The 54,865-nt window shown below is 58.2% G+C and carries 58 protein-coding genes and 3 tRNA genes (1 of these 61 cut by a window edge); 29 read left to right on the top strand and 32 right to left on the bottom strand.

Going from position 1 to position 54,865, the window contains the following annotated elements; all coding sequences use genetic code 11:
- Positions 1 to 538: 538 nt before the first annotated feature.
- A complete protein-coding gene (locus ASD50_RS05595; RefSeq protein WP_056237187.1) occupies positions 539 to 859 on the top strand; it encodes a hypothetical protein in 321 nt (106 codons plus the stop codon).
- 739 nt (positions 860 to 1,598) lie between these two features.
- Here the strand turns inward: ASD50_RS05595 and ASD50_RS22295 are convergent.
- Positions 1,599 to 1,829 carry a helix-turn-helix transcriptional regulator gene (locus tag ASD50_RS22295; protein WP_082549502.1) on the bottom strand — a complete coding sequence of 77 codons (231 nt, stop codon included), beginning with the start codon at positions 1,827 to 1,829 and terminating at the stop codon, positions 1,599 to 1,601.
- Between the two features lie 135 nt (positions 1,830 to 1,964).
- Here ASD50_RS22295 and ASD50_RS05600 point away from each other — a divergent pair, with 135 nt between their 5' ends.
- From ASD50_RS05600 to ASD50_RS23370, 5 genes are all read left to right on the top strand, one after another.
- Positions 1,965 to 2,288 (top strand): hypothetical protein, encoded by a 324-nt coding sequence (locus tag ASD50_RS05600; RefSeq protein WP_056237190.1) that lies wholly within the window; start codon positions 1,965 to 1,967, stop codon positions 2,286 to 2,288.
- The gene (locus ASD50_RS05605; protein ID WP_056237193.1) at positions 2,285 to 2,593 is read left to right on the top strand and encodes a hypothetical protein; all 309 of its coding nucleotides are present in this window, start codon (positions 2,285 to 2,287) and stop codon (positions 2,591 to 2,593) included. The genes ASD50_RS05600 and ASD50_RS05605 overlap by 4 nt, the downstream gene beginning before the upstream one ends.
- Positions 2,590 to 2,730 (top strand): hypothetical protein, encoded by a 141-nt coding sequence (locus ASD50_RS22940; RefSeq protein ID WP_156464951.1) that lies wholly within the window; start codon positions 2,590 to 2,592, stop codon positions 2,728 to 2,730. The genes ASD50_RS05605 and ASD50_RS22940 overlap by 4 nt, the downstream gene beginning before the upstream one ends.
- Positions 2,731 to 2,736: 6 nt before the next feature.
- A tRNA-OTHER gene (locus ASD50_RS22945) sits at positions 2,737 to 2,814 on the top strand.
- A 209-nt stretch (positions 2,815 to 3,023) separates the two neighbouring features.
- The gene (locus ASD50_RS23370) at positions 3,024 to 3,335 is read left to right on the top strand and encodes a hypothetical protein (protein ID WP_162251990.1); all 312 of its coding nucleotides are present in this window, start codon (positions 3,024 to 3,026) and stop codon (positions 3,333 to 3,335) included.
- Between the two features lie 74 nt (positions 3,336 to 3,409).
- Here ASD50_RS23370 and ASD50_RS05615 read toward each other — a convergent pair whose 3' ends face one another.
- Positions 3,410 to 3,640, bottom strand: coding sequence for a hypothetical protein (locus ASD50_RS05615; RefSeq protein WP_056237196.1), 231 nt, complete (start codon positions 3,638 to 3,640; stop codon positions 3,410 to 3,412).
- A 202-nt stretch (positions 3,641 to 3,842) separates the two neighbouring features.
- On the opposite strand from ASD50_RS05615, the gene ASD50_RS05620 reads away from it, so the two are divergent.
- Positions 3,843 to 4,079, top strand: a complete 237-nt coding sequence (locus tag ASD50_RS05620) for a hypothetical protein (protein WP_056237339.1) — start codon at positions 3,843 to 3,845, stop codon at positions 4,077 to 4,079.
- Positions 4,080 to 4,267: 188 nt separating this feature from the next.
- Here the strand turns inward: ASD50_RS05620 and ASD50_RS05625 are convergent.
- Both ASD50_RS05625 and ASD50_RS05630 read right to left on the bottom strand, forming a co-directional pair.
- Positions 4,268 to 4,341 (bottom strand) — tRNA-Gln (locus tag ASD50_RS05625).
- 139 nt (positions 4,342 to 4,480) lie between these two features.
- The gene (locus ASD50_RS05630; RefSeq protein ID WP_056237198.1) at positions 4,481 to 5,413 is read right to left on the bottom strand and encodes a lysylphosphatidylglycerol synthase domain-containing protein; all 933 of its coding nucleotides are present in this window, start codon (positions 5,411 to 5,413) and stop codon (positions 4,481 to 4,483) included.
- 449 nt (positions 5,414 to 5,862) lie between these two features.
- On the opposite strand from ASD50_RS05630, the gene ASD50_RS05635 reads away from it, so the two are divergent.
- Both ASD50_RS05635 and ASD50_RS05640 read left to right on the top strand, forming a co-directional pair.
- The gene (locus ASD50_RS05635; protein ID WP_413813875.1) at positions 5,863 to 7,125 is read left to right on the top strand and encodes a Ppx/GppA phosphatase family protein; all 1,263 of its coding nucleotides are present in this window, start codon (positions 5,863 to 5,865) and stop codon (positions 7,123 to 7,125) included.
- Positions 7,122 to 7,850 (top strand): RlmE family RNA methyltransferase, encoded by a 729-nt coding sequence (locus tag ASD50_RS05640; protein WP_056237203.1) that lies wholly within the window; start codon positions 7,122 to 7,124, stop codon positions 7,848 to 7,850. Before ASD50_RS05635 ends, ASD50_RS05640 begins: the two co-directional genes overlap by 4 nt.
- Here the strand turns inward: ASD50_RS05640 and ASD50_RS05645 are convergent, their stop codons facing one another.
- Positions 7,851 to 9,263, bottom strand: coding sequence for a DHA2 family efflux MFS transporter permease subunit (locus tag ASD50_RS05645; protein WP_056237205.1), 1,413 nt, complete (start codon positions 9,261 to 9,263; stop codon positions 7,851 to 7,853). It lies immediately after the preceding gene.
- A gap of 247 nt (positions 9,264 to 9,510) precedes the next feature.
- Here ASD50_RS05645 and guaB point away from each other — a divergent pair, with 247 nt between their 5' ends.
- From guaB to ASD50_RS05660, 3 genes are read left to right on the top strand one after another with little or no spacing between them, the layout of a single operon-like run.
- On the top strand, positions 9,511 to 11,013 hold the full coding sequence (gene guaB, locus ASD50_RS05650) for an IMP dehydrogenase (RefSeq protein WP_056237206.1): 1,503 nt from the start codon (positions 9,511 to 9,513) through the stop codon (positions 11,011 to 11,013).
- Positions 10,964 to 11,617 (top strand): hypothetical protein, encoded by a 654-nt coding sequence (locus ASD50_RS05655; protein WP_156464952.1) that lies wholly within the window; start codon positions 10,964 to 10,966, stop codon positions 11,615 to 11,617. Before guaB ends, ASD50_RS05655 begins: the two co-directional genes overlap by 50 nt.
- Complete coding sequence (locus ASD50_RS05660) at positions 11,614 to 12,033, top strand: MAPEG family protein (RefSeq protein ID WP_056237209.1); 420 nt, start codon at positions 11,614 to 11,616, stop codon at positions 12,031 to 12,033. Before ASD50_RS05655 ends, ASD50_RS05660 begins: the two co-directional genes overlap by 4 nt.
- Before the next feature lies 1 nt (position 12,034).
- Here the strand turns inward: ASD50_RS05660 and rnd are convergent, their stop codons facing one another.
- Positions 12,035 to 13,192 carry a ribonuclease D gene (gene rnd, locus ASD50_RS05665; RefSeq protein WP_056237211.1) on the bottom strand — a complete coding sequence of 386 codons (1,158 nt, stop codon included), beginning with the start codon at positions 13,190 to 13,192 and terminating at the stop codon, positions 12,035 to 12,037.
- A gap of 220 nt (positions 13,193 to 13,412) precedes the next feature.
- Here rnd and aspS point away from each other — a divergent pair, with 220 nt between their 5' ends.
- Positions 13,413 to 15,203, top strand: a complete 1,791-nt coding sequence (aspS, locus tag ASD50_RS05670; protein ID WP_056237213.1) for an aspartate--tRNA ligase — start codon at positions 13,413 to 13,415, stop codon at positions 15,201 to 15,203.
- 64 nt (positions 15,204 to 15,267) lie between these two features.
- Here aspS and hspQ read toward each other — a convergent pair whose 3' ends face one another.
- Positions 15,268 to 15,591, bottom strand: a complete 324-nt coding sequence (gene hspQ, locus ASD50_RS05675; RefSeq protein ID WP_056237215.1) for a heat shock protein HspQ — start codon at positions 15,589 to 15,591, stop codon at positions 15,268 to 15,270.
- 123 nt (positions 15,592 to 15,714) lie between these two features.
- On the opposite strand from hspQ, the gene ASD50_RS05680 reads away from it, so the two are divergent.
- Positions 15,715 to 16,677 (top strand): AEC family transporter, encoded by a 963-nt coding sequence (locus ASD50_RS05680; protein ID WP_056237217.1) that lies wholly within the window; start codon positions 15,715 to 15,717, stop codon positions 16,675 to 16,677.
- Here ASD50_RS05680 and ASD50_RS05685 read toward each other — a convergent pair.
- Positions 16,666 to 17,868 carry a UbiH/UbiF family hydroxylase gene (locus ASD50_RS05685; RefSeq protein ID WP_056237220.1) on the bottom strand — a complete coding sequence of 401 codons (1,203 nt, stop codon included), beginning with the start codon at positions 17,866 to 17,868 and terminating at the stop codon, positions 16,666 to 16,668. The two genes, ASD50_RS05680 and ASD50_RS05685, sit on opposite strands and share 12 nt — an antisense overlap.
- A 245-nt stretch (positions 17,869 to 18,113) precedes the next feature.
- On the opposite strand from ASD50_RS05685, the gene pcsA reads away from it, so the two are divergent.
- From pcsA to ASD50_RS05715, 6 genes are all read left to right on the top strand, one after another.
- Positions 18,114 to 18,881 carry a phosphatidylcholine synthase gene (gene pcsA, locus ASD50_RS05690; protein ID WP_413813876.1) on the top strand — a complete coding sequence of 256 codons (768 nt, stop codon included), beginning with the start codon at positions 18,114 to 18,116 and terminating at the stop codon, positions 18,879 to 18,881.
- Between the two features lie 2 nt (positions 18,882 to 18,883).
- A complete protein-coding gene (locus ASD50_RS05695) occupies positions 18,884 to 19,861 on the top strand; it encodes a quinone oxidoreductase family protein (RefSeq protein ID WP_056237223.1) in 978 nt (325 codons plus the stop codon).
- A 119-nt stretch (positions 19,862 to 19,980) separates the two neighbouring features.
- Complete coding sequence (locus tag ASD50_RS05700; RefSeq protein WP_056237224.1) at positions 19,981 to 21,558, top strand: ABC transporter ATP-binding protein; 1,578 nt, start codon at positions 19,981 to 19,983, stop codon at positions 21,556 to 21,558.
- Complete coding sequence (locus ASD50_RS05705; protein WP_056237227.1) at positions 21,555 to 22,667, top strand: ABC transporter permease; 1,113 nt, start codon at positions 21,555 to 21,557, stop codon at positions 22,665 to 22,667. The genes ASD50_RS05700 and ASD50_RS05705 overlap by 4 nt, the downstream gene beginning before the upstream one ends.
- Positions 22,667 to 23,587: an ABC transporter permease gene (locus ASD50_RS05710; protein WP_056237229.1), complete on the top strand. Its 921-nt coding sequence runs from the start codon at positions 22,667 to 22,669 to the stop codon at positions 23,585 to 23,587. The genes ASD50_RS05705 and ASD50_RS05710 overlap by 1 nt, the downstream gene beginning before the upstream one ends.
- A gap of 43 nt (positions 23,588 to 23,630) precedes the next feature.
- Positions 23,631 to 24,698: a BMP family ABC transporter substrate-binding protein gene (locus tag ASD50_RS05715; RefSeq protein ID WP_056237342.1), complete on the top strand. Its 1,068-nt coding sequence runs from the start codon at positions 23,631 to 23,633 to the stop codon at positions 24,696 to 24,698.
- 75 nt (positions 24,699 to 24,773) lie between these two features.
- Here ASD50_RS05715 and rimO read toward each other — a convergent pair whose 3' ends face one another.
- The 4 genes from rimO to ASD50_RS05735 form a co-directional block, all read right to left on the bottom strand.
- Positions 24,774 to 26,087, bottom strand: coding sequence for a 30S ribosomal protein S12 methylthiotransferase RimO (rimO, locus tag ASD50_RS05720; RefSeq protein WP_056237231.1), 1,314 nt, complete (start codon positions 26,085 to 26,087; stop codon positions 24,774 to 24,776).
- Positions 26,088 to 26,166: 79 nt separating this feature from the next.
- A complete protein-coding gene (locus tag ASD50_RS05725) occupies positions 26,167 to 26,826 on the bottom strand; it encodes a TerC family protein (protein WP_056237232.1) in 660 nt (219 codons plus the stop codon).
- A gap of 269 nt (positions 26,827 to 27,095) precedes the next feature.
- Positions 27,096 to 27,551 carry an SRPBCC family protein gene (locus ASD50_RS05730; protein WP_056237233.1) on the bottom strand — a complete coding sequence of 152 codons (456 nt, stop codon included), beginning with the start codon at positions 27,549 to 27,551 and terminating at the stop codon, positions 27,096 to 27,098.
- A 114-nt stretch (positions 27,552 to 27,665) separates the two neighbouring features.
- Positions 27,666 to 29,126 (bottom strand): aldehyde dehydrogenase family protein, encoded by a 1,461-nt coding sequence (locus ASD50_RS05735; RefSeq protein WP_056237237.1) that lies wholly within the window; start codon positions 29,124 to 29,126, stop codon positions 27,666 to 27,668.
- Positions 29,127 to 29,280: 154 nt separating this feature from the next.
- Between ASD50_RS05735 and ASD50_RS05740 the strand changes: the two genes are divergently transcribed.
- The 5 genes from ASD50_RS05740 to ASD50_RS22950 all read left to right on the top strand — a co-directional run bounded on the left by ASD50_RS05740 (position 29,281) and on the right by ASD50_RS22950 (position 33,210).
- A complete protein-coding gene (locus ASD50_RS05740; protein ID WP_082549503.1) occupies positions 29,281 to 30,069 on the top strand; it encodes an SDR family oxidoreductase in 789 nt (262 codons plus the stop codon).
- The gene (locus ASD50_RS05745; RefSeq protein WP_056237242.1) at positions 30,059 to 31,714 is read left to right on the top strand and encodes a thiamine pyrophosphate-binding protein; all 1,656 of its coding nucleotides are present in this window, start codon (positions 30,059 to 30,061) and stop codon (positions 31,712 to 31,714) included. The genes ASD50_RS05740 and ASD50_RS05745 overlap by 11 nt, the downstream gene beginning before the upstream one ends.
- A gap of 43 nt (positions 31,715 to 31,757) precedes the next feature.
- Positions 31,758 to 32,090 carry a cupin domain-containing protein gene (locus ASD50_RS05750; RefSeq protein WP_056237246.1) on the top strand — a complete coding sequence of 111 codons (333 nt, stop codon included), beginning with the start codon at positions 31,758 to 31,760 and terminating at the stop codon, positions 32,088 to 32,090.
- Positions 32,091 to 32,176: 86 nt separating this feature from the next.
- Entirely contained in the window at positions 32,177 to 32,863 is a 687-nt protein-coding gene (locus ASD50_RS05755; protein WP_200952380.1) for a GntR family transcriptional regulator, read from the top strand.
- 119 nt (positions 32,864 to 32,982) lie between these two features.
- Positions 32,983 to 33,210: a hypothetical protein gene (locus ASD50_RS22950; RefSeq protein WP_056237249.1), complete on the top strand. Its 228-nt coding sequence runs from the start codon at positions 32,983 to 32,985 to the stop codon at positions 33,208 to 33,210.
- Positions 33,211 to 33,766: 556 nt separating this feature from the next.
- Here ASD50_RS22950 and ASD50_RS05765 read toward each other — a convergent pair.
- The 4 genes from ASD50_RS05765 to ASD50_RS05780 form a co-directional block, all read right to left on the bottom strand.
- On the bottom strand, positions 33,767 to 34,663 hold the full coding sequence (locus ASD50_RS05765) for a hypothetical protein (RefSeq protein WP_056237253.1): 897 nt from the start codon (positions 34,661 to 34,663) through the stop codon (positions 33,767 to 33,769).
- Positions 34,664 to 34,668: 5 nt separating this feature from the next.
- Positions 34,669 to 35,814, bottom strand: a complete 1,146-nt coding sequence (rffA, locus tag ASD50_RS05770) for a dTDP-4-amino-4,6-dideoxygalactose transaminase (protein WP_200952381.1) — start codon at positions 35,812 to 35,814, stop codon at positions 34,669 to 34,671.
- A 99-nt stretch (positions 35,815 to 35,913) separates the two neighbouring features.
- The gene (locus tag ASD50_RS22300) at positions 35,914 to 36,570 is read right to left on the bottom strand and encodes an acetyltransferase (protein ID WP_082549505.1); all 657 of its coding nucleotides are present in this window, start codon (positions 36,568 to 36,570) and stop codon (positions 35,914 to 35,916) included.
- Between the two features lie 506 nt (positions 36,571 to 37,076).
- Positions 37,077 to 37,547, bottom strand: coding sequence for a RidA family protein (locus ASD50_RS05780; RefSeq protein WP_056237259.1), 471 nt, complete (start codon positions 37,545 to 37,547; stop codon positions 37,077 to 37,079).
- 131 nt (positions 37,548 to 37,678) lie between these two features.
- Between ASD50_RS05780 and ASD50_RS05785 the strand changes: the two genes are divergently transcribed.
- Entirely contained in the window at positions 37,679 to 38,647 is a 969-nt protein-coding gene (locus ASD50_RS05785; RefSeq protein WP_056237261.1) for a helix-turn-helix transcriptional regulator, read from the top strand.
- Positions 38,648 to 38,844: 197 nt separating this feature from the next.
- Here ASD50_RS05785 and ASD50_RS05790 read toward each other — a convergent pair.
- Positions 38,845 to 38,932, bottom strand: a tRNA-Ser gene (locus ASD50_RS05790).
- A 158-nt stretch (positions 38,933 to 39,090) separates the two neighbouring features.
- Between ASD50_RS05790 and ASD50_RS05795 the strand changes: the two genes are divergently transcribed.
- Positions 39,091 to 39,726: a tyrosine-type recombinase/integrase gene (locus ASD50_RS05795; protein ID WP_156464955.1), complete on the top strand. Its 636-nt coding sequence runs from the start codon at positions 39,091 to 39,093 to the stop codon at positions 39,724 to 39,726.
- A 67-nt stretch (positions 39,727 to 39,793) separates the two neighbouring features.
- On the opposite strand, the gene ASD50_RS05800 is transcribed toward ASD50_RS05795, so the two are convergent.
- The 4 genes from ASD50_RS05800 to ASD50_RS05815 all read right to left on the bottom strand — a co-directional run bounded on the left by ASD50_RS05800 (position 39,794) and on the right by ASD50_RS05815 (position 44,121).
- Positions 39,794 to 40,804, bottom strand: a complete 1,011-nt coding sequence (locus tag ASD50_RS05800) for an HlyD family secretion protein (protein WP_056237267.1) — start codon at positions 40,802 to 40,804, stop codon at positions 39,794 to 39,796.
- 9 nt (positions 40,805 to 40,813) lie between these two features.
- Positions 40,814 to 42,091 carry a glycosyltransferase gene (locus ASD50_RS05805; protein ID WP_056237269.1) on the bottom strand — a complete coding sequence of 426 codons (1,278 nt, stop codon included), beginning with the start codon at positions 42,089 to 42,091 and terminating at the stop codon, positions 40,814 to 40,816.
- Positions 42,088 to 43,446: a hypothetical protein gene (locus ASD50_RS22955; protein WP_156464956.1), complete on the bottom strand. Its 1,359-nt coding sequence runs from the start codon at positions 43,444 to 43,446 to the stop codon at positions 42,088 to 42,090. Before ASD50_RS22955 ends, ASD50_RS05805 begins: the two co-directional genes overlap by 4 nt.
- A 252-nt stretch (positions 43,447 to 43,698) precedes the next feature.
- Positions 43,699 to 44,121: a hypothetical protein gene (locus ASD50_RS05815; RefSeq protein ID WP_056237277.1), complete on the bottom strand. Its 423-nt coding sequence runs from the start codon at positions 44,119 to 44,121 to the stop codon at positions 43,699 to 43,701.
- Positions 44,122 to 44,249: 128 nt separating this feature from the next.
- On the opposite strand from ASD50_RS05815, the gene ASD50_RS05820 reads away from it, so the two are divergent.
- Positions 44,250 to 44,807 carry a hypothetical protein gene (locus tag ASD50_RS05820; RefSeq protein WP_056237280.1) on the top strand — a complete coding sequence of 186 codons (558 nt, stop codon included), beginning with the start codon at positions 44,250 to 44,252 and terminating at the stop codon, positions 44,805 to 44,807.
- Between the two features lie 311 nt (positions 44,808 to 45,118).
- Here ASD50_RS05820 and ASD50_RS05825 read toward each other — a convergent pair whose 3' ends face one another.
- From ASD50_RS05825 to ASD50_RS22960, 11 genes are all read right to left on the bottom strand, one after another.
- Positions 45,119 to 45,691: a hypothetical protein gene (locus ASD50_RS05825; protein WP_056237283.1), complete on the bottom strand. Its 573-nt coding sequence runs from the start codon at positions 45,689 to 45,691 to the stop codon at positions 45,119 to 45,121.
- Positions 45,688 to 46,284: a L,D-transpeptidase gene (locus tag ASD50_RS05830; RefSeq protein WP_056237286.1), complete on the bottom strand. Its 597-nt coding sequence runs from the start codon at positions 46,282 to 46,284 to the stop codon at positions 45,688 to 45,690. Before ASD50_RS05830 ends, ASD50_RS05825 begins: the two co-directional genes overlap by 4 nt.
- Positions 46,268 to 47,431 (bottom strand): AAA family ATPase, encoded by a 1,164-nt coding sequence (locus tag ASD50_RS05835; protein ID WP_056237291.1) that lies wholly within the window; start codon positions 47,429 to 47,431, stop codon positions 46,268 to 46,270. The genes ASD50_RS05830 and ASD50_RS05835 overlap by 17 nt, the downstream gene beginning before the upstream one ends.
- Positions 47,428 to 48,063, bottom strand: a complete 636-nt coding sequence (locus ASD50_RS05840) for a TadE/TadG family type IV pilus assembly protein (RefSeq protein ID WP_056237296.1) — start codon at positions 48,061 to 48,063, stop codon at positions 47,428 to 47,430. The genes ASD50_RS05835 and ASD50_RS05840 overlap by 4 nt, the downstream gene beginning before the upstream one ends.
- Before the next feature lie 2 nt (positions 48,064 to 48,065).
- A complete protein-coding gene (locus ASD50_RS05845) occupies positions 48,066 to 48,605 on the bottom strand; it encodes a TadE/TadG family type IV pilus assembly protein (RefSeq protein ID WP_056237300.1) in 540 nt (179 codons plus the stop codon).
- Entirely contained in the window at positions 48,602 to 50,077 is a 1,476-nt protein-coding gene (locus ASD50_RS05850) for a TadE/TadG family type IV pilus assembly protein (RefSeq protein WP_244484442.1), read from the bottom strand. Before ASD50_RS05850 ends, ASD50_RS05845 begins: the two co-directional genes overlap by 4 nt.
- Before the next feature lie 63 nt (positions 50,078 to 50,140).
- A complete protein-coding gene (locus ASD50_RS05855) occupies positions 50,141 to 50,428 on the bottom strand; it encodes a hypothetical protein (protein ID WP_056237305.1) in 288 nt (95 codons plus the stop codon).
- Positions 50,415 to 51,830 carry a type II and III secretion system protein family protein gene (locus ASD50_RS05860; RefSeq protein ID WP_244484443.1) on the bottom strand — a complete coding sequence of 472 codons (1,416 nt, stop codon included), beginning with the start codon at positions 51,828 to 51,830 and terminating at the stop codon, positions 50,415 to 50,417. The genes ASD50_RS05855 and ASD50_RS05860 overlap by 14 nt, the downstream gene beginning before the upstream one ends.
- Positions 51,831 to 51,909: 79 nt before the next feature.
- Positions 51,910 to 52,944, bottom strand: coding sequence for a Flp pilus assembly protein CpaB (gene cpaB, locus ASD50_RS05865; RefSeq protein ID WP_056237312.1), 1,035 nt, complete (start codon positions 52,942 to 52,944; stop codon positions 51,910 to 51,912).
- Between the two features lie 99 nt (positions 52,945 to 53,043).
- The gene (locus tag ASD50_RS05870; RefSeq protein WP_056237354.1) at positions 53,044 to 53,262 is read right to left on the bottom strand and encodes a Flp family type IVb pilin; all 219 of its coding nucleotides are present in this window, start codon (positions 53,260 to 53,262) and stop codon (positions 53,044 to 53,046) included.
- Positions 53,263 to 53,589: 327 nt separating this feature from the next.
- Entirely contained in the window at positions 53,590 to 53,868 is a 279-nt protein-coding gene (locus ASD50_RS22960) for a hypothetical protein (protein ID WP_156464957.1), read from the bottom strand.
- Between ASD50_RS22960 and ASD50_RS05875 the strand changes: the two genes are divergently transcribed.
- A protein-coding gene (locus tag ASD50_RS05875; protein ID WP_056237317.1) for a CpaF family protein crosses the window boundary here: on the top strand, positions 53,867 to 54,865 show its 5' portion. 393 nt of this gene lie beyond the right edge of the window; only the first 999 of its 1,392 coding nucleotides appear in the window; its start codon is at positions 53,867 to 53,869; its stop codon lies beyond the right edge, outside the window. The genes ASD50_RS22960 and ASD50_RS05875 overlap by 2 nt on opposite strands.

The following is a 54,865-nucleotide window of genomic DNA, read 5'->3' on the forward strand; positions in this document are numbered from 1 at the left end:
AACCCGGCCTGTCCCCGCATCCATCCCCTCCCGGCAAATCACCGGGGCAGTGAATCATCCCGAGCCGTCAATGGCGAGGTTTTTCGAGGCGTCCAGCTGCAGCACAGGTGCAGCTAACGCCGTTCCGGCCGCACTACGACGCACTGTCTGAGTTGCAGGAATCTCTGGCCGAAACGCTGAACGCGCTGCACGATCGGCCGCGAGGGTGGCGGGATTTGAGGCGGTGAAACTCTAGCCAGCAGGCCGTGTAGGCAGCCTATTCCGTATTTCGGTCAATCGATTGATAACAATAACAAGCGCCACGCTAAGGACGCCTAGGCCAAACGATAGCATTCCAAGAATTTCGTGGATCGCGGATTTGGCAGTGATTGTAACAAGGATGCCGCCCAATATCTGGAGCAGCCCGACGACAAGTACTATGAATTCCATGTTGCCTCCCAAGCCCACCGCACGGTGCGCCCTGATGGGAGTCGGGGAAATTAGACTTTGGGCTTGTGCCAGCTTGACTTCCCAAACAGATTGTTCTGGTTATGTTCTCATGCCGGAACCGTATTGGCCAAAACGAAAAGGCAGCTATACGCTCGCCGAAGCCGCGAAGAACTCCCAATTCGCGCGGCTGCGCTGCCGTTATTGCAAGATTGAGCGATATTATCCGATTGCCGATCTCATCGTGGTTTTTGGCAATGTCGAATGCGACGACATGATCTACATGCGGGACTGGCGCTGCACCAAGTGCGGTCAGCGCAACACCCTGGATATGGACATTGGCGACCCGCCCGCAGCCAAGCGGCAGCAGATAAAAATCCGCAAAATCGATCGGATTGAGTATGTGCGGAAAATCGTCTGGAAAGATGAATAACAATAATAGCACGGCTGGCGCGCGTGCAATAGTTGATGAAACTAAACGCGCCAGCCGTCAGACCTTGGGAGGCCCTAGAAGCATATAGTTTTCGGCGGTGGGGATTCAATGGCGGTGGCTCGGCCCGCCCAAAGCTTGGAGGGAAGAGCAGGCCGAGCCTGTCGCCAAGGTAAATTTAGCGGCGCCGAATATTATAAGGTTAAACCTGAGCCGCGAAAATTACTCCGAATGGCTAGACCGTTTAGGCGCATTAATGGATCGTATTAATGCCGCTTGGTATGCTTCGAAGCTTCTCGGTCACCGCTTGGGCTACCGCTCGTCGGATGCGATCCTTTATATCTCCCCACCGGCCGAATGTGGCGTCGCAATTCGAGTTGGAACATGAGGCGATGGAATCGTCCGTGAAGTTCTCTGGTAAGTCTACGCCAGCGGAGCCGCATAAGGGGCACTCATACTGAACCTTTATGGTGCTCACGTTAGGCGCTTCCATTCACATTAACCCAGATCAAGCAGCGCCTGGGCGGGAGGGGTGTCAATGGATGTGATCTGCGAACGCAGCAATTGGGGAATAACGCAACTCTATTAGACTTTCGTGGGGTTGGCTCGGTCGCCATTTTTTTTGGGGGGGCGGTAGCGACCGAGCCTGTTACTTCCGCTGCGTAAGCTTTAGCAACGGCTAATGCATAATCGATCACCGACAGGAAAGAAAGATGAGTTTTTAGGCCGCACGCCGCTTTTCTCATCGACCCCGCAGCCGCACTCCTGGCCCACCGCCGTTTTGGTCGATGAAGATAACACCCTTTGATTCCAGCGTGTGACGGAGAGCGGTTGCGGTTGATAGGCGTGGATCCGTCTTCCCGGTCTCGATGTTCTTTATACTCTGGAGCGCCACTCCTGACGCTTCTGCCAATTCGCGTTGCGACCAGTTAAGCAGGCCACGCGCGGCTCTAATTTGTTGGGGCGTTAACATGCACGTTTAGTGCTTTCTTCTGCCTCAAGAGTCAAGCAAAATGATCCTTTGGATCACTTATCACTTGCATCTTGGCTCCGTTGGTGCTTTCTTATGATCCATTGGATCACTTAAAGCACTAAAGGAGCAACCAGCATGAACCAGCACAGCATTCCCACCGAACTGCACCGCCGGCTCGGTCTCGACAACATCGAACCATCGGGCCTGGAGGGCGACAGACCTGTGGCCGACGTGGCGTCCGAGGCGCAAGCGACGGGCATCGACCCCAGCGGACAAGCCTTCATCTCGGTCTGCAACAAGGCCGACGACTTGGTCGGACTGCTGACCGTGCTGCACCAAAACCTTGAGAACAACGACGCAACATTCCGGCAGTCGCAGGTCGCGAGGATGGCCTTGAAACTTGCAGACTCTGTCAGCGAGGCGCTCACTGAAGCTAACATCCGCGGGAGGATGGCATGAACGTGCACACACAGGTGCCCGTCATCGATCCAGCGACAGTAGTGATCGCCGCGCTGCGCAGGGAAGTCGCCGTTATCGACCGCGCCGGTGCAGTCGAGGATGAACCGACCGAACAGGCTGCCTGGGCACGATGGAGCGCGGCCAACGCGCTTCTGGAGCGCACCGACCCGACCAGCATCGACGGCGTGATTTCGTACCTGCGCTATGTCATCGAGGAAGACGACAAAGGCACGGACATTAGTTGTCTGGTGCCAATGTTGCACGCCGCGGTGCGCGGTCTGTGCAAGATGCGGGAGGCAGCATGAACCTCACCCAACTCCTCGCCCGCCGCCGTGAGAACCGCCGGCTGATGAAAACTGCGACAGGCGAGCGACTGGCCTTGCGTCAGCGTCTGGATGAGGTGTTGGCCGTGCTGATTTGCAAGCTTTCTCGCCGAGCGTAACGAATTGCCCCTGTACCGGCCGGAGCTTCTACCTCCGAAACCGTAACTGGATACATGCCGGTTCGATCCCGGCCAGGGGCTCCATAGTTGACAAGTTGAAAGGCGAGGAGGCATAAGAACGGTGCAGCCATTAAATGGCCAGCCCAATCCCTTCAGTGGGACTTTCGCCGCTCGCAACCCTCTCAGCGGCCATTTCATCAAAGCTATGCACCCTTGCGGGTGAACGTGAACGCTTGCCGTGTGGCAGGCATATTGAAACGTCCGGCTGCGTGCCGGCGAAGAGGAGCAACGTGATGGATATTCATCAGGACGACTATAAGGCAGCGTTTTGTTATCTCGCTCACCGAGCATTGGGCGGAGATGATCCGATGCCCACTATTGGTGGGAAAAAGGCGCATGACCTCCAAGCCTTTGTGAAACTGATGCCCCGTGGGGATGACCTATTCTATTTGTCCCTGGAGAACGAGGCTCTGGTATCTCCGATATTGTCTGGGCCTAATCTCACCTACTTTCGGTCAGCTTGGGCGCTTTACCATATTGTTCGACAGCGTGAGACAGCCGCACAGCGCCGAGCAGCGATCAAGAGGATGTATGCTCAAGCTTAGGCCCACCACGGCGCCCCGCGCTTGCTGTAATGAGCGCGGGGTATTTCAGATTGCGCCAACGGTGCCCAAAGAAGTCAGATGGTGCGACCGTCAAACTCCATGGGGAAGATGTGGCGTTCCGCGATGGTGAGAACCATGGCCTCAATGTCCTCCAAGGCTACATTTAAGCCTGGGCACCTCTGCCAAACCTGTTCCGCGATGACTGGGACATTCACTATACGGTGCGACGTCATTGCTTTTGAGATCAGCTTCTCAACTTCATGCTGCAACTCGGCACGCTTGGCGCCATCGATGAAAATATCCATACGCCACTATGTAAGCATTCGACGCAAAAGTCAATATAGTTTAATGACTTCAATAAGTTAGCAGAATGAGACGGCATCTAGTAGTTAGTGGTACGAGGCTATATCGTGTCTTGCAAATTAAGTATCGTTGCCGTCGCCAACTCATAGTGATAATTTAGGGTAAATGGCGGCACTTACTCATTCTATATCGAGGGAGGCGACGATGGCAAAACTGGAGCGCCAAGAGCGTTTGCAGGTCATGCTGTCGGGTGAGGAACTGGAGGCGTTGGAGAACTGGCGGTTCGAGCAGCGCATGCCGAGCAGGGCGGCGGCAATACGCGAACTCTTGCGTCGCGGCTTGGCGGCGGAAGGGATGCTTGAGACAGGGCTAGGAATTAAATCGGGTGATTTCGGCGTGCTCGAACAACGCGGAGCCGAGGGAGAGGGCGACTCGGAATAGCTGCGCCGGGTGATAAGCCCGCCAACGCCGTATCAAGGTTTGACGGGTTTTTCTTGTCGCATCCTTGTCGCGTTCCGTAGCCGCCGTTCATTGCGACGCATTACAAATCAATACGTTACGTTGCGACAAATTCCGCAGCTTGCGACAAGGAATTTCGGGGGTTTGGGAGCTAAGTGCTTGAAATTGCTTGGCTGGGGAACCTGGATTCGAACCAGGACTAACGGAGTCAGAGTCCGTGGGTCTACCGTTAACCTATTCCCCAAAAAGCATCTGAAGCGATGTTTTGGCAGCTTGCGGAAGGCTGGTTTTCCAGCATCTCCGCCAGCGCGGCGTGAAACCACGCTCCGGTAAGTGGCCGCGTTTTAATCGCCGCCATGAAATAGTCAAGCCCAAGACTGGCTTCAACCGCGACTGTGGTCGAATTGCGAGCGTTCGAACAGGAGTACGACCACGAGGCCAATGATCAAGGGAACGACCAGGTAGAAAAGGCGGAATACCAATAGGGCGGCCAGAACGTGGACGGGCTCCATTTCGGACAGTCCGGCCAGGAATACGACTTCAAGCACGCCAAGTCCGCCGGGAGCATGGGAAATCAGGGCGGCTGAGAACGAAACCATGAAAACGCCCAGCACCACGAGATAGCCCGGGTTTCCGGCTTCGGGCAGGGCAAAGTAGATGATGGCCGCTGCAGCAAGCAGTTCGAGCGGGCCGATGATTAACTGGCGCGCAACGATGGGCAGGCGCGGGTAGTGTACCTGGAACGACCCGATCTTGAGGGGGCGCAGATGCAGCCAGCTGCCGAAGATGTATGCAATGACCGGCAACAGCATGACCAGGCCCGTAGCTCCGGAAAAGCTGTGGAACCCGATGCTGGAAAAGCGGTCGAACAGGCCGGGCACAAGAATAAGCACTATCGCGCCGACGAGCACCGACGACAGCACGAAGGTGAACCAGCAGACTGCAACCAGTATGCCGACTTCATGCCCGGTGAGGCCCTTGGTGCCGTAGGCGCGGTAACGGATCACTGCGCCGGAAAAGACTGAGCCGCCAATGTTGTGGGACAAGGCATAGGTGGTGAACGAGCACAGTGTCACAAACAGCCAAGATACACGTTTGCCGATGTGAAGAAGTGCGATGTGATCGTAGCCCGCCAATGCTGCATAAGCGACAATGGAGCAGAGTGCCGACAGAATCCAACCATGGATAGGTATGGACACCAGGCTGTCCCAGACATCGTCAAGCGAGATGCCCCGCAATTCGTCAAGCAGCAGCCAAATTGAAAACGCAACTGCGGCCAGGCCGACGGCGGGCCAGAAATATCGTTTCCAAGTCATGCGCTGCCTGTCATGCGCGACGAACGCCTCCCCCGAGGTGCGGTGTGGGGCGGCTTATGCTGGGCCGCCTTCCGAATCGTGCATTTCAGCAATGCCTTATCGAAGCCGACTATTCAACCTTGCAGGCATTCAAATGGCTGCGACCGAGGGCGGAACCTATTGAAATCATCAATAGTTGGCTTGTTCCCCATCAAGTTGACCGGTCGTGATCTTTCCACGCTTTGCTCTTGGTGATTGGGCGGCACGCTGCTAGTCTGGCGGCAACTTGAAACATTGGCGCGTGCTGCGTCCGGAAGTTCCGGTTCGCGCGGCGTTGGAAGGAACGATCCGTGACAGACCGCAACACCGGCGCCAGGGCGCTGGAGGTTGGCGTGTCCGGGGAGGCAGCGAAGCCGGCGGGCAATGCGGCCTTTTCAGTTGACCACCGTAGCGACGGTGCGTCGGCGGCCTTGGCCGGAAACGGGCAGGCTGGGCAAGCGACCAACAATGAAAATGCCAAGGGCAAGACGAGGAAAAGGCGCAAGCGAAAACGCGGGCGCAAGGTCTTTGCGCGCGACGGCGAGGCCCTAGCCCAAACTGCGACGGCGCCGACCGAGCCGGCCACTCCACCCAAAAACCAGAATGCGAGCGGTCAGCCCGGAGTTGTCGATCAAGGGGACGCCAACCCGACGTCCACCAGCGGCGTCCGTCGCCATCACGCGAATGATCTGCCGGTTTTTGCAGCGCTCGATCTTGGCACCAACAATTGCCGGCTGCTTGTTGCGATCCCGTCGCGAAACGGCCAATTCCGCGTCATCGATGCATTTTCCCGCATTGTCCGGCTGGGTGAAGGCCTTTCTTCAACTGGCCGTTTGTCCGGTCCCGCCATGGATCGCGCGGTGGAAGCATTGAAGATTTGCGGGGACAAGCTACGCAGCCGCAAGATTGCGCGCTCTCGACTCATCGCGACCGAGGCTTGCCGCAGCGCGGAGAATGGCGCCGAATTCCTAGAGCGTGTCGAGCGCGAGGCGGGCCTGAAGCTCGAAATCATCGACCGGCGCACCGAAGCGCGGCTCGCCGTTTCCGGCTGCGGTTCGCTGGTCGAGCGGGACACACAGGGCGTGGTGCTGTTCGACATCGGTGGAGGTTCGTCGGAAATCGCGTTGATCGACCTGACCAGGCGCCGTTCCGCGCGACTGGCCAACCATATCGTCTCATGGACCTCGCTTCCGGTAGGCGTCGTCTCGCTGGCCGAACGGTTCGGAGGCAAGACAGTGACCCGCGAAGTTTTCGCGGCGATGATCGACGATGTCGCGACACGCCTCAATGCTTTTGAGGGCCGCCATCGGCTGAACCACGTATTGGCGACGCCCAAGTTCCACCTGCTTGGCACGTCCGGCACCGTGACCACGCTAGCCGGCGTTCACCTCGACCTGGAGCGTTATGATCGTCGCCGGGTCGACGGCCTATGGATGGACAGTTGCAGCGTTGATCTCATGGTGGAAAAGCTGCTTGGCTGGGATTTTCAGCAAAGGGTTGCCAATCCCTGCATCGGTGCCGACCGTGCCGATCTTGTGCTGGCGGGCTGCGCCATTCTCGAGGCAATTCGGGCGGTTTGGCCGGCGAATCGGCTTAGGGTCGCGGATCGGGGCCTGCGGGAAGGCATACTGAGCGAATTGATGGCTGACAATGGCGCCTGGCAAGATCGACGGAAGAGGGTGGCGCAGCCATGACCAAGAAACCGGACAAGCCGGGTTCCGGTGGCATGCGCGTATTGCGCACCAAGATAAAGAAAAAGAGCGGGTTGAAGGAGTCGTCGCGCCGTTGGCTGGAGCGCCACATGAACGATCCCTATGTCCAGCGCTCCAAGGCGGATGGTTATCGTTCCCGGGCCGCCTACAAGCTAATCGAAATCGATGACAAGCATCATCTGCTAAAACCAGGCATGCGTGTCATCGATCTTGGCGCGGCACCCGGTGGTTGGTGCCAGGTGGCGGCGGTGCGGACGAAATCGACGGCAGACGCGCCGCATGTCGTCGGTATCGATTATCTTGAAATGGACGCAGTGCCAGGTGCCGAGGTCCTGCTGATGGATTTCCTCGACCCCGAAGCGCCTGCCAAACTGGCGGAGGCGCTGGGCGGCGAGCCGGACATAGTGCTGTCGGACATGGCGGCTCCGACCACCGGTCACCGCCGCACGGACCATATCCGGACCATGCACCTGTGCGAAGTTGCGGCCGATTTTGCCATGTCGGTGTTGCGGCCGGGCGGACATTTCCTGGCCAAGACGTTCCAGGGCGGGACGGAAGGCGGGCTGCTTGATGCGCTGAAGCGGAACTTCCGGTCCGTTCATCACGTCAAGCCGCCGGCTTCGCGTGATGAATCGGTTGAACTCTACTTGCTGGCCAAGGACTTCAAAGGCAGGGCTGAGGCAGGCGACGACAAAGGCGCTTCGTAGTCAGGAAGAAGCCTCGCTTTCAAGCACCTTGGCAGGTCGGGCACCATGGCCGGAGACAGCGCTGCCGGCATCGGGCGAAAGCCGCAGGAAAGACAGCGACGCCAAGGCGGAAATCGCCGCTACGATAAAGAACGCCGTGTGGAAGTCGGCCAGCGTCAATGGCCCACCATGAACGGTCGTGGCCACTTCCAGGATACCGCCCGCGACAGCCACGCCGAGCGCTATGGACAATTGCTGGCCGACGGCAGCAATGGGCGTCGCTTTGCTGGTGTCTTCCGCCGAGATGTCGGCGTAGGTGAGGGCATTGACGCCGGTGAAAAACATCGAGCGTAGAAAGCCGCCGACCAGCAGTATGGTCAAAATGACGAGATAAGGGGTTTGTGGTGTAAACAGCCCGTTGACCGCTACCGATGCGGCCGAAATCAGCGAGCCGAATACAAGGACGCGCCGAAACCCGGCCATTCGGAACACGCGCGTCGTGACGAGTTTCATGCCGATCGCGCCGATGGCCGAGACAAAGGTGATGAGGCCGGACTGAAACGGAGTGAGGCCAAACCCGATTTGCAGCATGAGCGGCAAGAGGAAAGGAACCGCTCCAATGCCGATACGGAACAGGCCTCCGCCGAATACCGAGGTTCGGAAAGTCTGATTTTTTAGAAGATCGAGCGCAAGCAGAGGGTTTGGCCTGCGGCGCGCATGGAGCAGATAGAGCAGTCCTGCAACCACACCCGTGATCAGCGTAACCACGCCTACGATGGGCGGAAGCGCAGGCATGCTGACGACCGAGAGGCCGAATACAACCCCCGATGCTCCGATGCCGACCAGTACGAAGCCGATCAGATCGAGGCGAGGCGTGACCAGCCTTTCAGTCTCGGGCAGGTAGCGAGTCGCCAGCCAGATGCCGATGAATCCGATCGGTATGTTGATGAGGAAAATCCAGTGCCATGAAAAATAGGTGGTGATGAAGCCTCCGACCGGCGGGCCGACCAGAGGCCCAACCAAGGCCGGTATCGTCAGCCAGGACATGGCGGCGACAAGTTCGTTCTTGGGTGTCGAGCGTACCAGAACCAGGCGACCGACAGGCGTCATCATGGCACCGCCCATGCCTTGAAGAAGGCGTGAGATTACGAAGGAGCCGAGCGAGTTGGACATCGCGCAGGCGACGGAACCGGTCATGAAGACGACGATTGCCGCGCGGAATACGGTCTTTGCGCCGAAACGGTCTGCCATCCAGCCGCTGACAGGAATGAATATCGCCAGCGCCACAAGATAGGCCGTCAGCGCCAATTTGAGTGCAATAGGGCTGGTATTGATGTCTGCGGCAATCGCGGGCAGCGACGTTGCGATGACGGTCGAATCCATGTTTTCCATGAACAGGGCGACCGCAAGAACAAGCGGAATGATGCGATTCACGATCAGAATCCGGATGCCTGGAATCGGGCGCCGACCGGGGGCTGTCGACTTATCCGCCGGTTATCACGCCAAAGTGGCGATGTCGCGTTACAAAGAGGCAAGGTTGCGACAACAATAACTGATCGTGGTGTGCTTTTCATCGACCATGAGACGTGTTACGAGCCAGCGCCAATCCTGAAAGGGAAGATGACGAGTCGGCGCGGTCCATTCGGGTACCCGCGCCTTTCATGCATTCCGGGAACTGGCCATGGCAAAAATCATCGAAACGTCCACCGGCGCATTGGCGCTTACCTTCGACGACGTGCTGTTGCAGCCGGGTCACTCGGAAGTGATGCCGGGCGAGACCGACATCAGCACACGAATTGCCGGCGATATCGATTTGAATTTGCCGATTATTTCGGCTGCAATGGATACTGTGACGGAAGCCAGGCTGGCGATTGCCATGGCGCAGGCGGGCGGCATCGGCGTCATTCACCGCAACCTGAATCCTGTCGAGCAGGCCGAACAGGTGCGGCAGGTGAAGAAGTTCGAGTCCGGCATGGTTGTGAACCCGGTCACAATCGGCCCGGATGCAACACTGGCAAATGCGCTTGCGTTGATGAACCTGCACGGCATTTCGGGCATTCCCGTTGTCGAAAACGGTGGTGTTGGCGGGCATACCGTGGGCCGCCTTGTCGGCATCCTCACCAACCGCGACGTACGTTTTGCATCTGACCCGACGCAGCGCGTCTACGAACTGATGACGCGCGAGAACCTGATTACGGTGAAGGAAAACGTCGACCAGCAGGAAGCCAAGCGGCTTTTGCACCAGAATCGCATCGAAAAACTGGTGGTGGTCGACAAGAAGGGCAATTGCGTCGGTCTGATCACCGTCAAGGACATGGAAAAGTCCCAGCTCAACCCGCATGCCAGCAAGGATGCGCAGGGCCGGTTGCGCGTCGCGGCGGCGACCAGCGTCGGTGATGACGGCTTCGAACGCGCTGAGCGCCTGATCGAGGCCGGCGTCGATCTGCTGGTAATCGATACCGCGCATGGGCACTCGCAGCGCGTGCTGGATGCGGTGACGCGGGCAAAGAAGCTGTCCAACTCGGTCCGCATCATGGCAGGCAACGTGGCGACGGCGGAGGGTACGCAAGCGCTCATCGACGCTGGCGCCGATGCGGTAAAGATCGGCATAGGTCCGGGCTCGATCTGCACCACCCGGATCGTGGCCGGCGTCGGTGTTCCGCAGCTTTCGGCAATCATGGCGGCGGTCGAGACGGCGCAGAAGTCTGGTGTGTCCGTCATCGCCGACGGTGGCATCAAGTTCTCTGGCGATCTGGCGAAGGCACTGGCGGCAGGCGCCAGCGCTGCGATGATCGGTTCTTTGCTTGCCGGCACCGAGGAAAGCCCCGGCGAGGTCTATCTGCACCAGGGCCGGTCGTTCAAGGCTTACCGAGGCATGGGATCGGTCGGCGCGATGGCGCGCGGTTCGGCAGATCGTTATTTCCAGGCCGAGGTCCGCGATACGCTGAAGCTGGTTCCGGAAGGCATTGAAGGCCAGGTTCCATACAAAGGCCCGGTGTCGGGTGTGCTGCATCAGCTTGCAGGCGGCCTGAAAGCCGCTATGGGTTATGTTGGAGGCCGGAATCTTGCCGACTTCCGCGAGCGCGCCACATTCGTTCGTATATCGAATGCTGGTCTTCGTGAGAGCCATGCCCATGATGTCACGATTACCCGTGAAAGCCCCAACTACCCCGGCGGAATCTGAGCACCACGGCATTCTGCATTCGCTCTTTGCCGCTTTGACGCGATTGCCGCGCCATGCGGGGGCGCTTTTGCTTTCTTCGGCTGCGGTTTTTGCAGCCATGACAGCGCTGGAATTCCTGTATTTTCAGCGTTTGAGCGGCGGGCTGCTGTCGTTGGACATTCGCGCCTTCGGTTTTACGCCCGACGAAGGCATGGCGTGGCTAACGGCGCTAGGGCGTGGCGGCAGTGAGACGATTATCGTCTGGCACTATCTGACATTCGACCTGTTGTTCCCCGCTCTTTTTTCGCTGACAATGATCAGCCTGATGATGGCGACCGGGCGGAGGCTGCCCGGATTCGCATCTCTTTCTCCAAACGGACAGGCGCTGGTTTCGATGGGCCTGGTGTTTCCATATACACTGGCCGACTACGCTCAGAATTTCGCTGTTGCTCGTTTGTTATCCGACTTCCTCTCCGCCAACCCTGATTCGCTTGCGTTGGCATCGGCGTTGATCGTGGCGAAATTTGCATTGGGTGCGATCCCGATCATTGTGATCGCGGCATTTGCGCTTGCAGGCCAACGACAGCGCCGCCACGACAAGCAGGGGCAGGACTACGACGCATGAATCCCATTGCAATCTTCTGGCCCATGGTGGCGCATTTTTTCCTGGTTTCGGCGATCTACGTCCTGCTGGGGTGGCGCAGGCGCATTGCCGTAACGAGTGGTGGGGCCAAGGTACGTCAATTCAAGGTCAGAACGCAGGAGCCGGAAGGCAGCGTGACGGCGGCAAACAACCTGATGAACCAGTTCGAACTACCGGTCCTGTTTCACATCGTCTGCCTGGCTTTTTTCGTGACCAACGGCGTGTCGTTCGTTGCCGTACTGCTTGCCTGGGTGTTCGTGGCACTGCGCTACCTGCACGCCTATGTGCATGTTACCAGCAATAACCTGCGCATCCGCAGCCTGTCTTTTGCCGCGGGCTTTGTGATCGTGGTCTTGATGTGGGCGTGGTTCTCCCTGCATCTGGCAGGGCTGGTGTAGATCAGGAATCCACGGCGAACACCGAAATCCGACGATTTTCGAAGCGGATGGCTATATCGCCGCGCACCAAGCGTAGCGCATGATCTCCGAAAACGGCACGACGCCACCCATGCAGGGCAGGGACATCCGCTGCCTCACCCTGGGCTGCAATCTGGTCGAGATCGTCGCTGGAAGCCAGAACCTTGGTGGCGACCCCTTCCTTCTCCGCGATAAGGCGCAGCAGCACCTTCAACAGTTCCGATGCGGCGCTCGATCCTTCCGGCGGCTGAAACTGCTTGGGCAGTTTCGGCATCATTTCCTTGGGTATGGCAAGGGCCGTGTTGACCGCACTGAGCAATGCGGCGGCACTGGACGAGCGCTCCCATCCCTTGGGCGTGCTGCGCAAACGGCCAAGTGCGTCCGTATCGCGTGGCGCCTGCTGCGCAATCTCGTAGATGGCGTCATCCTTCAGGATGCGTCCGCGCGGAACGTCTCGCTCGCGCGCCTCACGTTCGCGCCAAGCCGCTACCGTTTGCAAGATCGCTAGCTCCTGCGGCTTGCGCACCCGCATTTTCAGCCGCTTCCATGCATCATCCGGGTGTGGGTCGTAGGTTTCGCGCGACGTCAACACGCGCATTTCCTCATTGAGCCAATGGGCGCGATTCTCGCGATCGAGTTCGGCCTTGAGATGCTTGTACACGTCGATCAGGTGGGTGACGTCAGCCAAGGCATACTCAAGCTGCTTGTCCGAGAGCGGACGATACTTCCAGTCGGTGAACCGCGAGGATTTGTCGAGCCGCGCGCCGGTGATCTTTTGCACCAGCTGGTCATAGGAAACGCTATCGCCGAAGCCGCAGACCATGGCGGCGACCTGCGTGTCGAAAACGGGATGCGGCACCAGGTTGCCGAGATGAACGATGATTTCGATGTCCTGCCGCGCAGCGTGAAAGACCTTCTCGACCTTTTCATTGGCCATCAGTTCGAAGAATGGCTTGAGATCAAGGCCGGGTGCCAATGGATCGACAAGCGCGGTGACACCGGGTGCCGCCATCTGGATCAGGCAAAGGATTGGCCAGAATGTCGTTTCGCGGATGAATTCGGTATCGACCGTAACGAAATCCGACTGCTCGAGTGCTTTTATGGCGGCTTCGAGTTCGCCTTGGGTAGTAATGACGTGCATCAAATCGCTTTTTTTCGACCGGGTGGTCTCTCTCAATTTCAGCCGGTAGTTCATTCGTCAAGGCGCACTGCAATATGGATAGTGTCGGCCTTAGCCAGGTCAAGCCTTGTTGGTCTTGCTCTTGCCTTGACAAAAGGCCATGCCCATGCGCTTTTCGCGCCAATTTTCAGGCTGGGCAAGTGCTTCGGCTTTACCGGAACTTTCTGATCGGATTCAGGCAATGCATCGTTACCGCAGCCATAACTGCGCTCAATTGAGGAAGGCCGATGTCGGCTCTACCGTTCGTCTCTCTGGCTGGGTGCATCGTGTGCGCGATCACGGCGGTCTTCTCTTCATCGACCTGCGCGACCACTATGGCTTGACGCAGATCGTCGCCGATCCGGATTCTCCGGCCTTCAAGTCGGCCGAAACCGTGCGCGGCGAGTGGGTCATACGGGTCGACGGCGAGGTCAAGGCCCGCTCCGCCGAGGCAACCAATGCCAACCTGCCTACCGGCGAGATCGAGGTTTTTGCGCTCGATATCGAAGTGCTGTCGGCGGCGAAGGAACTGCCGCTGCCGGTGTTCGGCGAACCCGACTACCCGGAAGATATCCGGCTGAAGTACCGCTTCCTCGACCTGCGCCGCGAAACGCTGCACAAGAACATTGTCGCCCGCACGCGCATCATCACTGAAATGCGCAAACGCATGGGTGAAGTCGGTTTTACCGAGTTCTCCACGCCGATCCTGACGGCATCCTCGCCCGAAGGCGCGCGCGACTTCCTGGTGCCGAGCCGTATCCATCCCGGCACCTTTTACGCGCTGCCGCAAGCGCCGCAGCAGTACAAACAGCTCATCATGGTGTCGGGCTTTGACCGCTACTTCCAGATAGCGCCGTGCTTCCGCGACGAAGATCCGCGCGCCGACCGTCTGCCGGGCGAATTCTATCAGCTCGACCTCGAGATGAGTTTTGTCGAGCAGGATGACGTGCTTGGCACTATGGAGCCGGTGATGCGCGGCGTGTTCGAAGCCTTTGCCGACGGCAAGCCGGTAACGAAGGAATTCCCGCGCATCCCTTACGATGTCGCGATGCGCAAATACGGTTCCGACAAGCCTGACCTGCGCAATCCCATCGCCATGGAAGAAGTGTCGAACCACTTCCGCGAATCCGGCTTCAAGGTGTTCGCCAACATCCTTGCCAACGATGCAAAAGCCGAAGTCTGGGCGATCCCTGCCAAGACGGGCGGCAGCCGCGCATTCTGTGACCGCATGAATTCATGGGCGCAGGGCGAGGGCCAGCCGGGTCTGGGCTACATCTTCTGGCGCAAGGAAGGCGAGAAGCTCGAAGGCGCTGGCCCGCTTGCCAAGAACATCGGCGAGGAACGTACGGAAGCGATCCGCCAGCAGCTTGGCCTTGCGGACGGTGATGCGGCGTTCTTCGTTGCCGGCGATCCGAAGAAGTTCGTCAGCTTTGCCGGTGCGGCGCGTACTCGCGCCGGCGAGGAATTGAATCTTGTCGACCGCGACCGGTTCGAGCTTTGCTGGATCATCGACTTCCCGTTCTACGAATGGAACGAGGATGAGAAGCGCGTGGATTTCGGCCACAACCCGTTTTCGATGCCGCAAGGTGGCATCGATGCGCTGAATGGGCAGGACCCGCTGTCGATCAAGGCCTACCAGTACGACATGGTCTGCAACGGCTTTGAGATCGCGTCGGGCGGCATTCGCAACCATCTGCCGGAGACGATGGTCAAGGCGTTTGAAATCGTCGGCCTCGACCGCGCCACGGTTGAAGAGCGTTTTGGTGGTCTCTACCGCGCGTTTCAGTATGGCGCTCCGCCGCACGGCGGCATGGCAGCGGGCATCGATCGCGTCGTCATGCTGCTGGTTGGAGCAAAGAACCTGCGCGAAGTCACCATGTTTCCGATGAACCAGCAGGCCTATGACTTGCTGATGAACGCACCGGCGGAAGCGACACCGCAGCAGTTGCGGGAACTGTCGCTGCGTGTTGCGGCGCAAAAGAAAGAAGCCTGACGGACGTCATAGACCGGGCTTTGGCCCGGTCGAGTATAGGGTTTCCGTCTTCCGGTCCGACCTTTTAGTGTCGGACCTGATACTTCGGCTCGTAGCGGCCATCCGGGCTTTTCAGGAACATTTCCCGGATCTGGGGATGGCGCACCGGTTCGCCGGTGCGGTCCTCGAGCAGATTTTGCTCGGAAACATAGGCGACGTATTCTGTTTCCGAGTTCTGTGCCAGCAGATGATAGAAGGGCTGGTCCTTGCGCGGGCGGACTTCCGCCGGGATGGACTGATACCATTCCTCCGAGTTCGCGAACTGCGGATCGACATCGAAAATGACGCCGCGGAACCCAAACAGCCGGTGGCGCACGACCTGACCGATCGAGAACTTGGCCGTTTTCATTGTACTCATCCTAACCACTGACTCTATTTGGCGCATACGTCACGGCAATTCAATCCCGTATGGCTTGACGGGCCTTAGACCAACGGGCTAGCCGGGTTCAAGATTTCGTGCGGTGGAATGCCTATGTTGGAAGTCGTTGGCCTTGTTATCCCATTCTTTGGCCTGATCTTCCTTGGCTATTTCGTTGCCAGGATTACCCGGCAGCCATTGGAAGCCCTCGGATGGATGAACACCTTCATCATTTATCTGGCGCTTCCGGCGCTGTTTTTCCAACTGCTCGCCAAGACGCCTTTCGAACAGCTGACGGAATGGCGCTTCATTGCCGGTTCCGTCCTGTCCACCTTTGCCATTTTCATGATCATGTTTGGCGGCTCTCTGGTGGTAGCGCGCGGAGCGATCGCAGAAGCGACTATCAAGGGGCTAGCCGCCGCCTACGGCAACATCGGCTATATGGGACCGGGCCTTGCGCTGCTCGCCTTTGGCGAGACAGCGGCGGTTCCCGTTGCGCTCATATTCTGTTTCGAAAACATAATGCATTTCGCCGTTGCGCCGATGATGATGGCGCTGTCTGGCGATGACAAAAGCCCGCCACTGCAACTTGCGGGGGAAGTCGTCAGGAAGATCGTCCTGCATCCGTTCATCATTGCCACTGCATTCGGCGTGGCAGCCGCATTCTTTGAAATCAGGCCTCCGTTGCCGGTGGAGCGGTTGCTTGTCTATTTGTCGAGTGCTGCCGCGCCTTGCGCCCTGTTCGCCATGGGTGTCACGCTTGCGTTACGACCGTTGAAGCGCGTGCCGCATGAGATGGCGCCAATCGCCGTCCTTAAACTCATTGTGCATCCGCTGTTGTGCTATGTCGTCCTGAGCGGCGTCGGCAATTTCTCGGAAACGTGGCTGTTTTCGGCGGTGCTTCTCGCAGCGCTGCCGACGGCGACGAACGTGTTCGTCATTGCCCAGCAATATGGCGTCTGGGTCGAGCGTGCTTCTGCGAGCGTGCTCATTACCACTTGTCTGTCGGTATTGACCGTGACGGGCCTGCTTTACGCCATCACCCACGGAATATTGCCGCCCGACCTATTTCCGTAAGGTGTTCGCCAAGGCTGAAAAACCGCTGCCCGGTCGCAGGCCTTCGCGCATGAAGAATGCACGTAGCGGGGCAAACGTGCGAAGCACATCCAACCCTGCGCTGCGGGCCATCTGGGCAGGCAGCATGTTGGACAGAAGGGTCATGTTGAGCAGATTGACTGCGCTGCTGCGGGCAAGAATATCGGGGCGCCGCTTGAAGTCGTACGCAGCGAGAGCGTTGGGCTCACCGGGATCTTGCCGGTTTTTACTTGCAACATCAATGAGATCAGCAACGTCCCTGATGCCGAGGTTGAGACCTTGCGCACCAATGGGGGGGAAGACGTGGGCGGCTTCACCCACCAGCGCCACGCGGTTGTTGGCGAAACGCCAGGGTGTAGCTGCGGAAAGCGGGTAGATCTGCCGCCCGCTGTCGACTGTCACGCGGCCAAGCATCGACTGCATCTTTTCCTCGATGCGCACCGACAGCGTGTTGTCATCGAGTGCAGCTAGTTCCTGCGCAATTTCCGGCTCTACCACCCAGACAAGGCTGGAGCGCTTGCCCGGTAGCGGCACTTGCGTGAACGGCCCGGTTTCGGTGTGGAACTCGGTTGAGGTGAAGGCATGGTCGCTGGTGTGCGCAAAATTCAGCACAAGGGCAGCCTGCGGATAGGAGCGCGTGGAAACTGCAATGCCTGCGGCCTCGCGGGCCTGTGACAGCCGTCCGTCAGCTGCAACGGCCAGCGGTCCGCTGATTTCGTTGCCATTGGTTAGCATTGCTACGGCACGGTCTGCCTCTAGCCGCCAGGCGGAAACAAGAGATTTGTGCCATGCTATTGCCGGCTGGGATGCCACAGTTTCCGCGAGCGTCTGGTTGAGGACGGCATTCGGCATGTTCAAGCCAAAACGATGCTCGTCGATCTCGCTGGCGCGGAACGTAACGACGGGGCTGCGAATCAACCGGCTTGTCGCATCGACTATGCGCATGATCTTGAGAGGTGCGGCCTTGTGTGCCAGTGGCTTCAGGACGCCCAACCGATCCAGCATAGCAAGCGCAGGGTTCATTAGCGCGGTTGTGCGGCCATCCTGGGCATTTACCTCAGGTCCTACCAACGACACGCCAAAACCGGCATCGGCAAAGGCAAGGGCGGCGATCAGTCCGGCAGGGCCGGTTCCGGCCACGATGACGCGCGGGTCCAGTTTCTGGTTTGACATGACAGTGGCTCCGTATGTGTCAAGTATAGCCCAAGGGGGCCAGCCTTCAACGCGACGTTTCAGCCGATACATTCAATGCGATTGGTGGGCGAACGATATTTTCTTGTGCGGCCAGCTTGCCTGCTATTAGGTTCAAGTTGACCGGAGATGTTGGTTGGCTGATCAAGACAATCGTTTGACGCCATTGCAAACTGGACTGGCGGGCTGTGAGCAAGAATGTAACTGGCAAGAAGATCCGGGATCGTATCCCGAGACCCAAGAAGAAGGTGACATGGCCGCAGGCGCGCGCCTTCTCGGTTCACCTGCTTACAGCATCAGGTTCGTTCCTCGCATTCGTTTCGCTTGTAGCTGCCAGCGAGGAACGTTGGACGGCGATGTTCTGGTGGCTGGGTCTTGCCTTGTTCGTCGATGGTATCGACGGGCCGATCGCTCGAAAGCTCGAGGTCAAGGAAATCCTGCCGACCTGGTCGGGCGAACTGCTCGACAACATTATCGACTATGTCACCTACGTGCTGATCCCCGCATTCGCGCTCTATCAGTTCGGTCTGATGGGCGAGGGACTTTCCTTCCTGTCGGCCGCGATCATCGTGGTTTCCAGCGCAATCTACTACGCCGATACCGGCATGAAGACGAAGGAGAACTTCTTCAAGGGTTTCCCCGTGGTCTGGAACATGGTCGTGTTCACGCTGTTCGTTGTCGGGCCGGGTGAGTGGGTGTCGTTCGCGGTCGTCGTCGTCGCCGGCCTGCTTACCTTCGTGCCGATCAATTTCCTGCACCCGGTGCGGGTCAAGCGGCTGCGTCCGATCAACCTGACCGTCACGCTGCTCTGGTGCGGCTTTGGGGCTATTGCGCTCGCGGAATCCGCCCTTGCCGTGTTCTACAGCCAGATCGGCGTGCTCGCCGAAAATGTCAGCCAATTCACGAAGATAGGCATCACCGTAACCGGTCTCTACCTGTTCTGCATCGGCGGCATCATGCAATTCTTTCCTAACCTCGGTGCCAAGAAAGCCTGATCATGCCCAAAGCAATTCGCGTCCATGCCCACGGCGGGCCGGGAGCTCTCGTCTATGAAGATTTCGAGCCGGGTCGTCCGACCAAGGGGCAGATCAGGGTCAGGCACACCGCCATCGGTCTCAATTTCATCGACGTCTACTACCGAACCGGGCTTTACCCGGCACCCGATGGCCTGCCGCTGATACCTGGTGGCGAGGCGGCGGGCGTCGTCGTCGAAGTGGGTGAAGGAGTAGACTGGCTCCAGCCGGGTGACCGGGTCGCCTATGCGGTGAAACTGGGCGCCTATGCCGAGGAACGCCTTATCGAAGCCGATCAGGTTGTCAAAGTTCCGGGTGGCATCAGCGACGAACAAGCGGCGGCCATGATGCTGAAAGGCATGACCGCTGAGTATCTCCTGCTGCGCACGTTCAAGGTGAAAGCGGACGACACCATCCTTTACCATGCTGCCGCCGGAGGCGTCGGCCTCATCCTTGGCCAATGGGCAAAGCACCTGGGAGCCACGGTAATCGGCACGGCCGGGTCGCCCGACAAGATCGAATTGGCCAAGGCGCACGGCTTCGACCATGTCATCGACTATCGCAAGCAGGACTTCGTGGCCGAGGTGGTAAAGCTTACAGGCGGACGGAAATGCGATGTCGTCTACGATTCCGTGGGCAACGACACATTCCCCGGCTCGCTCGATTGCCTGCGCCCGTTGGGGACTTTCGTGTCATTCGGGCAGTCGTCGGGGCCGATCCCGCCATTCAGCATCAACCTGTTGGCTCAGAAGGGTTCGCTGTTCGCGACCCGGCCGTCGTTGTTCGCGTACAATGCGAAGCGTGCCGACCTGGAAGCATCGGCGAAGGCGCTGTTCGATGTCGTTGCGAGCGGGGCGGTCCAGATCAAGATAAACCAGCGCTATGCCTTGAAGGATGCCGCGCGGGCGCATAGCGATCTCGAGGGACGCAAGACCACCGGAACGACCATCCTTCTCCCATAGTAGCATTCCCAACTGGCCCTGAAATTCTTGAAGCTCTTTCAAACTGCGGGACGCTTTGCGTAATTTCCCAGTCGCGCCTACGATAGCTTTGGGAACACAGAACATATCTGGCATACCGGATGGGAGGCACTGTGAGTGTACAAGAGAACGCTGTGAACCTGTTGGAGGTTCGCGGCCTTACCAAGATATTCGGCTCCCTCAAGGCGTGCGATCATATCGACTTGGCGATTGCCAAAGGCGAAATCCATGCATTGCTAGGAGAAAACGGAGCGGGCAAGTCCACTCTGGTCAAGATGCTGTTCGGCTCCCTGGAGCCGAACGCGGGCGACATTTTCTGGAATGGCCAGAAGGTCAACATTGCGAACCCCGGTGCGGCCAAGAAGCTTGGCATCGGCATGGTGTTCCAGCACTTTTCGCTGTTCGAAGCGCTGACTGCGGCCGAAAACATTGCGCTGTCGCTGGATGACGGCGCGCCGATTGGCACGATCGCAGCCAAGGCGAGGGCGCTTTCCTACAGCTACGGCCTGCCGCTCGATCCAGAATCGCTGGTCGGCGACCTGTCCGTTGGCGAACGCCAGCGCATCGAAATCATCCGCTGCCTGTTGCAGACGCCGCAGCTCATCATTCTCGACGAGCCGACTTCCGTGCTGACGCCGCAGGAAGCGGACAAGCTGTTCGAGACGCTGGAACGACTGCGGTCTGAAGGCAAATCGATCCTCTATATTTCTCACCGCCTCGAAGAGGTAAAGCGCATGTGCGACCGCGCCACCGTGCTGCGGCACGGCAAAGTGGTGGGTCATTGCAATCCGCGTGAGGAAACTGCCTCTTCACTCGCGAGAATGATGGTCGGCAACGAGGTTCATGCCGTTGTGCGCCAGCCCGTCGAAGGCATCGACAAGGCGCAATCCCTGCTTGAGATCGTCAATCTCAGCCGCCAGCCGGCAACGCCCTTTTCCATTCCGTTGAAGAACATCAACCTGTCGGTGCGCGCCGGCGAGGTCATCGGCATCGCCGGGGTGGCCGGAAACGGCCAGGGCGAGTTCTTCGAGGCGGTTTCCGGCGAAGTATTGCAGCAAGATGCTGCTTCGGTGCGCATACGCGGCAAGAATGCCGGCGGGCTCACCATAACGGGCAGGCGGCTTCTCGGAGCGGCCTTCGTGCCTGAGGAGCGGCTTGGCCACGGTGCTGCCCCACGCATGAAGCTGTCGGAGAACCTCTTGCTGTCGCGCCATGCGACCGACGGGAAAATGTTTGTGGGAACAGGCGGCACCGTCAACAGCAGCAGCATCTACAGTGCCGCCCAACGGATTATCGAGGTGATGGACGTTCGCAAGAGCGCTCCTGACCCGGAGGCAGCCGCGCTATCCGGCGGCAATCTGCAGAAGTTCATTGTCGGGCGCGAACTCGACCGCAAGCCCGCTGTCATGGTCGTCAACCAGCCGACCTGGGGCGTCGATGCGGGCGCCGCCGCCCATATCCGCCAAGCACTGATCGAACTGGCGCGCAGCGGATCGGCCGTCCTGGTGATAAGCCAGGACCTGGATGAATTGTTCGAGATATCGGACTCCATTGCCGTCATGCATAATGGTGAGTTGTCGAGACCTCTGCCCATTGCCGAAGCCACCTTCGAAAAGATTGGATTGCTGATGGGTGGTGCGGAACCCGGCCATACCGAACATGCAGCGGAGGTCGCGTGATGCGTCTCGAACTGGTAAAACGCCCGCAGCGTTCAATGCTGTTTTCAATGCTGTCGCCGTTCATTGCCTTTGCGCTGACGGTGATCGCCGGTGCGCTCATGTTCGCCTTTCTCGGCGTCAATCCGGCAACGGCACTCTTCACCTACTTCATTTCGCCGATTACCGAGGTGTGGCAGATCCACGAACTGGCGATCAAGGCCGCGCCTCTGATCCTTATCGCAGTCGGACTTTCGGTCTGCTACCGGGCCAATATCTGGAACATCGGCGCGGAAGGGCAGTTCGTTATCGGCGCAATTGCCGGCTCGATCATTCCGGTGCTCTATCCGGAGATGCAGGGGCCGTTCGTGCTGCCGATGATGCTGCTGATGGGAATGGTAGGCGGCGCGCTCTACGCCGGTATCCCGGCGTTCCTCAAGGCCCGTTTCGGCACCAATGAAATCCTGACCAGCCTGATGCTGGTCTATGTGGCGCAATTGTTCCTCGACTGGATGGTGCGCGGTCCCTGGCGCGATCCGAAGGGGTTCAATTTCCCGCAAACGGTGCAGTTCAACAGTTCCGCGGTCCTGCCTGAAATCATGCCGATGTCCGGGCGGGCCAATTGGGGTTTCCTGTTTGCGCTGATAGCCGCGGTGCTGATCTGGTTCATGATGAGCCGTATGTTGAAGGGCTTCGAGGTGCGCGTGCTCGGCTCCAGCCCACGGGCAGGGCGCTTCGCAGGCTTCAGCCTGAACCGCATGGTGTTCTTCGCATTCATGGTGTCGGGCGCGCTGGCGGGATTGGCCGGAATTTCCGAAGTGTCTGGCGCGATTGGCCAATTGCAGCCAAGCATATCGCCCGGCTATGGCTTTACCGCGATTATCGTTGCTTTCCTTGGCCGTTTGAACCCGCTTGGCATTGTCGCCGCAGGGTTGGTGCTGGGCTTGACCTATCTCGGTGGCGAGGCAGCCCAAAGCGTGCTCGGAATTTCCGACAAGGTTGCCCGGGTGTTTCAAGGCATGCTGCTGTTCTTCGTGCTCGGTTGCGACACGCTGATCCACTACCGCATCCGTCTGGTCGGTCTTGGTGCGCCCAAACCGCAAGTCGCGGCAAAGCTTGAGGAGGCACGCTGATGGATATCACCGTCAACATTCTGATGACGATTGCCACGGCCGCGACCCCGCTGCTGATTGCAGCAATCGGTGAACTGGTGGTCGAACGTTCCGGCGTTCTCAACCTTGGTGTCGAGGGCATGATGGTGATGGGTACCATCGGCGGATTCGGCGCAGCGTACCTCACCGGAAATCCGTGGATCGGACTTTTCGCGGGTATAGCGCTTGGTGCGATTTTCTCGCTGCTTTTTGCCGTGATGACGCTTTCGCTTGCCACCAACCAGGTGGCGACTGGACTTTCGTTGACGATCCTGGGCCTTGGCCTGTCCGGCATGATGGGCACGAACTTCGTCGGTCTTCCCGGCGAGCGCCTGCCCAACCTCTATATTCCGGTGCTCACCGACATACCGGTGATAGGTCGCCTGCTGTTCGGCCAGGACCCGATCTTCTACATGTCGATCGTGTTGGTTATCGCCGTCGCCTGGTTCCTGTTCAGGACCAGGACCGGACTTACGCTGCGCTCGATTGGCGACAGCCACACCTCGGCTCACGCGCTTGGCATCCAGGTTATCCGCTATCGCTATCTGGCGGTCGTCTTCGGCGGTGCCTGTGCCGGCCTTGCTGGGGCGCACCTGTCGCTGGTCTACACGCCGCAATGGGTCGAGAACATGACTGCGGGCCGCGGCTGGATCGCACTTGCGCTGGTGGTGTTCGCCTCGTGGCGTCCGCTCCGGGTCTTGGCGGGCGCATATATCTTCGGCGCGGTATGGATCGGACAGCTTCATGCACAGGCTTTTGGCATTCCTGTGCCTTCGCAATTTCTTTCTTCGCTGCCCTATCTGGCAACCATCGTGGTTCTTGTTCTAATCTCGCGCAACAAGCGCCTGACCATGATGAATACGCCAGCTTCCCTTGGGCAGCCATTCGTGCCAGATCGCTAACAACAAGCAGAAGCCCAGTGGCTAAACACAGAGAGGTAACATGATGAAAAAACTGCTTATTGCGCTTGCAGCCACCGCTGCGACGCTTTCCTTCGCCGCGACAGTGCAGGCGCAGGAAAAACTGAAGGCCTGCTGGGTCTATGTCGGCCCCATCGGCGACTTCGGTTACTCCTATCAGCACGACCAGGGACGCCTCGCGGTCGAGAAGCAATTCGGCGACAAGGTCGAGACGGCTTACCTCGAGAACGTCGCCGAAGGCCCGGACGCGGAGCGCGCCTTCGAGCGCCTTGCGCGCCAAGGCTGCAAGATCATCTTCGGAACCTCGTTCGGCTTCATGGATGCCGAGGTCAAGGTCGCCGCGAAATTCCCGGACATCAAGTTCGAGCACGCGACTGGCTACAAGATGGGCGACAATCTGGGCATCTACAACGCGCGCTTCTATGAAGGCCGCTACGTGATCGGCCAGATCGCTGCCAAGCAGTCGAAGGCTGGCGTCGCCGGCTACATCGTGTCGTTCCCGATCCCGGAAGTCGTGATGGGCATCAACGCCTTCATGCTGGGTGCGCAGTCCGTCAATCCTGACTTCAAGGTCAAGATCGTGTGGGTGAACTCCTGGTTCGATCCGGGCAAGGAAGCCGACGCTGCCAAGGCCCTGTTCGACCAGGGCGCTGATATCATCGTGCAGCACACCGACTCCACAGCGCCTTTGCAGGTTGCCCAGGAGCGCGGCTTGCACGGCTTTGGCCAGGCTTCGGACATGATTACCTTTGCGCCGAAGTCGCAGTACACCGCGATCGTCGATGATTGGGGTCCGTACTATATCGAGCGTATCGGCGAAGTGCTGGCCGGGACCTGGAAGCCTGAGGATCGTTGGGAAGGCATCAAGGAAGGCGCGGTGCTCATGGCTCCGTACACCAACCTGCCGGATGACGTTGCAGCTGCTGCGAAGGAAACCGAAGCCAAGATTGCTGGCGGCTGGAACCCCTTCACCGGCCCGGTTGCCAAGCAGGACGGCAGCGAGTGGCTGAAGGACGGCGAAGTTGCCGACGACAAGACGCTGCTCGGCATGAACTTCTACGTCAAGGGCGTGGACGACAAGCTGCCGCAGTAAGGCATGCGGTAAAACCGCAGAATGAAAAGGGCGCCTCGCGGCGCCCTTTTTGCTTTCATGGATTTTGACCGAGGGTCAGACGGCCGTTCCGTAAAGGTCGTAAGCGTCGCTGCGCTCGATCTTGACCGTTACGATGTCGCCGGTACGCAGCGGACGGCGCGACTGGATGTGCACTGATCCGTCGATTTCCGGCGCGTCGTATCTGGTGCGGCCTTTGCCGGCGTTGCCGTGCGCCTCGTCGATGATGACGGGCAGGCGCTTGCCGACTTTCCTGGCCAACTGAGCCGCGGAAATCTTCTGCTGCCGCTGCATGAACCGGTGCCAGCGGGCTTCCTTGATTTCCTGCGGCACTTGCTCGAGGCCGAGGTCGTTGGAGCGCGCACCTTTGACAGGCTCGTATTTGAAGCAGCCGGCGCGGTCGATTTTCGCCTCGTCAAGCCAGTCGAGCAGCATCTCGAAATCTTCTTCGGTTTCGCCGGGGAAGCCGACGATGAAGGTGGAGCGGATCGCCAGGTCGGGGCAATCCTCTCGCCATGAACGGATGCGGTCCAGCGTCTTTTCGCCATGGGCGGGCCGACGCATGTTCTTCAACACTTGCGGCGAGGCGTGCTGGAACGGGATGTCGAGGTAAGGCAGGATCTTGCCATCCGCCATCAGCGGAATGACATCGGCGACGTGGGGGTAGGGGTACACGTAGTGCATGCGCACCCATACGCCGAGCTTGCCCAGTTCTTCGGAAAGGTCGAGGAATTTCGCGCGAACCTCGCGGTCCTGCCAGACGCTCGTCTGGTACTTGATGTCGACGCCATAGGCGCTGGTGTCCTGCGAGATGACGAGGATTTCCTTCACGCCGGCCTTTGCAAGCTTTTCGGCTTCGCGCAGCACATCGGCGGCGGGGCGCGAGACGAGGTCTCCGCGCAGTGCGGGAATGATGCAGAAGGTGCAGCGGTTGTTGCAGCCTTCGGAAATCTTCAGATAGGCGTAGTGGCGTGGCGTGAGCTTGACGCCCTGCGGCGGCAGAAGGTCGATATAGGGGTCATGCGCCGGTGGAGCCGCTTCGTGCACCGCTGCCATCACGCTTTCGTAGGCTTGCGGTCCCGTGATCGCCAGTACGTTCGGGTGCTTCTCGCGGATCAGGTCAGGGGTCGCTCCCATGCAGCCGGTAACGATGACCTTGCCGTTTTCCTTGAGCGCCGTGCCGATCGCGCCAAGCGATTCTTCACGCGCCGAATCGAGGAAGCCGCAGGTGTTGACCACGACGAGGTCTGCTCCGTCATGCTTGCGGGCGATCTCGTAGCCCTCGGCGCGCAGGCGGGTGATGATGCGCTCGGAATCCACGAGTGCCTTTGGGCATCCGAGGCTGACGAAGCTCACGCGAGGGGTTGACATGCAAATTTTCCAGAAAAAGTGATTGCGGCGGGCCTGTTATCACAGTTCCCGCCGCATGGATACGCTTTGCCTTGGTCGTCTAGGCGAGGGCAACGCTGAGGTGTGGCCAGACCTCCACCGTGCCGCGATAGATCATGTCGAGCGCTACATAGAGGATGATGAGCAGGCCGACATAGGCGATCCAGCGATAGCGATGCAGGAGCCTGGCGATGAAGGATGCCGCCAGGCCCATCAGCGCGATCGAGAGGACGAGACCGATGACCAGCACGGTGAGATGGTCGCGCGCGGCGCCGGCGACGGCCAGCACGTTGTCGAGGGACATGGAAACGTCGGCGATGACGATCTGTGTCGCCGCTTGGCCAAGTGTCTTCCGCCTTGCCTTGCCGGCCACCACCCTGTCGCCATCCAGGTCGGCGTCGGATAAGGCTTCGGTCGCTTCGTGTTCATCTTCGTGCGACGTGCGCAGTTCGCGCCACATCTTCCAGCAGACCCACAGCAGAAGGATGCCGCCGACGAGCAGGAGGCCGAGTATCGCAAGGAGCTGGACGGTGATGATGGCAAAGCCGATGCGCAGGACCGTCGCGGCGATGACGCCGATCAGGATTGCCTTCTTCCGCTGCTCGGCGGGCAGGCCTGCGGCAGCGAGCCCGATGACGATTGCGTTGTCTCCGGCCAATACAAGATCGATTGCAATTACCTGCAGGAGCGCGGTGAACCCTGCCGCTGTGAAGATTTCCATTGCTTGAAAGCCAATCTGAGGTGGTGAGACGTGATATGACGGCCTAACGCGCGATATATGAGCGCGTCAAGGGTTAGTGCCTTCAAGCGCTGGCATCCGAAAGAACATCAGTCGTGCTGGGCCTTGGAAATCAAGGCCGTTGCCGATCTCAATTGCACCTTTTGCTAAGTGACGTGTCGGCTGGGCAAGTTTGATTTACAGCCTGCGGAGCGGCCAAGCCTTGCCGGCTTGCACCTGCTTTACAGGCTGCTTCCTCTTGCCGTTCGCCGTCAGCCCTGCTCGGAAATGGTCTTGTTGAAATTCGAAAAGAATTCACCAGCGAGCTTTTTGGAGGTCGAAACGATGAGGCGGCTGCCGAGTTGTGCGATCTTGCCACCCACGTCGGCGCGAGCCTGATACTTCAACAGCGTTTCATCCGGGCTGATCGCGGTCAGGGCGACATCGGCACCCCCCTTGGCAAAGCCTGCGATGCCGCCTTTGCCTTCACCCTGGATGGTGTAGGAGTTTGGCGCCTGGATGTTGCTTAGCGTCACTTCACCGGCGAACTTGGCTTTGATCGGACCGACTGCGAGTACGACGGTGGCCTTCATGTTGTTGTCGGAAGTCTTGACCAGATCGGTGCAGCCCGGGATCGAGGATTGCAGGATTTCCGGCTCGTTGAGCGCAGCCCAGACCTTTTCAATCGGCGCCTTGATATGCTCTTCGCCTTCGATGACCAGTGACATGTTTTCTCCTCCTAGGGCATTTTCAGGATGGGTCGACGCGAACGCACCGGCATGGCCAAGGCGGCATGAGGGCGTTCGCGGTTGAGGGCGCGGTGCCAGTAGGCACCGCTCATTTCAGCCCGGCAGGGGATGGTGGATGGCGATGTTCTTGACCTGCTGGTAGGCGGCAAGGGCCTCGAGACCCTTTTCGCGGCCATAGCCGGACAGCTTGTAGCCGCCAAACGGGAACTCGACATCCAGCCCCACCCCAAAGGAGTTGATCCAGACCTGTCCGACCTGCAACCTCGATCCGACACCCAGTGCCTTGTCGATGTTGGAGGTATGAATACCTGCCACAAGGCCGAACGGAGAATCGTTCGCCCCATCGATGGCTTCTGACGCGGTGTCGAAGGGGATCACGGTGAGGATTGGGCCGAAGATTTCCTCGCGCGCGATCTGCGTGCTGTTGTTGGCGCCTACGACCAGGCCTGGGCGCACGAAAGCGCCGTTTGCCAAAGCAGCCGCCGTCGGAACGTCAGCGCCAAGCAGCAGTTCGCCATCCTTGCGCGCGATATCATAGTAGCGCTCTACATCCGACTTGTGCGACCGGCTGATCAGAGGCCCCATGTCCGGGTCTTCGACACCTGCACCAAGCGTCATCGACTTGATGCGGGCATGCAGCTTCTCAACGACCTTGTCGTGAATGGAACGCTCTACAAAAAGGCGCGTGCCGGCATTGCAGACCTGGCCGCAATGCGTGAGGAAGCCACCTGCGATGATTGGCAATGACCTATCGAGGTCCGCATCGGCAAACAGGATCTGGGGTGATTTGCCGCCGAGCTCCATGTTGCATGGAATGGCGTGAGACGCGGCGGCGACCAGCACGCGCTCTCCGGTAGGCACCGAACCCGTGAACGTTATTTGGTCGACGCCCTTGTGACGCGCCAGCAGGTCGCCTGCGACGGAGCCGCGACCGTTGACCAGATTTACCAGACCTTCCGGCAATCCTGCCTCCTGGCAGATCTTGACGAACTCATAGGCAGTTACCGGCGTGTCGGCGGATGGCTTGATGATGACCGCACAACCGGCAGCCAGGGCAGGGGCTACGCCACGGGCGATAAGCTGGAACGGGTAGTTCCACGGGATGATGTGCAAGCTTACGCCGATACCTTCCTTGACGGTCCAGTCCGACCAGTCCGGGCCAAGCGGAATCGAATTGCCATGCAGCTTATCTGCGGCGCCGCCGTAGAATTCGAAGAAACGGGCGGAGCAATCGACTTCCCAATAGGAGTCGCGCAGCGGCTTGCCACTGTCCATGCTCTCTTTACGCGCAATCTCGTCGCGCTTCTGAAGCATCAGTTCCCCGATGCGGTGAAGGATACGCCCGCGCTCGAAGGGGCGCATACGCCGCCACGGGCCATTGTCGAAAGCTTCGCGGGCAGCCGCGACTGCCATTTCCACTTCGGCCTCGCCTGCGCGAGCAAAGGTGGCAACCACTTCGCCGGTTGCAGGGTCCACAGATTGACCGATGCCGTCCGAGCCTTCGCTCAGGACCTTCGTGCCAACCACAATAGGAATAATGACGCGTTCGTTCACGATGGGTCTCCCTGAGAAGTGGGTGCTTCAAGCTTGCTTTCTAATGAACATCAAACAATTTTGTATGCAACAGAAAAAAGATTGTCTACATAAATTGACAACATGCTCACACGTTGGTAGCCAAATCTAAAGGCAAAATGGGAGCGCTTTCTGAATGGAACTCGGACTAAAAGGGCGGCGTGCACTGGTAACGGCGGCGTCACGTGGCCTGGGGAGAGCCTCAGCACTCTCGCTCGCGGCTGAGGGTGCTCGTGTGGCGGTTGCAGGGCGCAGTGTTACTGCGATGCAGGATCTTCTGGCCGAGTTGAAGGAAGCCGGTGCTGCCGACGTTCTGGCCGTTCCGATGGATTTGACCGACCGTGCGACGCTCAAGCCGGCAGTCGATGAAGTGGTGGCCAAGTTCGGCGGGCTCGATATTTTCGTCGGAAACACGGGCGGGCCGGCAGCCGGACCTTTTCTTAGCGTTCCGCGCGAGGGCTGGGAGCAGGCATTGAATGAAAGCCTGCTGCCATTGGTGGATCTCTCGCATGCTGTTCTGCCGCATATGCGGGCCGGTGGCTGGGGCCGAATCATCTTCGTGACGACAGTGGGCGTGAAAGTTGTTCAGCCCAACATGGTTCTGTCCGATTCCGTGCGTCTCGCGGTTGTCGGCCTGGCCAAGTCGTTGTCCATCGAGTTCGCCCATGAGGGCATCATGGTCAATTGTCTGTGCCCGGGGCCCTTCGCCACCGACCGCATGGAGTACCTGGTCAAGTCCAGCATGGAAATTGACGGCCTCGACCGCGCTGCCGCAGAGGCGGTTTGGTTGGCTGAAGTACCAGCCCGCAAGTTCGGGGACCCAAATGATTTCGGCGCGATGGTGGCCATGCTCGCATCCGAGCGTGCCGGTTTTATCACCGGAACAGCCATTGCCCTCGACGGAGGAAAGTCTCGTGCATACTGATAACAAGCCTCAGAAGAACGACCGCATGGATGGAGGCGGGGCTATTGTCGCCTGGCTGAAGAATGCCGGCGTCAAGAATGTCTTCTCGGTTTCGGGCGGCCCGATCAACGCTGTCTATCGCGCCTGTGCGAACCAGGGGCTTCCGCTTATCCATGCTCGCCATGAGGCGGCGGCCTGCTTCATGGCCGAGGCGCAGTCACGCGTAACCGGCAAGGCCGGCGCTGCCGTTGTCACGCTCGGCCCCGGTGTCACTAACGCCGTGACGCCGGGTTTGGTGGCGACGCTCGCCGGCACTCCGATCATCATCGTTGGGGCAAAGGCGGGAACCAAGTCCGACGACCGCGGCGCGGGCATGGCCTACGACGTTTTGCCGATCATGAAGAATGTGACCAAATGGGCGGCGCGCTGCACCGACCCCAACCGGTTGCAGGAATATCTCGACATGGCTTGGCGCAATATGTGGGCTGGCCGTCCGGGCCCGGTATTTCTCGAAGTTCCATCCGATATTCTGTCGACGCCGCTTGCGTCCGAGGCGATCGGCACATGCCCGCCACTTCCCGGCACGCCCGGCGTTTGCGCCAGCGATGCCGATGCGGCGATCAAGCTGCTCGGCAACTCGAAGAAGCCGCTTTTGATCTTGGGCGACGAATTGTTCTGGCACCGCTCCGAGCGTCTTGTCGAGACCATCGAAAAGCACAACCTGGCCTTTGCCACCATGCGGTTGGCCCGGGGTATCGTCAGTGAACGTCACCCCAACTGGTTTGGTCCCGCCTACATACCCTGCAATGCGACATTGAAGCAGGCGTTGGCGGACACCGATTGCATCATGCTGCTGGGTCATCATTTCGAGTTCGACCTGGAGTTTGGTGACTCGGTTGGCGCAGGCGCCCGCATTATTCAGGTCTGCTCGGATCAGGAACTTCTGCATCGTAACAAGCGGGCCGATGTTGCAGTTGCCGCTTCACCAGCCGCTTTTGTCGAAATACTGGCCGGTCTGCCAGCGTTGAATACGGACAAGGCCTGGAGTTCCGGCCTGGTTGCGGCATGGAACAAGGAGCACGCAGCGCAGCTTGGCCAAGGCGACGCCGCAGGTATCCACCCGATTGCCGCCGTCGATGCGGTAAGCGAGGCAGCGCCCGACAACACCATCTATGTGACTTCCCATGGCAATATCGACTTCTGGGCTGATGCGCGCCTGCGCATTTCCGCTCCGGGCCGTTACCTGAGGGCGGGCCAGTCGGGGGCTCTTGGGGCCGAAGTGCCCTATGGCGCCGGTGCGAGCTTTGCCGACCCGAAGGCGCCTGTGGTGGTCTTCGTGGGAGACGGAGGCGTCGGCTTCCATATTTCCGAGTTGGACACGGCGGAACGGTACGGCCGCGCCTTCATCATCGTCGTGCTCGACGATGAGATGTGGGGCGCAATAGCGCTACCGCAGGAGCAGATCTTTGGCGAGACCTACGAAATGACCCTGCCGCGCCGCGACTGGACCAAGGTTGCGGAAGGATTGGGTGGGCGAGGTTATTTCGCCCGCGATCCCGCCGAAATCAAGAAGGCTCTGGGCGATGCCATAGCCAGCGGCAAGCCGGCAATCATCCAGGTGCCCGTGCGCAGCGTGATCAGCCCATACATGGCCTACATTTCCTAAGGCACTCACTTAAGCCGGTTATTCAAGATATTGAGGAAACGACATGAATATATGGAAGAATGGCAATGCCACCGGCATTACCCCGCCTAATCACTTCGGCGGCTTGAACGTTCTCGATATCGTGCCCTTTCAGGGAAGCAATTTCTGCGTACAGGTGTCCAAGGCGCCTGTCGGCGGCGGCGGCGAGCTTCACCATCACGACGACTGGTCTCAGGTTTTCTACGTGGTGGAGGGCCAGATGACTTTCGATACGGGCAAGGAGCGCTTCACCCTGACGAAGGGAGAGTCAGTACTGTTTGAGCCGGGTGACCCGCACTACACGGTCAATGAAGGCAAGGATCAAAGCATGTGTCTGGTGATAACGGTAAAGCAGTAGTCTTGAATGACTATATGAACGGCGCTTGCATCAAATCTGGCAAGGATGCATCTAGCATCGGAATACGACAGATCGAGGAGGCGGCATTGAGCGAAGTCATCAACGGTGAGAAAGAGGCCAGGCTTTCGACAGACGGTCTCGTCCGGCTGCTCGAGGACGACATCCTGAACAGCATCCTGAAGCCCGGCGATCGGCTCGACGAGCAATCGCTGGCACGCCGCTTCGAGGTTTCCCGTACGCCGGTACGTGAGGCGCTCCGTCATCTTGCGTCGAGCGGCCTGATCGAGATCCGGAAAAACCAGGGCGCTACGGTCAAGCGGCTGACTACGGCGGAGCTGATCGAGATGTTTCAGGTGATGGCGGAGTATGAAGGGCTTTCGGCGCGGCTTTCGGCGCGGCGGATGACCACCTCCGAGATTGCCGAAATGCGCAAGTGGAACAAGGAATGCGACGCGTTGGCGAACAAGGAGGACCACGACGGGTTCTATGCCGCCAACAATCTGTTCCACGAGACGATCTTCCGGGGTTCACGCAATGAATTCCTGCAGGAGGAAAGCCGGAAGCTGCGCAACCGCCTCAATGCTTATCGCCGTCATATCACGACGCAGCCAAGGAGCATGCAAAGGTCGGTCGTTGAGCATAACCGCATTGCAGACGCGATAAAGGCCGGAGACGAGGACACCGCCCACAACCTGATGCGACAGCATGTCGATCTTGTTGCCGGCAGGGCGGCGGACGTGTTTCTGGCCCTGGAAAGCGAGATCGCAGAATAGCCAACTAGCCATCCGGCTGGAAGATCGAGCCGTCCGCGCCTGCTGGCACGGGCAGGGGAAGGTATTGTCCGATGATCCGTCGGGAGACGGAACGTGCATGAGGATGTGAGGAACTGCAAATGAAGCTTGTCGAAAACCGCTCGTCGAAGCGCAATGCTCCGCTTAGCAAGGAAGAAGCCACGATCGTGGGAACTGGCGCGGCGGCAATCGTACGCGAGTTCCTGCCCGCTTTCCCGATCTATGCGGCAACCCCGCTTGAAAGCCTGCCAGGGCTTGCGGCCGAGGTCATGGGAATAGGTCCATCCGGCGTCGCCGATCGGCCCAATATAGACAAATCCAACTTTTAGCGGTTCGTCCGCTGCCTGTGCCACCCCTGTTGCGGCACCAAGACCAAGGCAAAACACTGCTGCCGCCAATTTTCGCGCAAAACTTCCAAACATGATTTCCTCCCAAACTAAATTGCATGCACCTAATGTATATTTCGTCCACATATTGATAGTTTATGTATTCAATCTAGCATCGATCGATACAGAAACAAGATCGATTTGTGCGGAAACAGCAATCAATAGTTAGGCAAGCGACTGCCATGAAATTTTCACGGAAGGCGTAGGTTGCACGGGCTGTTTTGTTGTGGGTCGGTTGCTGGGATAGGTGTGCTCGGTTGGTTGCGCAAAGAGCCAAATTTGGGCGCGCGACTGGCGGATGGGATCGGTTCGATTTTCCCCGCCATGCCTTGCGATCCAAAACTAGTGACCGATGAATTAAATTCCGGCACTTCTATGGGTGAGGGCGCAAACGGCCGCGGTCTTCGCCCAGACTGTCCGGCCTTGGCGCGTATCCTTACCGTGGCGTCCTTGCCTCGCTCTGAAGTGCGACCACCCTGTCATGCGGCTTGATGCCGCGTCAGTCGTAGCCGAAGGCGCGCTTTGTCCGTTCTACGAAGTTCCGGACTGTCACGCGTCCCTCCAGTTCGATCTTTCGCAGGTCCTCGGCCAGAAGGTGCCGGGTCTTGATGGCATGGTCCGTGTCGTCCAATCCGAAGGCGACGCCATTTTTCGCGATTGGCCTGTGAGCGGCCCACGCCGCCCGGTCTTGGTAGAAGCCGGGAACCACGATCGGCAGGCAGCCACAAAGCGCAGCAAATTGGGCATAAATCGTCGCCTCATCATAACAGATGAACCGTTCGCATCGGTTGAACTGGTCTGCGATCGTTTCGTGATCCAAGCCGTCCAGGCAAACGTCACGGTCAGGGTCATGCAGGATCGGTTTGTCCGCTTGCTTGCGCACCATGTAGCAGGTGCCATTCCGATCCTTGTTGCCGTAGTCAGTATAGGCCGGATGTACCGAAAAAAGCTGCAGCAACGCTGCGCCCCCGGTGAGGCCGACGTCATCGCTGAAATCACTCACCTTGAAAAATAGGTCATTCGGGCCGAAGCTTGCTGCCGTTCCTCGCAACTTTGGCGGGTACATCAGCCAGCGCACTACACGCTTTGCCCCAAGCGGATTCCCCATGACGACCTCAGGGTAGACAACGATTGCGTTGCGATGCAGGTCATCGGAATGTGCCAGACGAGCTGCAGTGTCCGGCATCATCTTGTACCCGGACTTTCTTCGCGCCATCCGGTGTAAGGCATCTAGGGCCAAAGAACGCGGCTTCGAGCCCATCGGCCACAGGACGGCCCGTTCTCCGATGCAGGCCAATTCGTTCGCAAGCCTATGAAGAAAGATATTTCCGCCGGAACTGTCGCAATACTGGGGCGCGACGATGACATAGGTTGGCCGTTTCGATATCCACATCATCTGCCTTACGGACTAGCGGCGAAGAATGCCGAAACCGCGTCGATCACGAGACCGTACTGCTCCGTGGACATGTTGTAGAAGACCGGAAGCCGCACGAGCCGGCTGCTGTCGCGTGTCGTCACCACATCCTGTCCGACGAACTGGCCGAATTGTCGGCCTGCGGGCACTGTGTGCAAAGGGACATAGTGGGAAACCGCAAGCACACCTCTATCGCGTGCGGCGGCGATGAAGGCGTCACGGTCAGATTCATCGCGCAGTTTAAGGTAGAATATGTGACCCGGTGCATAGGTGCCCGCCGGCATCTCCTGCACCGCTATTCTGCCAGAATCTATAAGGTCGGCGAAGGCAGCCCTGTAGGCATCGCAGATCGATCTTCGCTTCAATGTAATCTGGTCGATCTCGGCAAGCTGCGGCCAAAGATAAGCGGCATTCACCTCGGCCATCAGATAACTGCTGCCGATATCCATCCACTCATACTTACTGACTTTTCCCGCACGAAACGCGCTCCGGTTCGTCCCTTTTTCCCGAATAACCTGGGCGCGGGCAAAAAGCTCAGGATCGCGTACCCAGATCATGCCGCCTTCGCCGCCACTTGTCAGGTTTTTGGTCTCGTGGAAACTGAACGCGGCCATGTCACCAATGGTGCCAAGCGGACGTTCCATCCACCGCCCCCCAACGGCATGTGCAGCGTCCTCAATGACTGCCAAGCCGTGCGCGGATGCCAGGTCCATCACAGCGTCCATTTGGCAGGCGACCCCGCCGTAGTGGACCACGACAATGGCGCGCGTCCGCGCCGTAATGGCAGGCTCGATACACCGCTCGTCAATGTTCATCGTGTCAGGCCTGACATCAACAAACACTGGTCGCGCACCGCGCAGCACAAAGGCCGTTGCCGTAGATGGAAAGGTGAAGCTTGGCATGATCACTTCATCGCCAGGCGACAGATCAAGGAGCATCGCCGCAATTTCCAAAGCATGCGTTCCCGAAGACGTCACCAAGACATTACCGAAACCCAAGTGCTCACTGGCGCGGTCTTCGCATCTTCGGCTGTAGGCGCCGTCCCCGGCCAGTCGTCCGCTGCGTATGGCATCCATGACAAAGCTTTCTTCCGACCCCAGCCTTGTCGCCAGATTGAAAGGAACTGCCATCATGGATTGGCTGGCGGGAGCGCGGTGGGCGGCGTCGCGCCGAAAGCGGCACACGCTGCAGCATCTGTTTCTAGAGCATCTGGTCCGCCCATTCCTACCTCGTTACCGCGGGCCGTAAAGTGGCCGGACGACACGCCCCGGATTCCCCGCAAACAGTGCGCGCGAGGGCACAGTCTTCGTGACCACGGCCCCGGCTGCTATGAATGCTCCGTCGCCTATTTCAATCCGATCAATGATCACCGCACCGGCACCGATCGTCACTTGCTCGCCTAGACGGCAATGGCCGGAAATGACAGCACCGGGATGAATGGTGCTGTAGCTGCCAATTTCTGCGTGGTGTCCGATCGCAACGCGCCTGCCGATGCGGACGTGGTCGCCGATCCGTGTAAACCCGGCGATAACCGTGCCGGAGTCAACAGATACGCCAAATCCAAGCGTACTGCGGCGCGATACGGTACTTGATGGATGGAGTAGCGTTGCGAACTCAAATCCTTGTTCCGCCATTTCAGCAATCCATGCGTTCCGTTTGGTCGTACCCAGAATGCACAGGAGATTATGTGTGCTGCGCAAGTGACCAACGGAGCCGGTCCAGTAGACGGGTCGGCCGAGGATTTCGCGGCTGTCCGCCGCGGGATCTAGATTCTGAACGCAACCAGTCAGACGGACACCGGGCACATCCTCAAATGCATCCAGAAAGACGGCGGCGTAGTCCGTTGCTCCGAGTAGGAGAATAGGCTTTGTGGACTTACTGCTTGGCATTGCGCAGACGGATGTTGCTTCGGATCAACGATAGGGTTTCGGAACCTTGCAACAGCTCGGAAAGGCCGCATGAGCATGAGCAGGTCTGTGGGGCGCTAATGAGTGGTCGCTTAGGCTGCGTTGGACTAACTCCTATTGTCATGTTTTCCGTCACGCCGCCGGTGCCGACCTAAAAATGCGTAACCCGACGAAACATCTTTGCAAGCTACCGGGGGACTCCCGGTGAATCCATAGATATTCCATTAAAAAGATCAGTGTCTGGTGAGCCCTCGGTGCAAAGACCACTTCTTCACATGCCGATGCTGGAAAAGTTGGCGGGCCGAAGCCGATGAAACGGAGAACTACGTCTACGCTATAGCTCTCCAAAATTGATGACGGGACGACCATTTTTGAGGTAGGAAGCGGAAGAGCGGCTTTCAGTTGAACTTTACCAGAAGCCGCCGCCCAACCTTTTCCTCTGGGAATTTTCTCGCGTGTTCAGCCGTCGCACTAGTCCGCCAATCCCTCTATTCCAGGACAACGACCGCTTCTACCTCGAAGAGCATAGGGTCGATTGCAAGCTTGGGAACGGGAACCAGAGTCTGGGCCGGTAGCCTGTCGCCGAACATTGCCGTGACATTCTGTGTCAGCACCCCGAGCTTGGACATGTCATGATCGACCACGAAAACAGTGAGTTTGGCGACCTGATCCGGCCTCGCTCCGATTCCTTCAAGGGCTGCACCAAGGTTCGCGTATGCTTGTGCGACCTGAGTAGCGAAGTCGGGCAATAAGGCCCCTGTTCCGTCAAAGCCGCCTTGCCCGGAGATATAGGCCACCCGCGCATTTGCAGGCACGATAACCGCCGTGCTGTAGCCGTTCGGCGTGGGATCGCCGAGGTTTGGCGGGTTGACGATGGTTAGCTCCTGCGCAGTTGCCGCAGTCGATATTCCCATGATGATTAGTCCTCCAATGAACAGGTGCTTGATTGCGCGTGGCATGATTTTCTGAGTCCCTAGGGGGTCTGAGATATGGTCGGGACGGGCTTCGGTCTGTTGTCTGCCCGTGGCCGACGACGACACATTAGTCGGCCATACCTGTCAATTTGTGTCAGGTTGGTTATGCTCGTGCGATGCGAGCAAGCCGCCTTCTATCCATCCTGACCACGCTGCAAGCGAAGGGACACGTCACCGCGCAGGCGCTTGCCGCCGAGTGCGAGGTTTCCCTGCGCACGATCTATCGAGATGTAGATGCCCTTAGCGCAGCAGGCATCCCAATCTACAGTGTGCAAGGTAGCAGCGGAGGTTATCGGCTGCTTGATGGCTATCGAGTTCGCCTGAACGGCTTATCCTCGACAGAGACCGAGGCGCTATTTTTGGCGGGCCTCACGCGGCAAGCCGCCGACCTAGGGATGGGCGCTGTAGTGGCAAGCGCACGTGCAAAGCTCTTGGCTGCACTACCGGAGGCCATGCGCCCCGGTGCGATGAAGACACGTTTCCACTTTGATGCGCCGGCTTGGTTCGCCGAGCCCGAAACCTTGGACCACCTGCCAGCGATTGCCGATGCCGTGTGGAACCAGCACCCGATACGTATGCGCTACCAAAGCCGGACGACGGACAAGGAGCGGCAAGTCGAGCCTCTGGGTATCGTCCTGAAAGGCGGCGCTTGGTATCTAGTCGCCCAAGTTCACAATGAAGTTCGCACCTTCCGCGTTTCTCGCATCAGCAAGATGATGGTGCTCGATGACCGCTTTGAATATCCAAAGGCTTTCGACCTCGAAGGATATTGGGCTGAGAGCATCCGGCGATATGAGGTGGACCTGCATCCAAATCGAGCGGAAATTCGTCTTTCGCCTTGGGGCATAGACATGATGGAGGAGCTTCTGCCTCCCTACGTCCGCAACGGGGCTGTGATTTCGGAGGAAGCCGACGCACGAGGCTGGAGGCAGGTATCCGTATCGGTAGGCTCCATGGCTCACGCGGCTATGGAGATACTGCGCTTTGGAAAAGACGTCGAGGTAATCGGGCCGCCCGATCTTCGAACCGAAATGGCGAATGTCGTTGGCGCACTGGCAAAATTCTATAATCTCAATGGGAAGTAGCAACACGCTTGACGAAGGTCTGCTTACGGGAAAGCAGTTAAGAGGAACTGACGGCAGACGTTAAGGTCGAAAGTTGCCGTATCGCTGGCCTTCATGATTTATCGGGCTATAGCGTAGAATCGGCAGTTTTATACGCTGATCGGTGGGTGTGCGGTATCGGGGGCAATCTCGCACAATAGAGGGCAATCGGCGGTGATTGGCGGATGGGGTGGGATTCGAACCCACGGTGAGTTGCCCCACGCCGGTTTTCAAGACCGGTGCCTTAAACCGCTCGGCCACCCATCCAACATTGATTTCGTTAGCTTATCTGGTTTTTCGCTAGCCTGCATCGGGGCAGTTGCTACCATTTTGCTACCGAATACCTTTTACGCGCTCGGCTTTACCGCGCTCCGGATCGCCGCGTCAACCTGTTCCGCGGCATCTGCCTGCATTCCGGGCAAAACGTGGCTGTAGAGATCGAGCGTAATGCCGATCGTCGAATGCCCAAGCCGTTCGCTCGCCAACTGCAGTTCCGCGACGGACTCATCCTTGCCCTGCTGTCATTGTGGCCGATCCGGCGCAGAAGCATGGCGGCTCTGACAGTCACTTCCCATCTTATCCGCAGCGGCGCCACCCTGACCATCAACCTGCATGCAGAAGACACCAAGAGCGGACGGTCGGACTCGTTCATCGTTCCAGCCAAGCTGGCTCCCCATCTTGCCCACTATCTCGACTGCGGTCGGCCGCGCCTGGCTCGATGTCAGGCGAGCGACACACTGTGGATCTCCCAGCGCGGCAAGGCGCTCACGGCTGACGCGATCTATCAGGTCGTGCGCCGCCTCACGCAGCAGAGCTTTGCCGAGCCTATGAGCATGCACGACTTTCGACGCGCCGCAGCGACCTCGCTCGCCATCGAAGCCCCTGACAAGATCGGGCTCGCGACCGGCCTACTGCAGCACACAAGGGCCGACACGACCGGGCGTCACTACAATCTGGCCGGGTGTGCTGGCGCGAGCAGGCGGTTTAAGCAGGCGTTGTCAAAGCGGAAAGGCTGCTCGATCCAAAATCATGATCGCAGCGTCAAACACGAAAACACTTGAATCTACCGGCCTTGATGCCGAAATGCCTTTGGTAGGTTGAATCCGATGCTTGTTCTCGACCCTGAAGTTACCTCACCCAGCAAAAGCCTAGTGCACAGCCGCTTACCGTCACTTTCTGGGAAACGGCAAAGGGGTTGGAGCCTTCGAGCTTCACGCGAAAGAGCCGGGATCGGTCACGCGGCCGAAACAGGTTTTGAAACTCGTCAGGTAGCGCGTCCGCAACAGCAAGAATGCTATCTATCCGTCCCTTGGTCGTTTCACCGCCGCTCCTGATGGTCACCACGGTTCCTCTCTTCAATTGAAAGAGGTACTGATCCGGCAGATATGCCAGGACATAAGCGGTATTGCCGTTGATCTGTAAAAGCTGTTCTCCAAGTTGGACAACTTGGCCGGGCATTGGCACCTTGACTCCGATAACGCCGGAACTGGCCGCTTTCACGTTTCCATCTGCATAGATATTTTGTAGCTGCTCCATCGCTCGGTTCGATTGAACCCGTGATTTCGCAACCAGTGCAAGCTCGCTCTCTATCGACACCTCTTGGCTGGAAAGCTCGGCCAACCGCTGTGCCGCATTCAAACTATCTTGCAGCGCGGAATCGCGTGTCGTTAGGGAAACCAACCCCCGACCGGAAACCTTGTCGAATTTTTCGACAGTACTGGTCGTTTCCCTGGCGTTGCGCTCGGCGAGCGGCTTGACTGTTTTGATGACGTTCAACTGTCCGCGCAACTGACCTTCGCGAACAGCCAACTCACCATCTCGAAGCGCAAGATCGGCAATTTCCTTGACCATGGCGAAGGATTCCAGCCTCATGAGAGGGGCTCCTTCTTCGACATGATCACCTTGCTTGACATACACCTCGACGATCGTTGCAGTATAACTGGCGTCGACCGCCCTGATATCGGCCAGAACTATTCCATCTGCCGACAAGACAACCACATTGCCAAAAAGATAATAGAGGAGGGACCCGAAGAACGTGGTGATGAGGCCGATATAGACCAAGCGCCCCCATTTTGCCGAACCGGCGCGCTGCTGTGTCCCAAGATTGTCTACCCGTATGGCCTTGCGCAGTCGTTTCATGGCGGTGCCTTACCAAGGCCTGACGAGGCGAACTTTCAGCGGGGTGTAGTTATCCCGGTGCGAACCAGAAAACACCCACTCATCGAGATAGGCCAACAAGCGGACGGGTCGCATCAGGTATGTCGCAAAAACGGAATACCCTGGAAGGAATATAAGGTTGTGCCAGAACACCTTGCGCCGCGTCGTCCAGGCTGCAACGGCCAGAATGAGCATGTCCACGCAGAGGAGTCCAATCTGCATGCCAAGGAGTATGGCAATTGCAAATGAACCGAACTGCGCGAAAAGCCAAACGACGTAAATGGGAAAGACGAAGGATCCCACTACATTGAACAGCAGAAAATCCAATTGGTGAACCACTTCGGTTCCGCGAAATGACTTGTTCCACGGAACCAAGAGGCGCCGGTGTTTGCGAAAGCGAATCCAGAGGGCGTCACGTTCCCAGCGAAGACGTTGGCGTATGTATTGGAATGCAGTGGCGGGAACATCCGTGTAGCAAAGCGCCTCAGGTGCATAGACGATCTTCCAGCCGGCACAGCGCAGTCGCATTGTCGTGTCCAGATCCTCGCCACCGCCCACGTCAAACCCGCCGACATTCGCCAAAGCCGATCGCCTGAAGGCGCTGAATGCACCCGAAGCACAAACAACCTGATCGACAGCGTTTGCGATGCGCTTTCCTACGGAAATGGATTGGAGATATTCGATCTCCTGAAACTGAGTGATAAGACTGGCGTTGCTGTTGCGAGGGGCGATATCTCCACATACTGCACCCACGGCCGGATCGGCAAAAGGTTCGACTAGGTGCTGAATTGCATAGCGGTCGAACGAACAGTCGCAATCCACGTTGATCACAATCTCGCCCTTGGCTACGGAACAGGCAAGATTGATACCGCTGGGCTTTCCGCCACGCAGGTCGGTAGAAACGATCCTCGTCGCGCGGCCTGCCTTCACCAGTGAACGGGCAACGCCACTCATTTTATCCGCAGAACCATCGCTGACGATAACGATCTCGAAGGACGAAAAAGATTGTTCCCGAAGCGATCGAACACACGCTTCAAGGGCGCCTTCTTCATTGTGTCCAACCAGAACGATACTGACGCTCGGCGCACGACCCTCGCCGCGGTCTGTAGAGATGGACCTATCTGTCGCCGCGCGCATCGTCAGCCCTGCCGCGATAAACGGCAGAATGTATCGAGGAACCTCAAAGATCAGCGTGTACCAGAAAACGAGCACAAGGCTCGCCGTTGTCTGGGCAAGGAGAAAGGCAAAGCCGAGTTCGATCTCCGTCAACTTTTGCCCCGTCGGGAGCGAGCGAGCACCCGAACTATTGGCCGCAATCTGTCGCTGAGCACGTCTTCACATTGTTGCAGAAGCCGTTGCGTGCGACCAAACGTGCTTGCCTCATAACCATTCACAAGCAGGTATTCGCAATCGTTTCCGATGTGCAGCGACACTTCGTGATCGCCCAGATTGTTCGCAAGATTCTCGATGAAAAGCGTACGGAGCTTTTCAAAAACCAAAGCTCCCCGGGTTTCGCACAAAACATCTTGCGCTTCATAGCGGACCTCCAGAATAGCAAGCGGAAGGTGGCTGGAATTGTGGCGCAAACGATCGACTGCAGCTGTCAAGGACGTCGGCAAATCTCTCAGGCCGAGAGGTTTGACATGGCTGGTCAGCAAAGCGATCGCATTGTCCGTGAGATCGTAAGAAAAGAGGTCCGTACACCTGATCGATTGCCCATCTGCTCTTGCATTGCAGTCAAGGCAAACAAAGCCAATTTCCGGTTCGGAACTTGCCGCCGTGCACTGCCGGCAAACCTGCGTGACCCCCGGTTTGTCATAGTCCTTGCCGTAGTTTCTGAGCTGCTTTCTGCATTTGGGACACACCAAGGCCGAGCCCTGACGGAAGTTGTCTTCGGCCTCCAGAGCGGCACAACTGTAGTGATGCAAAAGAGCAACCTCATGGAGGTTTGCCGAACGGCACGCGGGACATTCCTCTCTGACTAAAAGCCGGCGTGACCCGCACGCGCCACATTCATGCAGGCGATCGAAGAATGTCTTCTTCAACAATCCTCGACGTACCAGACCCTCTGCCAGGGGGATGGTCACACGAGCCGGCGGATAGCCAGGGTAACATACGGTTTCCGGTATCGACGCGCTATATTGAGCCGCGAGGGTCCGGCCGGAGACGAATGAATGCGCGAGAAGCTCCATCTCTGGGGCTGCAGGGGTGGCGAATGCAGGTCCTAGTTGTCGGCGCCGTTCCCGGAAATCAAGGATGCGACGCGCAGTTTGTGCCCAACTATCGCGATCGGCGATATCGAAGCGGACATCCGCAAAGTCTGTCGCACGTCCTGTTAAATCGATGATTGGAACAAGCATCGAACCCGGCGCCGCCCGGAGATCATGCAAGACTGATGTTCGTGACGGGTCTGCGAATACAATCGCATCGACGTGGTGGTGGGACGTGTCGAATATAAGCTCCAGAAACTTCTGATAAGGCAGCGGAAGCCCAGGGAGCCACCCCACTTTGGGCCGGTCAAAAAGCCCCATACCATGCCACAGCGCTAGGCACTGCTGAGCAACGTCATTGGTTTCAACCGGCAGGGATCTAAGGGGCAGTTCTACAACCGTCGATGACAACATCACCGCGGACACTCCATAGTCGGGTTCCATTGAAAACCCGACAATTTGTCCGGCGTCTTCGCAGGAGTGTCGAATCGGCTAATGGATGTATTTTATTACCATTTAAAGCTAGTCCAATTTGGGTAAGCTTACTCTCCGGAGGCGTGCGCAGATCGGATTGATATGCTTGGATATCGCTTGCGGAATATTGCGACCACTCTCGGCATTTGACGCCGGATGTCTCGCAACCCTTGGCGAAATACATGGAAATTCTCACTGCCTTCCTGAGCATGCCGCCCGCAGGCGTTCGATAGCTTGATTGGCATGGCTTCGAGCAATCCCACGCACCTTGTCGTGTAGCGTCTGGTCACCACCGGAAAATTGGATTTCTTTAAGATCGCGATCGATTTGCATCACGAAATAGTCGAACGCGATATCCTTGTGCTTGATTGTGCGCAGTGCGTAGTCAAGGGCAATTGTAGCCAGAATTCTTCCAGCAAGCGCTTCGCCACGCATCTCAGCCAATTGATCAAGAACATCATCCATTTTCGCCTCAGCGCCAACAACCAGTCCGTATCCAGGAACCCGCCAATTAGCGACTTGGCCCATATATCTCGAAATGAGACATGTCCTGCGCCCTTCATCATTCCTTACGGATTGCTCAGCAAGATTCAGGCCAACCTTGACTGCAACCATCGGTTCTCTTTTGCGCTGCCAGAACCGGGAATCCTGGAAGCCGGGCGGTCGAAGCAGGCCGCCTGCTGCCCGATTTAATGGTTGATTTAGCTTCCTGGTCCATTCTCCGAAGAAAATCGGAGGTCGTTATGCGTCGCCAGACTTTTGCAGCTGTCAGCTTCCCCCTTCTTCTGATAGGTCTGCTGATGGCGGAACGCATTGCGACCTTTTTCCTTGGGCTGCATCCATCGAGCATGGCTTTGTGGGCAGCTTCGGTAGAGCTTCGTGCACTGTGCCGGGTAATCACCAACTGGCTTGAACTCGCAACCGGCGGACACCTGATACTACAGACCATCCTGATTGCGGTCGTTGCCATTGCTATTTGCCAACTGGCTCGGACGAGGCACGGCTCGGCTGTTTCCTTCGTCGTCAATCACGGCGCATTGTTGACGGTAGGGGCTGCAACAATGCTTGCCAACGGAGCCAGTTTTGCCAGCGTGGATCCGGTTGCTTCTGCACCACTCAGCTTCGTCCCGTTCCAAAGCCTGCATGTCGGGTGGTTACATGGCGTCGTTTTCGCCATTGGCCTGATGGGCTGCCTTTCATGCCATTACTCTTACCTGGCTAAGGCGCGCGGGCGCGAACGCGCCGTCAAGGCCAGACTCACCGAACTCAGCCTCGGTCTTGAGGGCAGGCGATTGGCTTGACGAAATAGGCTTTCACAAAGCCGCTCATCTTCACATCCGGCAGCGGAAAGTAGTCCACCGCACACCACTGGCGCTTAACGCTCAAGCCTTGCGGAAGACACCTGCCGGTCGCCCGCAAGACCCCGGTGTGATCGGGGGCGATCGCACCTACCGCCGATGATAGGTGCGTCTGTCGACTACGAATGTAGAGCACATCCCACATGTCGACATTGACGACATGATAGCACTTGGCATTTGCTGCCTGTGTTCTTGCTGGCAATGCGCCAGGAAAGCACAGAACTATTGCAATGATGAGTCTCTCGAGACGGGATTCAGCGTATCTTGCGATAGGTCACCTTTCCGTCAGCAGTCTGGAACCTCTGGTAGGAGGGGCTCAGGCTGGGCAGTTCCCTCACTCCCGATCTGCGAGGGTCAGCAATGGCCATCGATACATCAGCTTCGGTCATGAACGCCTGAGGCGCATCGCTTGCCAGCAAGCCAGGCTCAGTCGCCGCCGGCACCGTGCCGAAGGTGCCGAATTCGTTCCGCGTGCCAACCTGAGCAAGCTTCTGCTTCAGTTCGCCTACGTTCTTCGAGACGGCCGCAAAACGAGAATCGAAATTGTTGTTGAGTTGGTCAAACTGGTTTTGCAGGCCGGTATTGACCAGATTCATCTTGTCAATCAGCCGCTTTTCAAATGTTGAAAGTTGTTCCAGCCTGCTTTCCAGCACCGCAACGTCCGAGTTGACCCCGTAAAGATGCACCGAAACAAACAGGTTGACGGCCGTCAGGATCGAAGCAGAGGCGGCGAAGGTGGCAACAACCCACGACCGATTGGAAGTATTTTCAGCCGTGAGCGCCTGAGGTTCGACAGCAGGTGCGTCCAAATCATGAATAATGGTCATCTCACCACCACCTTTGCTCCGACTGGTACTCTATTGAACAAGTCCATGATGTCCGTGTTTGTCAGACGGAAGCAGCCGGACGTTCCGTCAAACCCGACACCGGCCGGGTCATTCGTTCCATGTATACGGTAAAGCGTGTCGCGCCCTGCCTTGTAGAGATAGAGGGCTCGGGCACCGAGAGGATTGTAGGGGCCGGAAGGCACAAACTCCGGAAGTTCCGGTTGGCGCGCACGCATTTCTGCTGGCGGGCGCCATTCCGGCCATTCCTGCTTGGCCCCGACCTTTACCGTGCCAGTCCAGCCAAAGCCCTCACGTCCAACGCTGATGCGGAACCGCAATGCCTGCCCTTGCCCGGTAACGAGATAGAGCATCCCATCATCTTTGTTGATCACGATGGTGCCTGCCGGTTCCGTGGACTGGAATGCCACGGCCTGCTTGAAGCTGGGGCCCATTTTCGGCAACGGCGGCCGCTTGGCTCCGTGAACCTGCTGGATGCTTGCCTGCGCATTCGCATAGCCAACGATGCCTGTGGCGATCAGCGCACCAAGAGAAATCCCGGCCAGGATTTTCCAGATATCAGCGTTTGCCGCCATCGAGCCGCTCACGGAAAATCGAGGTCAGGTCTTTATTGAAGCGTGCGCCAGCATGGACTTCAGACGGCAGCAGAGCGCGATTGAGCGCATCCGACAAAAGCGGTGTATCGAGGCTGACCGCTTTGATGTGCGGCATCTTGAAGATCTTCTCCAGTTCGCTGTTGGAGAAGTGATTGCCAAACAGCTTGCGCTTGCGCTTGTTCGCGACAAGCGTGACGTTTGCCGCACTGCCGCGCAACTCGCGAATCCGGGTATAGATTGCCTTAGCGCGGCGCAGCGATGCGACGTTGAGTTCGAACACAAGGAAGATCTCGTCGCTGGTCGACAGCACCGTCTTTTGCCACGGTGTTTCGATGCTCGGCAGATCGATGATCACATCGTCGAAGCGATAGGCAGCCAGGTCAAGTAAGCGGAATACGAACTGGTCGCCACCCAGATCGAATGGCAGGCTTGGCCGCTCGAACGAATAGAGCGTGAAGCCACGCTTGTGCGTCAACTTGATAATATCCATCAATTCGACGTCGAGACGGTTGGGATTGGAAACCACACCTCCGAGGTCGAATTCGTTGTAGATATTGAGATAGCCGCTGCAATTGGCGTGCTGGAAATCGAGATCAACAACGCAGGTGCCAGCAGCATTCTGCGCGGATTTGCGTGACAGATAGTCCGCAGCTGAAAGCGCCAGCGTGGTCGCGCCTGCTCCGCCATTGGCGCCTACGAATGTGATTACCCTGCTCTTGTTGGCTTCGCTGCCGCTGTCGTGGAACGTGACTGCATTGATCAGTTCCTTGGGGTCGACAGGTTTGCGCAACCAGTCGGCGGCGTTGAGGCGCACGACGGCCCGCATGTGCTCGGACTGCAGTTCACCTGACAAAGCAATCAACGGAATTGAGGCCCAAGCCACTCGCGCCTCGGTTAGGCGCTCATTGTCGAGGACCTGACCGTCACCGACATCGAAAATTACGATACTCGGGCGGGCGTCGGCCTTCGGCCCATCGAGAAAAGCGTCGGCATCAGCCACCTGAACATCGTAGATCGCAAGTGCATCCAGACGCGTCGCGATGTCGTGCTTGAAACGGGCATCGGCAGAATAGAGTGCGATGCGCTTGCGCCGTGTTGGTTGGATTTTGGTGTTTAGGGCGTTCATGTGGGTGCACCACTTTTCAGATCTTCACCGGTCACTGTGCTCAGCATGGAAGGCATGGTGATGTCCGTGAAACCCAACAGGCCCTCGAGGAAAAAGAACTGGAAATTAATGTTACGCAGACTGACTGTGATGGTTGGAATGGGGCCGCTCAGGCGGGTCTGGTAGCCAAGACCGGTCGCCGAATAGGTGATGACCACATTTTCTCGCCGCAGCATTGGATAGAAATGGCACATGCCCGGACGCTTACCTGACGTCAAAGCAGGACACGGCACGCTTGCGTTGAATGGCATGTCGCCCTGGAAAATCTGGTTGAAATCAATGGTATTTGAAGCAACGGTGGCCCCGTTCTGTGTGCAGCCGGTCGACGTGCAAACGAAGGGCAAGTAAGCATTGGCCACGACCGGCGCTCCGGGTGTCCCTGTCGGTGCAGCACTTGTAAGACCCGTTGCCACGGGGTTTGAGATCGATGCGAGCCGGGCGCCGACCTGAACAGCTTTAGTGGCTGAATTCCATTGATAAAGGGCGTTGCCAAGGTCCACGAAACCAAGCGTTAGCGCCAGCATGACGGTCAGGGCGATAGCCGCCTCGACCATCACCGCACCGCCCTGTTCCTGGGTGAATCGCTTCAACATAATCAGAACCTGATCAAACGCTCTTCCTGAGCGCCTTGCAGTGCGATTGGACCGATGCCTATGAGGGTCAACATACCGATGCCGGCGTAGTTGAGCGTGCCGGATGCTCTGACGATACACACCTGCGCGGTGACCGAATGGTACTGAATGACGCCGCCTGAAACTGCATCGTGGCAGGAAGCTGGATCGGCAATAGCGATAGCAACATCGTCGGCAATCAGGTTGCGGACCCTTGCCGTACCGGTCCCGCCAGGATTGCCGAATACTGCGATGTTTCGCGCAGCCGTTGCACAATTGATGACCGGAGAAATATTGCTTTCCGTATACAACTGGCTGTTGCAGCGTGCGGCAAAACGCGCAGCGTCACGCAAGCCCGATTCCATCAGCGACTTGCTGTATATAAGATTTCCAAATTCGAGCACGCCCGCCGAGATCGTCAGCATCAGCGGCGCGACCAAGGCCATTTCGACCAGCACCGATCCCTGCTGTTCGCGTCGAAAGCTTCTGAATTTGCACACGAATTTTCTGATGAACGCGCTCATCGGTACAGCTGAGCCTCGTCGCGCAGGAAGTTGTCCAGCGTGCCACGCCCGCCACGGCCGGTGATGTCCACCAGTTCGGCGTAGATATCCTTGCTGTCCTTGATCGGTTCGGTGATGAAGAAGCTGGCAAACGCCCTGACCGGCACGTTTTCCTTTCGACCATTGAAACCGGGGATCTGGTCGCAATCAATGATCGCACCGTACAAAATGCGGCGATCGACGGTTGTTACGGGCGTTTGATTGCAGGCAGGAATTCCAGTCTCACCACTTACCGCAGTATCCCCTACGATACTGTCATTGGTGGCAGGGTCCCCATCCGGATCAAGTTCGTATCTATAGACTTCATAACGCGTTGGCAGGTTGTCTCCGGTGCCGGAAAGAGCGGCGGGAAGAGGGCGGGTAGGATGATTGACCGCCCAATACCTTGTAAGATTCCAATCGCCAGCGCCCATGCGCCTGTCCATCATGGTGCAGTTGCCCGCGATGTGACAGGAATCCTTCTCCAAACCTACGCCCTTGTTCGGGTCGGTTTCGAAAGTCACCTTGCCGTTGTTGCAGTTGACGCTCTTTAGCCCCATGCGAACATTCGCAGCGGGTCCGTCTGCAGTTCCGATGTAGCTTTTGCTGATGCCAAACCGGGCATTGAGTCCGTCTTCGACCGGGCCGGTATTTTGACCGGGCTCGGTGTTCACGCCGTTGCGGGAATAACATCCCGGCGGCTTGACTTTCGCCAGCATGGCCTCAAGCGCATTGGCTCCGTTGCCGAAGGGAGAGGCGAGGAACGCGAAATTGCCAGGAACGTAAGAACTACCCTTCCTGATCAGGATTTGCCGCCGGCGGTACTGCCTGGTGTTGGCAGCCTGTTCAAGCGTAATCCCACCTACTTCAGCAGGCCGCTCATAAGGATTGCAGATGAAAATCGGCGTGTAATCGCACACGCCCGACCGGAAACCGGCAACAGCTGAGGCAGCAACGTTAAAGCCATTATTGGCCGAATTGCCCGTCAGGAACGACACCGGGAAGATCGCGGCAAATCCCTGCGGCGCGACTTTGACCTCGACAAAGCCGGTCGATTGTTCGTTGAGGGCGTAGTTGGACGAGGTTATTGCCGAACTATCAGAACTGGGAATACTTGCGAGGAAGCACCAGCTTAAGTTGCCGGCTGTGTTGCAGGTCTTGTCGCCCCCTGGCTGACCTCCTCTCAATGTCACAGTGCCGGATGTGGCGAAGCGCGCGTCATTGTCGACCAGCGTGGCCATCGCCCGCTCGGCGCGAGCCCACGAACCGGTCGTGCCATCCAGTTCGGCTGCCGCTGCGAGCGCCAGCGAGTCCGTCCCACGCTGCAGATCGAAATGCAGATTGCTGGCGCGGCTCATGTCGATGACAAGCAGCGAGAACCCGATAATCGCCGGCAGCAGAATGGCGACGAGAATAAGCGCTATGCCGCTCTCATCCGAGCCGAATTTCCGCAATTTTGCTAAGACCAGTCCCATAACGCATAACTCCGGATCGGGCGCTCGATGTCTGATGCCGACCTAGTTCGTTGCTCCCACATTGACGGTGACATTCTGCGCAGGCTGGGAAGCCTGCTGCGGTGCATGGTATTTTCGGACCGCGCTCGCTGCGTGCGGACCACTTCGGGTGATGGAGGTGTCTGTCGAATCCGGATTGAAAGGGTCGACGCTGTGCAACATGATGTTGCTCTTCGTCGCATCGCCAGCAGCCAGCGTGACCGTATCGTAGCGGTTCATATAGTCGGCGCAGCCCATAAGAAGCGCACATGGGGCCAGCACGGCGAGAAGCAGTCCGCTATTTCTTGACATAGGTCATCTTGTCCTTGGGCGAGAGGTCGAGCATATGCCCATACGGGCCGATCACGCCTTTGCCGAGTTCGTAATTGCGCACCATGTCCTTGGTGACTTCCAGTTGGCCGAACGCAAAGAATTCTGCATCGTTCGCAGACCGCGTCTTATCGAACGGCGTGGCCACCCGCTCCGACGGCCCGGCAGGGCGCACCAGCCGTGGCGTCACGATCACCACCAACTCGGTCTCTTCCTTCTGAATGCTCGAATTGCGGAACAGCGCACCGACGATCGGCACCTGGCCGAGCCACGGCACCTGGTTCTGGATCTTGGTGTTTTTGCTCGACATCAGCCCTGCCAGCGCAAAGCTCTGCCCGTCCCGCAGTTCCACGACGGTGGAAAGCTTGCGGTTGGTGAAGATCGGATCGCCCGCGGTCGAGAAGCCTGTCAGGTCGCTGACCTCCGGCTGCAGCCGGATATTGATCTTGGAATTATCCAGAACCACCGGTGTGAAGTTCAGGTTCACGCCGAACTGCTTGTATTCGATCACCACTTCGCCGTCCGAGTTCTCGCGCCGTACCGGCACTTCGCCGCCGGCGTTGAAGCTGGCCGGCTCGCCGGAAAGCGTAGTCAGGTTCGGCTCGGCCAGCGTACGCACCGCGCCCTTGGCTTCTAGCGCTTCGATGATGAGGTCGACGCTGACATCACTGTCCACCACCCGCGCGATTAGCGCACCCATTGGGCTGGCGCCGGAAAGCACGCCGCTGATCAGGTCACCGGTTCCAAGCACCACGCCGTCGCTATCGGTTGTTGCAACACCGGTGCCGCCCCTGAACTTTCCCGGTTCGCCGGCACGCAATGACACTCCGAGGTCGCGTCCGACATTGCGCTTGGCTTCCAGCACGCGAACTTCCAGGTTGACCTGCTGGCTGTCCTCTACCTCCATGGCGTTGATCACCGCCTCGGGGCCGTATTGCTGGGCGATGTCGAGAACCTTGTTCATCGCCACCGCGTCCTTGACTTTGCCGGCAAGGCGAACCTTGCCGTTGACTGATCCCACGCGCACCTTTGCGCCGGGAACGACCTGCTGGATGGCCTGCGCCATATCCGTGACGTCCAGCCCGACCTCGATTTCGATCACGCCGAGCGGGCGTTTGTCCTCGGAAAACAGATTGACCGTTGTTGTGCCAACGCCCTTGCCGATAATGTAGAGGCTGCGGTCGGTCATTGGCTGGGCGTCGGCGATCTTGTCGTCGGCAATGATGATGTCGCCCAGATTGCGGTTTACGCTCACCGTCTGCGACTGCGAGATCGGCACGAATACGCGATGCACAGTGGCGCTGGTCAGGTCGATTTGCCGGCCGGCAGCACCGGCGGCGAACCCCCCGCAAAGAGGCATTGCCAGCACTAGCGCAGAGGCCATACGCCTTAGATATACAAACGCCATAACTCGCCCCCGCACTCCCTTGCCTTATGCTCCCGCCTCGTGCCGTTTCTCTGGACTATCGTGTCCGCGGCACGTCGTAGACAGTTCGTTCCATGCCTCGCGTCACGCCCACGCTCGCCATCGAGGGCGGCTCCGGCTGCACGTATTTGACCACTTCGCGCACTTCCGGTTCGGTCTTTGGTTGCGGCGTATTAAGCTTGTCGAGTTTCTGCTCAACATTGCCGACGCGTTGGTCCACTTGGTCGCCGAGAGTTTCCAGTACGGTGCGGATCTTCTTGAACTGCTCCTCGGAGCGTTCTTCCTGCAGCTTGGCGTCGCGTTCGGCATCAGCCTGGCGACGGGCGACATCCAACGGCGTATCGCCGGTCAGGTCGGCCATCGTCACACGCTCGGTTGTCTCGCCTTCGTTGGAGGCAGCTTGCCGCAGTGCCAGTGAAAGTTGCCCGGTTCCAGCTGCCAGTGTCAGCTTCTGGGCGTCCTTGGTGCCGACTTCGACAGTCACGGCCTTGACCACCGTCGGGCTGTCCTTGCTCTCGTCGGCCACCTGGTCGACAGCCAGCACTTTCACGCTCTGCAGCAGCACGTCCACATAGGACTGTTCGTTGCCTTGGTCGTCACGCACGTTGCGGGTCAACAGAACGTCCACCCGGTCGCCGGGGAAAACAAAGCCGGCAACGCCGAGGACGTCATTGACGCGGATCGAAACGGCCCGCATTCCTTCCGTCAGCACAGCCGAAAGCGTTGCCCGCTGGCCGGGTCCGGTGATCTTGGTGGCGAGTACTGGCTCGTTAGCGCCGATAGCCTGCAGCGCCTGGCGGGTGCCGCCTTCCTTTTCGATGAGTTCAGCCGATGTCTTGAACGCGCCTTCAGGCAGCGAATTGGTCGGCCAGGGAATTTCACGAAGCTTGTCAGTGGTCAGCACGTCGCCGAATTTCAGCGCCGTTGCCGCTACGACGACCGTGCTCGTCGGCGTCTTCATGGTCGACGCCAGTTCGCTGCGCTGGCCGGCCAGCCACATATTGGAAAGCACAACCGCGACCACGCCGAAGACAATGGCCAGCAGGATCATGACAATGGTGTTCGCGCGCATCAGCCCAAGCCCCTGTCGATGCAGCTAAGAAATTGCCAGTATTGCGATGGAGGTCCGGGCTAGAGCCCGGACTTCCTTACTATCGCTCACCAGTTAATCTCAAACCGGAGCTGTGCCATTAACCTGGCAAGCGCCAACCGCAGCGCTATCCAAATTATTGCACAACTCGGTAAAAGCTCCGGTCACCCACAGACCGATGCCGATAATAACCAAGATGGTAGCAGTAGCGATAACACCGACCAGGATCGAGTATTCGACCATGGCAGCGCCGTTTTCGTCGTCGCGGAACTGCCGGGCCATCGTCATGAGTTTCTTCATGTCAATTTCTCCCAAGGAGGTTTTAAACCCGACGAGACGAGCAAGGAATGAACCCCAAACCCAGCATCCCCCGTCGCCGCTCATTAGGCTCTGTCAAAATTAGGAGTCAATCGTGAAACCATTTTTTAATTAATATATACATGGCAGAAATCCTGTTTAATCTTATACAAAAAAAATCATAACATATTGATATGTATATCATATTTAAGAATTTTAACCATTTGTAAATGATTTATTCTTGGCAGGTAATTACATATTTTAGACATAGACTTAACCTTAAAGTTTTACCGAATTTCTAACCTAAATTAATCACTCTTTCGGACTAGGCTACGCCATTGAAGGTAAAATATCGCCGGCGTTAGAAGTCCGAGATTTTCTAATATGATAATTCTTGTCCGCTTTAATACCTTGAAAAACCGCCATATTTGTCTTTAAAATTAACCTTTTGCTAATGTTAAGCTTGCGCCCGGCACCCGGCGATGCTTGAACTTGCTTTGCAGGAAATACTGTCATTAATACTTGAGGCAATTGCGCGGCGGGCTTGGGCCGTGCCACGGCGAGAGGCTCTTCTGCAATGCGAAGAATCGTTGAAAGGGCGTAGATCATGCTTGGCCGTTTTACCAAGGGAAATGGATCAGTCGCAGTCCGCATCGAACCGGAAGTGAGCGCGGTTGCGCCGGCGCCAGTTCTCCAGGCTGTGGTGCCGGTTCAGGACCGGGGCGCACAAGACGACACGCTGTCCCTCAAGGTCGATTTGCATCGCCATTTGATCGATCGCTTTAATCTCTCTGCGCTCGAAAACGCCACCAAGGACGAAATTCAGGACCAGATCCGCGCAGCGGTCCGCGACTTCGTCCGCGCTCGCAACCTGCCCTTCAACGCCCGCGAGCTCGACCAACTCACCAGCGATATCGCTGACGAGATGCTGGGGCTTGGCCCTATCGAGCCGCTGCTGCAGGACGACAGCATCGCCGACATTCTCATCAACACCCACAATCACGTGTTCGTCGAGCGGCGCGGCGTCCTGGAGGAAACACAGGTCCGTTTTCGCGACGAAGCGCACCTGCTCAGGATCGTCAACAAGATCGTGTCGGCCATCGGTCGGCGCGTCGACGAATCCTATCCGATGGTCGATGCCCGCCTTGAGGATGGCTCGCGTGTGAACATTGCCGTGCGCCCCATCTCGGTCGATGGTCCGCTGGTGTCGATCCGCAAATTCTCGCGCAATCCCTATTCGCTGGAACGGCTGGTGGAGTTCAATTCCATTCGGCCACCCATGATCGACCTGCTCCGGATTGCCGTGCAATCGCGCAAATCCATCCTTGTCTCGGGCGGCACCGGCAGCGGCAAGACGACACTACTTAATGCATTGTCCAGCTACATTTCGCCGAAGGAGCGCCTGGTCACCATCGAGGACGCGGCGGAACTGCAATTGCAGCAGCCGCATGTCGGGCGGCTCGAAACCCGTCCGCCCAATGTCGAGGGCAGGGGGGAAGTGAGGCAGCGGGAACTGGTCAAGAACGCGCTACGCATGAGACCTGACCGTATCATCGTCGGCGAAGTGCGCGGCGAGGAAGCATTCGACATGCTTCAGGCCATGAAT

It is taken from the genome of Mesorhizobium sp. Root552, from assembly GCF_001427285.1.
GTDB lineage: Bacteria > Pseudomonadota > Alphaproteobacteria > Rhizobiales > Rhizobiaceae > Mesorhizobium.

What these genes read in the sequence shown, in the direction of transcription:
- ASD50_RS05870 (WP_056237354.1), bottom strand. Translation starts at nt 53,262, where the DNA reads ATGAAGAAACTCATGACGATGGCCCGGCAGTTCCGCGACGACGAAAAC.
- cpaB (WP_056237312.1), bottom strand. Translation starts at nt 52,944, where the DNA reads ATGCGCGCGAACACCATTGTCATGATCCTGCTGGCCATTGTCTTCGGC.
- ASD50_RS05835 (WP_056237291.1), bottom strand. Translation starts at nt 47,431, where the DNA reads ATGAACGCCCTAAACACCAAAATCCAACCAACACGGCGCAAGCGCATC.
- ASD50_RS05615 (WP_056237196.1), bottom strand. Translation starts at nt 3,640, where the DNA reads ATGGATATTTTCATCGATGGCGCCAAGCGTGCCGAGTTGCAGCATGAA.
- hspQ (WP_056237215.1), bottom strand. Translation starts at nt 15,591, where the DNA reads ATGAAAACGGCCAAGTTCTCGATCGGTCAGGTCGTGCGCCACCGGCTG.
- ASD50_RS05655 (WP_156464952.1), top strand. Translation starts at nt 10,964, where the DNA reads ATGATGTCACGATTACCCGTGAAAGCCCCAACTACCCCGGCGGAATCT.
- aspS (WP_056237213.1), top strand. Translation starts at nt 13,413, where the DNA reads ATGCATCGTTACCGCAGCCATAACTGCGCTCAATTGAGGAAGGCCGAT.
- ASD50_RS05685 (WP_056237220.1), bottom strand. Translation starts at nt 17,868, where the DNA reads ATGTCAAACCAGAAACTGGACCCGCGCGTCATCGTGGCCGGAACCGGC.
- ASD50_RS05620 (WP_056237339.1), top strand. Translation starts at nt 3,843, where the DNA reads ATGGCAAAACTGGAGCGCCAAGAGCGTTTGCAGGTCATGCTGTCGGGT.
- ASD50_RS05845 (WP_056237300.1), bottom strand. Translation starts at nt 48,605, where the DNA reads ATGAGCGCGTTCATCAGAAAATTCGTGTGCAAATTCAGAAGCTTTCGA.
- ASD50_RS05860 (WP_244484443.1), bottom strand. Translation starts at nt 51,830, where the DNA reads ATGGCCTCTGCGCTAGTGCTGGCAATGCCTCTTTGCGGGGGGTTCGCC.
- ASD50_RS05680 (WP_056237217.1), top strand. Translation starts at nt 15,715, where the DNA reads ATGTTGGAAGTCGTTGGCCTTGTTATCCCATTCTTTGGCCTGATCTTC.
- ASD50_RS05855 (WP_056237305.1), bottom strand. Translation starts at nt 50,428, where the DNA reads ATGTCAAGAAATAGCGGACTGCTTCTCGCCGTGCTGGCCCCATGTGCG.
- ASD50_RS05700 (WP_056237224.1), top strand. Translation starts at nt 19,981, where the DNA reads ATGGGAGGCACTGTGAGTGTACAAGAGAACGCTGTGAACCTGTTGGAG.
- ASD50_RS05710 (WP_056237229.1), top strand. Translation starts at nt 22,667, where the DNA reads ATGGATATCACCGTCAACATTCTGATGACGATTGCCACGGCCGCGACC.
- ASD50_RS05765 (WP_056237253.1), bottom strand. Translation starts at nt 34,663, where the DNA reads ATGATGTGGATATCGAAACGGCCAACCTATGTCATCGTCGCGCCCCAG.
- ASD50_RS05750 (WP_056237246.1), top strand. Translation starts at nt 31,758, where the DNA reads ATGAATATATGGAAGAATGGCAATGCCACCGGCATTACCCCGCCTAAT.
- ASD50_RS05730 (WP_056237233.1), bottom strand. Translation starts at nt 27,551, where the DNA reads ATGTCACTGGTCATCGAAGGCGAAGAGCATATCAAGGCGCCGATTGAA.
- ASD50_RS05830 (WP_056237286.1), bottom strand. Translation starts at nt 46,284, where the DNA reads ATGGCGGCAAACGCTGATATCTGGAAAATCCTGGCCGGGATTTCTCTT.
- ASD50_RS05820 (WP_056237280.1), top strand. Translation starts at nt 44,250, where the DNA reads ATGCGTCGCCAGACTTTTGCAGCTGTCAGCTTCCCCCTTCTTCTGATA.
- ASD50_RS05660 (WP_056237209.1), top strand. Translation starts at nt 11,614, where the DNA reads ATGAATCCCATTGCAATCTTCTGGCCCATGGTGGCGCATTTTTTCCTG.
- ASD50_RS05800 (WP_056237267.1), bottom strand. Translation starts at nt 40,804, where the DNA reads ATGAAACGACTGCGCAAGGCCATACGGGTAGACAATCTTGGGACACAG.
- ASD50_RS05640 (WP_056237203.1), top strand. Translation starts at nt 7,122, where the DNA reads ATGACCAAGAAACCGGACAAGCCGGGTTCCGGTGGCATGCGCGTATTG.
- ASD50_RS05815 (WP_056237277.1), bottom strand. Translation starts at nt 44,121, where the DNA reads ATGGTTGCAGTCAAGGTTGGCCTGAATCTTGCTGAGCAATCCGTAAGG.
- ASD50_RS05725 (WP_056237232.1), bottom strand. Translation starts at nt 26,826, where the DNA reads ATGGAAATCTTCACAGCGGCAGGGTTCACCGCGCTCCTGCAGGTAATT.
- ASD50_RS23370 (WP_162251990.1), top strand. Translation starts at nt 3,024, where the DNA reads ATGGATATTCATCAGGACGACTATAAGGCAGCGTTTTGTTATCTCGCT.
- rnd (WP_056237211.1), bottom strand. Translation starts at nt 13,192, where the DNA reads ATGCACGTCATTACTACCCAAGGCGAACTCGAAGCCGCCATAAAAGCA.
- ASD50_RS05825 (WP_056237283.1), bottom strand. Translation starts at nt 45,691, where the DNA reads ATGACCATTATTCATGATTTGGACGCACCTGCTGTCGAACCTCAGGCG.
- ASD50_RS05600 (WP_056237190.1), top strand. Translation starts at nt 1,965, where the DNA reads ATGAACCAGCACAGCATTCCCACCGAACTGCACCGCCGGCTCGGTCTC.
- rffA (WP_200952381.1), bottom strand. Translation starts at nt 35,814, where the DNA reads ATGATGGCAGTTCCTTTCAATCTGGCGACAAGGCTGGGGTCGGAAGAA.
- ASD50_RS22295 (WP_082549502.1), bottom strand. Translation starts at nt 1,829, where the DNA reads ATGTTAACGCCCCAACAAATTAGAGCCGCGCGTGGCCTGCTTAACTGG.
- ASD50_RS22940 (WP_156464951.1), top strand. Translation starts at nt 2,590, where the DNA reads ATGAACCTCACCCAACTCCTCGCCCGCCGCCGTGAGAACCGCCGGCTG.
- ASD50_RS22955 (WP_156464956.1), bottom strand. Translation starts at nt 43,446, where the DNA reads ATGTTGTCATCGACGGTTGTAGAACTGCCCCTTAGATCCCTGCCGGTT.
- ASD50_RS05740 (WP_082549503.1), top strand. Translation starts at nt 29,281, where the DNA reads ATGGAACTCGGACTAAAAGGGCGGCGTGCACTGGTAACGGCGGCGTCA.
- ASD50_RS22960 (WP_156464957.1), bottom strand. Translation starts at nt 53,868, where the DNA reads ATGATCTACGCCCTTTCAACGATTCTTCGCATTGCAGAAGAGCCTCTC.
- ASD50_RS05605 (WP_056237193.1), top strand. Translation starts at nt 2,285, where the DNA reads ATGAACGTGCACACACAGGTGCCCGTCATCGATCCAGCGACAGTAGTG.
- ASD50_RS22300 (WP_082549505.1), bottom strand. Translation starts at nt 36,570, where the DNA reads ATGCCAAGCAGTAAGTCCACAAAGCCTATTCTCCTACTCGGAGCAACG.
- ASD50_RS05840 (WP_056237296.1), bottom strand. Translation starts at nt 48,063, where the DNA reads ATGTTGAAGCGATTCACCCAGGAACAGGGCGGTGCGGTGATGGTCGAG.
- ASD50_RS05780 (WP_056237259.1), bottom strand. Translation starts at nt 37,547, where the DNA reads ATGCCACGCGCAATCAAGCACCTGTTCATTGGAGGACTAATCATCATG.
- ASD50_RS05715 (WP_056237342.1), top strand. Translation starts at nt 23,631, where the DNA reads ATGAAAAAACTGCTTATTGCGCTTGCAGCCACCGCTGCGACGCTTTCC.
- guaB (WP_056237206.1), top strand. Translation starts at nt 9,511, where the DNA reads ATGGCAAAAATCATCGAAACGTCCACCGGCGCATTGGCGCTTACCTTC.
- ASD50_RS05785 (WP_056237261.1), top strand. Translation starts at nt 37,679, where the DNA reads ATGCGAGCAAGCCGCCTTCTATCCATCCTGACCACGCTGCAAGCGAAG.
- ASD50_RS05595 (WP_056237187.1), top strand. Translation starts at nt 539, where the DNA reads ATGCCGGAACCGTATTGGCCAAAACGAAAAGGCAGCTATACGCTCGCC.
- ASD50_RS05630 (WP_056237198.1), bottom strand. Translation starts at nt 5,413, where the DNA reads ATGACTTGGAAACGATATTTCTGGCCCGCCGTCGGCCTGGCCGCAGTT.
- rimO (WP_056237231.1), bottom strand. Translation starts at nt 26,087, where the DNA reads ATGTCAACCCCTCGCGTGAGCTTCGTCAGCCTCGGATGCCCAAAGGCA.
- ASD50_RS22950 (WP_056237249.1), top strand. Translation starts at nt 32,983, where the DNA reads ATGAAGCTTGTCGAAAACCGCTCGTCGAAGCGCAATGCTCCGCTTAGC.
- ASD50_RS05695 (WP_056237223.1), top strand. Translation starts at nt 18,884, where the DNA reads ATGCCCAAAGCAATTCGCGTCCATGCCCACGGCGGGCCGGGAGCTCTC.